Here is a 57066-nt window from a genome sequence, read left to right as displayed (position 1 = left end):
GCGTCCAAGGGGATCGAACTCCCTCGCAAGGGCCGTACGGAGCTGGAGCGGGAGCGGCGGGCCGCGCTGAGGGGAGCCGACGAATCCCGGCTGACGCCTGAAGCCCGCCTTGAGAACTACTTCACCACGATCACGGCGGAGTTGGAGAAGGCGGAGAAGAACGCGGCGAAGCTCAACGGGCACCAGAAGCGCAAGGTCCGCACCCGCCTCAAGGCGCTCGCGGCACGTGCCCAGGAACTTGCCGACCAGATCTGAACTACGCCTTCCGAAGCCCCGTCGGTCTCTCTGCGGACCGGCGGGGCTTCGCTGCGTTCGGACCGCTTCGGCGGTCGGGTGACGAAGTGCCGGAATGAAGAAGAGGTTGGTACCGGGCAGAGACCCAACCACCAACAAGTAGAGGACATCCCGGAGACCGCGCCACCGCATCACTCCGTCACCGCCTGGGCAATGCGCTCCCCAGACCCGTGGTGTACCACTCACCACGAGCCTGAAGGGGGCCCGGCCCATGGGCCAGATCCGCACCATCAGCCGAAGCGGGAGCCGCTTCTACTTCGACCCCGAAAAGCCTGACCTCAAGGTCCCCGGTGTTACGTCCGTCCTCAGTATGCTGCCCAAGCCGTTTCTCGCGTTCTGGAACGCCCGGATGGTGGCGGAGCTGGCCGTTGACTCCTTGCCGTTCGTCCGGCAGATGGCGGAGCGCGACCGCCAGGGCGCCGTTGACTACCTGAAGGGCGCCGCCAGACGGTACACGAAGCGCCGCGCCGACCTGGGCAGCGACGCGCACGACCTGTTTGAGCGCATGATCCGGGGTGAGGCCCTGGGGCGCGTCCACCCGGACCTTGAGCCCTACCGCGACCACTTCGCGGAGTTCCTTGAGGCGGTCAACCCCGAACTCGTTCGCGCCGAAGACGTGGCATGGAGTGATCAATACGCCTATGCCGGGAGCTTCGACGCGATCCTCAACGTGTGGCTGGACGAGGAGGGGGAGCTGACCCCGGACCGCTCCGGCACGCGTCACACCGTGATCGTGGACTGGAAGACGAGCCGGAGCATCTACCCGGACGTGGCGCTTCAGATGGCCGCGTACGCCCATGCTGATCGCATCATCGACCCGCAGGGCGTGAGCGCGGCCATGCCGGAGTTCGACGGTGCGTGCGTCCTCCACATCACGGACGAGACGTGGACCTTTCAGCCGGTCCGCATCGATGAGGAGATCTTCCGCGTGTTCCTCACCCTGCTTCGGGTCCTTGATTGGGACCGTGAACTGTCCAAGAAGGTCATCGGCCGGGTCATCGCCCAGGCCACGGACCAACTCGTGACGGGCACCCAGCGGCGCGCCAAGTAGCACCCGCCCCCGGTGACTTCGGTTGCCGGGGGCTTTTCGTTATCCCCAGGCTGTGGGCAATCGGCCCCCTAGACCCCGAGTGAAGGGGGACGGGCGGCGCTCCGCTCTTCCCCCTGATCAGCAGACACCCAGGGGGATAGCGCATGGCGCTCCAGATTTTCGCCACCGACCCGGACGCGAAGCCGAAGCCGAAGCCGGAACACGAGTTCAGCAACGACTACGTGTTTCAGTTCCGGTCCGGCATGGTGGTCAACAAGAAGCCCGTCAGCCTCGCCAACTGGCGTGTGCTGACTGGTGATCCGGTCGTAGCCGACGCGGTGGCCCAGCTCCTGGGCGGCTCCGTCGAGGAGTACGACCCCACGAAGGAAATGAACCTCCAGATCCTCACGGACACCCCGTCCGTGGAGATCGTCCTTTCCGGCAGCAAGGCCATTGAGGACAAGCTCATCCTGTGGGGCCGGACCGGTCCGGTCCACGAGTGCGACGGGGTGAGCTTCCTGTCCCCGCCGGAGCGCAAGGGGGAGCCGTGCGGCTGCCCGAAGCTCATGAGCGAGCGCAAGGAGATGGCCCGCCAGGGCATCGGCCCGGCCCCGTCCATCAACGTCACCTTCCGTCTGGCCCATGACTACGAGCTGGGCAAGGGCAAGCTCATCGCGTCGGCGTGGACGCTCGCGGAGGTTATCCACGAGGTCAAGGACGCGCTTGACGCGGTCGAGGGTGAAGCCCTGTGCCGGCTGACCCTGGAGCACGTCAGCTTCATCAACGGCGCCGGGGAGAAGGTGGACTTCCGCAAGCCCGTGATTCAGGTCCTGGGCTCGTACAACGACGCGATTGCGGAGGCTCGTTGAGCGGGTATCTGCCCGGCTCGTTCCTGACCACGAAGGCGGGGACCGGGGAATTCGCCACGCTCCTTCGGTTCCTGCCGGACCCGGCGGTCAAGGCCCCCCTCTGGGAGTGGAAGCCGGGCGAGATCCCGCACGTCATCAGTGAGCGCCGCCGACGCTTCGGCGTGGACGAAGAGGAGTTCGTCTATGGGTAGACGCGGGACGGTCTCCGACTACGCGGGCAACGAGCTGTACCGGGGAGACCTGATCACGTACGGCGCCCGACAGGGCAACCGCGTCCGCCTGGCCGACGCGATCATTGAGAAGGTCACCGTGCGCCGGGTGGAAGGCATCCTTCGCCCCATGCTGCTCGTCCAGCCCACCGGGACGGAATCCGGCTTCGTGCCGCGTAAGCGTCTCCGGAAGGAATGGATCTCGAACGAACACGCACGGCTGTGCCTGTCCAACGTGACAGGCGAGCGCGACGCGTAGCCACACGGAAGGGCCGGACGGAACCCACTGGGTTGCCGCTCCGGCCCTTCGGCGTTTCCAAGCGACTCACGTGAGTCGCTTGAAGGGGGAGGAATGGAAGTAGGCATCACAAAGACGAGCGCTCCGGCGCTGGGGGACCTCTGCGCCCTGGAGGTGGGGGACACGCTGTGGCTTGCGCCCGGGGTGTCGGATCGCCGGGACTGGGGCCGGTACATGGACGCGGTGGCCCATGCGGTGTGCCGTGGCGCGGACGCGCGGTGGGTACGTGGCTAACCCGGCGAAAGTCCGGGGAACGGCCTGGGAGTCCGCCGTCCGGGATCACCTCAACGAAGCGCTGGGGCTCGTGGACGAGACGGGCAGGCTCAAGGACATCTTCTCTGCCCTCAACGTCCGGCGGGCAGCCCAGGAAGGCGCCAAGGACGTGGGCGACGTGCACTGTCCGCCCTTCGTCCTGGAGTGCAAGGACGTGAAGTCCCCGGCGGTCCCCACGTGGCTCCGGCAGGCGCACGTTGAGGCGCACCACGCGGGCTACCCGTACGGCGTGGTGGTCCACAAGGTCCGGCGGGCCAACGTCCGCCTGGCGCGCGTGCACTTGGGAGTACGGACGTGGACGCGGGTGCGTGTCGCGCTGGGGGTGTCCACGCGGGAGATGCGGGAGCGGTACGCCTTCGCGCCGACGGTGCGCGGTCTCGACTCCACCCGGTGGTACCTGACCACCGATTTGGCGCGCTTCGCCCAGCTCGTGGCGGACCTCCGCGCCCGGCTCTAGCGCGGGCAATCCGCGCCCCAGAGACCGGGTGAAGGAGGCACGCACATGCTGTTCACTCACCTGCTCGCCCGGTTCTCCCAGGTCACCGAAGAGGCGGACGGGGGTTATCTCGCCCAGTGCCCCGCGCACGGCGATTCCCGCCCGTCCCTTCGGATCTGGCGCGGGGATGACCACAAGGTCCGCGTCACTTGCCGGGCTGGCTGTCGGACCGAAGACGTGATCGGGGCCGTGGGGCTCCGCTTCCCGGACCTGTTCAACTCCGGCGGGGAGGGGTTGACCGTCTCATCCGTGCGCCCCCAGCTCGTGGGCGTCGCGGAGACTGCGGCACTGGCCCGGTACGTGGACGAGTCCACCACCCTGTTGCGGAGGCTGGACGACGAGACCGCCGGACGCGCCGCCCAGTACGCGGCAAGCCGCTTCGGACTCGACATGGACGGGGCCGCCGACCACCTACTTGGCGTGGACGACGGGGACACCATCGACGGCTTCCCCTACCGCTCCCGCTCGTTTCTGGCGTACCCGCGCCTGACGGTGCCGCTGAGGGACTTCTCCGGCACCCTCCGGGGGCTTCAGGGCCGGGACCTCACCGGGCAGTGTCCCGGGCGGTGGCTGAGCCTGATGAACCCCGAAGGGATGCGTTGGTCCGCCTACGGCGTCTTTCGCGGCGGGGGCGGGTACGGCGTCACCATCCTCGCGGAGGGGCCCGGAGACGCGCTCACCGCCACGGGCGTGGGCTACGACTCCGTGGCCGTGCGGGGCGCCAGTCTGGCCGGGAACCCGGAGCTGACAAGGGAGTTGGCCGAAGGGCTCAAGGGCTCCCAGGTCATCGTTGCCGGAGATCACGACGACGCGGGTGCCGGATTCACCCAGCGCCTGGCGGAGGGCCTTGCCGCCCACGGCGTGTCCGTGTTCGTGCTGGACATCCCCACCGCCGGTCACGACCTGACCCGGTGGCGCGAGGACGATCCGGCGGCTTTCCCCTCCGCTCTCCACCGTGCGGTGAAGGCGGCCCGGCCCGTCCAGCCCGCCAGCTCCGCGCTCGTGGACGGGGCCACCGGCGCACTCGTTCCGGACGCTGACGAAGCCGCCCGCGCGGTCCGGCTCATGAAGGAGTTCGCGGAGCGTTACGGCTCGTCCGACGTGCTCAACGCTCACTCGTTGGTGGCTTTCACCCGGGGCATGATCAAGCACGCCCCCGGGCTGGGTTTCTACATGTGGACGGGGAAGGTCTGGGAGCGCGGTGACACCCGCGTCCGTCAGGCCATCCACTACATGGGCGCCGCCCTGACCGTGGCTGCCGCTGAACTTAGCGCCGCCCATGTGGAGAAGGGCGGGGAGGCCAAGGACGATCCCGGGGCTCGGCTCCTGAAGGCCGCTCAGGGCTTCACGCTGACGCGGAACATCGACTCCTTGATACGGGAGCTGCGGGCGGTCCCGTCCGTCCACGTGGACGCGTCCGCGTTCGACGCCCACCCGGAACTTCTGACCTTCGCCAACGGAACGGTGGACCTCCGGACGGGGGAGCTGCGCGAGCACGACAAGCGCGACATGCTCACGTACGCGCTGGACATCGACTACCGACCCGAAGCCGAATGCCCCCGATGGCTGAGCTTTCTGCTCGAAGTCTTCCCGGGGCACCCGGAGTTGGCCGACTACTTCCGGCGGCTCGTGGGCTACGGCATCACAGGATCGGTCGCGGAACAGTGCTTCGTGGTCATGTGGGGGAAAGGCGCGAACGGGAAATCGGTGGCGACGGACACGCTCACCAGTGTTTTCAGGGCGGTCACGAAAACGACCGCGTTCGCCACCTTCGAGGAGCGGCCCAGCGGGGGAATTCCCAACGATATCGCCGGGCTGAGGGGGAGCCGGCTCGTGATGGCGAGCGAAGGCGAGAGCGGTAAGCCGATGTCGGAAGCGATCCTCAAGCGCACGTCCGGTAAGGACATGGTGTCCGCGAGGTTCATGAGGCAAGAGTTTTTCGAATTCAAGCCCAGCTTCCTTATCGTCCTTTCCACGAACCACCGCCCCCGCTTCCGTGGTCAGGATGAAGGTCTGTGGCGCCGGGTGAAAATGCTGCCGTTCACGCGGTGGTTCGCCCCGGAGGAGCGTGACCCCTACCTTGACCAGAAGCTCATGGCTGAGGCGGAGGGCATTGCCGCGTGGGCGGTCCGGGGTGCGATGGAGTGGTACGAGGGAGGGCTTCAGGACCCACCCGTCATCGCGGAGGCCACGCGGGACTACCGGGAGACCTCCGATGCGCTGAGCGGCTTCTTCCCCGGTGTGCTTGAACGCTACGAGGCAGCCCAGATGCCGGGTGGGGACGCGTTCAACGCGTATCTCGACTGGTGTGAGGCGGAAAACCTCCCGCTCAAGGAGCGGTGGACCCGGCGCGCGTTCTTCGGAGCCATGGAGGAGCGCGGGGTTGTCCGCAAGAAGACCAACAAGGGCATCGCGCTCGTAGGCGTCCGTCCGGCCGTGGACGACGCGGCGCCGTCCGGTCCCGGCATCTTCGATAAGTACGCCCACGCCGCGTAAGGGGGTGGGCTCGTCATGCCCATTTTGGAGTTGTGCGCCGGGTACGGGGGGCTGGGGCTCGCCGTGGAGGCGCTGACCGGAGAGCGCGTGCGCTACGTCGCGGAGATTGACCCGCACGCCTCCCAGATCCTGGCGGCCCGGTACCCGGACGCCCCGAACCTGGGGGACGTCCAGGCCATCGACTGGGCCGCGCTCAGGGGTGAAATCACCATCATCACGGCGGGCTTCCCGTGCCAGGGGATCAGCAACGCCGGACGACGAAGGGGGCTGAGCGATTCAAGGTCAGCAATCTGGTTCAACGTCCTTGACGCCGTTCGCGTCCTTCGACCGGGAGTCGTCTTCCTGGAAAATGTTGCCGCGATCCGGACGCGCGGGCTCGCGGAAGTCCTCGCGGGGCTGGTGGGCAGAGGGGGGTGGGGGGTGGGAGTGGGGGGGGGGGGGGGGGGGGGGCAGTAGCCAGCCTCACGCGGCAACCCTCGCCGACGAAGCTTGTTTTCTTCTTCCCCACTCCGACCGCCTCAGACGGTTTGGGCGGACCGGGCCAATCGAAGACCCGTCAGGGTTCTTCGAATCTCCGGACAGTCGTCGTTCTCCTTCCGCATGGTGGGGCGAATACCTCCCCGCCGTGCGGCGCTGGGAGGAGCTGACCGGGCGCGCCTCCCCTCCGCCCACTGAACGCGGGCCGCGCGGTGGCATCCGGCTCGTTCCCCGGTGGTGCGAATGGCTCATGGGCCTGCCCGCCGGCTGGGTCACCGAAGTACCCGGACTGACCCGTAAGCACCAACTCAAGGCGCTGGGCAACGGAGTTGTCCCCGCCCAGGCATTCGAAGCGTTCCGGCGGCTCATGGACTGACCGGACAACCGCACAGCACGGGCAGGGGCCCGCCCAGAACGACCGGGTGGGCTCCTGCCCTTCGTGCGCGCCGGGCGGACTCTGCCCCCGTTCACGGGGAGAGACCTTGCAGACCTACCGCCACGCGGTGGCCGGGGACACCGTCACCGTCCACGTGCCCCAGACCCGCGAAGACTTCACCCGCTTCAGCTCCTGGCTTGCCCGCGCCAACCGCCGGGGCCCCGTCGCACTCGACACGGAGACGAGCGGGCTGGACATCTACAGCCCCGGCTACCGCCTCCGGACCGTCCAGTTCGGGGACGAGCGGGACGCCTGGGTCATCCACTGGGAACGCGGGCCCGCCTTCCAGTCCGCCGCCCGCGCGGCACTGCGCCGCGTAGACCGCTTCCAGATTCACAACGCCCCCTTCGACTGGGCTGTTCTGGACGAGCACGCCGGGGCGCCGCTCGAAGTGCTCGCACCGCGCACCACGGACACCCGGCTCAAGGCCGGGCTCCTGGACCCCAGGCAGCCCCAGGAAGGCGGCATCGGCACGGGCCTCAAGCCCCTGTCCGCCCACTACGTGGACCCCTCCGCCCCGGACACGCAAGGGGACCTCACCCAGATCTTCCGGAGCCTGGGCCTGACGACGGCCACCGGCTGGGCCGGCATCCCCCTGGACCACCCCACCTACAACCTGTACGCGGGGCTGGACGTGATCCTCACGGCCCGCCTGGACCCCATCCTCACGCGGGAGCTGGACCGCCTGGGCGTGCGCCCTGAACTCGTCCAGTACGAACACGAGATAGCGCGGATCTGCACCCACATGCAGCGCGCGGGCATGGTCGTGGACGAGAGCTACGTACAGGAGCTGCGGGCCAACCTGACGTACGAGGAGCAGCATTACGCCGACGTGGCCCGCCGGTACGGCGTCGAGAACGTCAACAGCACCCGGACCCTGGCCGAAGCGCTCGTTGGCATGGGCGAGCGCCTGACGGAGCGCACCGGGAGTGGCGCCCTGAAGGTGGACAAGGCGGTCCTCTCCGCCCTGGCGGACCTGAGCCTTCAGGGTGAGCGCCTGAACGGTCGGACGCCCAACCCCCTGGCCGAAGCCGTGATCCGCTCGAAGCGGGCCGGGAAGTGGCGCGCGTCCTACGCGGACACCTTCCTTGAGGTCATGGACGCCGGGGGACGGTGTCACCCCTTCGTGCATTCCATGGCGGCCCGGACGGGGCGCATGTCCGTGACCCGGCCCGCGCTCCAGACCCTGCCCAGCTCAGACCAGATGATCCGGCGGGCCCTGCTCGCGGACCCCGGTCACGTCATGATCTCGTGCGACTTCAGCGCCGTTGAGATGCGCGTCCTTGCCGCCCTGGCGGACGTGCGACGGATGCGGGAGGGCTTCCTTGCCGGGGAAGACATCCACTGGTTCACGGCCCGGCTCGTCCGGGGAGCGGGGGCCACGGAGTCGGACCGCAAGGTCATGAAAGGCGCCGGGTTCTCGAAGGTCTACGGCGGAGGCGTCCGCACGGCCGCCCGCCAGACCGGGGCCAGTGAAGAGGCCATGGCCCGCGCCTTCGCGGAGTACGACCGGCTGTATCCGGAGATCAAGCGCGCGTCCCGCCGGTGGCAGCGGGAAGCGTACGAGTCCGGCATGGTCTTCGTCTCCGCGACAGGGCGCCGCCTGCCGCTGGACCGGGACCGTACTTACGCGGTGGTCAACTACGCCTGCCAGTCGGTGGCCCGGGACTGCCTGGGGCAAGCGCTCCTCAACATCGAGGAGGCGGGGCTCCTGGACATGCTCAAGCTCCCGATCCATGACGAAGCCCTCCTTTCGGCTCCGCGTGAAGACGCGGCAGATGCGGCCCGCGCGGTTGAGAAGGCAATGACCTTCGATCTGTACGGCGTCCCGATCACGGCCGAAGCCGAAATCGGCGGACGGAGCTGGGGCAGCCTCTACGGCGCGGATTACTGACCGGCGCCTGGCCCCGTCCCCCGCCCGGGGAGGGGGCCAGGCGCTGCCGATTCAAGCGACTCACGCGAGTCGCTTGACCCCGTTGCATTTCGATGCCGTTACCTGTCGCGCGCCGGTGTCATCCCCGCGACGGAACCCGGGTCACGTCCAGTTCCCTGACCGCATCTGCGCTCGGCACTCGCGGATCTAAGCCCGTGAAATCCGCCGACGTTCCGCACCGACCGCCGGCGCCACCAACTAACCGTTCCGACGTACGGCACTGATCAAGCCCCGCGTCAACCCCCCCCGGCAGGGGGCTTGATTCGCCGTGCCATTTTTCAGAAATGCCCTGGGCTTCGTGCACCCAGAAACAGGCATAACCGCAGCTCAATAGCTGTGCACGACGGTTCGGCCCTCTCCGGGCAATCGGCTCACCAGACCACGGGTGAGCCAAGCCAAGGAGAGCCCGCCCGTGTCCAGCACGCTTGCACTTTCGACCGTCCGCGCCGCCCAGGCCAACGACCTTGAGGCCACGACGGCGGTCATCGAAACCACTGAATCGCGGATAGCGGTTCTCGCCCGGAAGGCGGCCCGTCGCATGGCGGAGTCCGGCCCGCGCCACGACGACTACCGCGACGAGTTCGAACAGATGGGGCGCATAGCGGTCTGGGAAGCCCTCACGCGGTTTGACGAGAGCGTGACCACGGACTTCCTGGGCTTCGCGTACGCCACCGTGGAGACCATGCTCCTGGGCGCGACCCGCGCGGAGCGGAACCAGGGTGTGGACCCGGACGCTGCAAAAACGTTCCTTTCGATGCTGGACCGGGCCGGGGGTGACCCGTTCCTTGCTGAGAAGCTGTGCCAGACCGTTCCCCCGGCGGGGCGTCGGCTGAGCGCGGACCGTGCCCACGCGGCCCGTCTTGCCTACCAGGGGGCGGACTCCCTGGACACCCCGGCCCCGGGCGCCGAAGACACGGACGAGCCGTGCGAGCCGGGCACGTCCACGTACGGCGTCCCGGACGAGCTGGTGACCGCTGATGACGTTTCCCGTGAAGCGGAGCGGGTCAAGCGCTGTCTCGTCCATGGCTTGCTGGACACGATGGGCGACGGTCAGGCGTACGTGCTGCGCGGAACCTTCGGCATCGACCCCGTCCCGTTCTATGGCAAGACGGCGGACGACGAGCTTGCCGCCGACATGGGCACGACCGCGAAGGCCGTGCGCGAAGCCCGCTCCAAGGGGCTCAAGGCGTTCGGTAAGCGGTGGATCAAGGCCGTGGCGCAGACCCCGGAAGAGGCGGAGGAGCTGGCTGCCGCCATGGCTGCCCGCCTGACCCGGAGGGGGGCTTCGGAGTCTCCCGCAGGGGGAAATGTCTGGTAGAAACAAACCAAGCGCGCTGTAGTTGAATCTCGGTGCATGGACTCCGGTTCAGACCATGGAGTATGTCCAGTAAGTGCGTTTTGATACCCCTTGAAGATCTTGAAATACCCCATATGCATATGCTTCACCGGGGTGTTACTGTCGAAAACCTGTGCTATTCGGACTGGCGCAGTAGGCAGTAGGGGGTTGTTGTGTCCGTGATTTCAGGGGGTGGGCCGACCGTGGAGATCCGCGTTGAGGTCCCTCGGTGGGTGGAAACAAACCGCTGGGTTTGGAAAAAGGCCGGTGATGAGTTCCCGCCGATGCCCGACTACATCGGCAACGCACACGAGCTGGAGCGCTCGTTGTACGTGCTCGCCGTCGCCGTGGCGAACGTCGCCCCGAAGGAAGTGAGGCACTTCCGATTGGTCGCGTACCGGTACGCCACGGGTGGACCCGCCGGCATCCACGAATGGTCCATCTCCCCGCACTCCGGTCGGCTCGTTCCCGTCGGTGCCCCCTGGGTCGTCTGGCAGGACGAGCCCGCGTGCACCCCCATGGCCGCATGACCTCATGACGAAGCCCCGTTACCCGAGAGGGTGACGGGGCTTCTTGGCGTGCTGCGCTGAGCGGGCCGAAGGTGGCTGGGTGCGAGTACGCCGGGGTCAGCCGTGAGACTTCGCGAAGGTCACCAGCCCGGTGAAGGCTCCAGCCGTCAGGGTGAGGTGCGGGCCGTGGGGGTCCTTGGAGTCCCGGACCTTGAACTCACCGGTGGTGGCAGCATGGTCGGGTGCCCACTCGACACACTGGCCCTGCCCGCCGCTGTATGAACTCTTGACCCAGTACAGGGGCTCAGGAGCGGGTGCGTTGCTCATGTCGTGTGGTCCTCCATGATCTTGCGAATAAAGAGACGCGACTCTTCATCGGAGAGCGCCGCCATGCGTAGCCGGTCGAACATGCCGACCGCAGAGGCCACCACGCTCGGTGTCTCGTCCACCTGTCCGCCATGGGTTGGCGTCTCGGTGTAGACGGCGTGGGGCTTCCCGTCCAACGAGAGCAGCGTAAAGGGCAGGTGGGATGGAGCGGCACCCGCCTTGTAGGGGAGCACTTGGATCGTGACGTGTGGCGACTTCATGAGCACCGTGAGGTGTTCGAGCTGGCTCACCATGACAGCAACTCCGCCAACGACAGCGCGCAGGACGGCTTCGTGCACGATGACCCAGAGCAACGGAGGATCTTCCCGATCCAACACCGCCTGTCGTCGCATCCGGAGTTCAACGTTCTCTTTGATCCACTCATCGGATGCGCGGGGGAAAGCCGCGCGCATGACGGCCGCCGCGTACTCCGGCGTCTGCAACAGCCCCATCAGAAACGTGCACGAGTAGTCCGTCACGCCGCTAGCTGATTCCTCCAGTGCGATGTACGGGACGAACCAATCTGGGTGCCCCTGCTTGGACAGCTTGTTCCGAAGACGTAGGTAAACACCTGGTGTTCCCGCCACGCGATCCATGGCGGTGGCGAATGCTTTGGAGGCCAGTACCGACCCGCTTTCAACCTTGCTTACTTGACCTTGGTTGTAGTGCAGTTGGACCGCGAAATCGTCCTGAGAGAGTCCCATTGACTCCCTTAACGCCTTGACCTCCTCCCCGAAGTACACGGCGCTATTTTTCGGCGCGCGCTCCTGGGTCGCCCCTTCGCTCATGTGTTCAACTCCCCGGTATGCCATGTCGGTTGCCGCATTATGCCGTGCCCAATGGCATGGGGTCAGACCTTCCCCACGTACGTCCGTTTCCCCCAGAGTTGATGTCGTCCCCAAGTCCCACACGCCAGCCCCCTCCAGCGAAGGCTAAGGACGCCATGACTACACCGACGCCACCCACGAACTCGTTGCACGCTGTGCATTCCGCGCCGTCCCCCGGAACGCTCGTGATGGATGTCAGCCGTAGGTGGGTCGGCATCTTCCGGTGCGAGATCGCCGGGCGCTGGGAACTGGCGCCCGTGGCTGGCGGGGACGTGTGGACCGTGGCCCCGTCGGAGACTCGGCCGACCACGGCCATGGAGCGATTGCACGCCGTAACCGCCCGTGTGAACGCGCGGAGTCGGGGTGAAGTCTCGTGACTGCCTTCTACGGGGAGCTGCGCTCCGGGTGGGACCCGGACGACGGCACAGACCGCGTGTACCGGGTGATCGACGTGCAGCGCACAGACTCCTCACTCCTTGCCGCCCGGTGGGCGCACGGATGGGCGCGGCGACTGGCTGACCAACTCAACGAAACCTCCGAGGTTCAGACGGAGGTGGCGGGAACCGCTCGCCGTTTTGATCTTCGAGGCTGGGCCGCCAACCCCCACGCTGACCGGGTGGCACAGGCGCACATTAAGGCGGGGGACCCGCTGATCATCAGCGCCACGGACGAAGGCGTCGCCTTCGTGCTCACGGTATGGCCGTTTCGCCAGCCGGCCGACGAAAGTCCTATCGGGGAGCCCCAGGGGATGGTCCACCGGATCGGCGGATTGGCCCACGCGCTGTACGTAGTGGCCGACGACCCGTGGAGAGAGCGATGAGCACGGCAGGGACGGCGCCCCGCGCCGGAACCGTCAGCAACGACGTGATGACCGTCCACGAACTCACCGACGACGCCGACCCCCGCCCCAAATGCGGCGCCGGGGATGGCGAACGCGTCACGGAATGGCTCCGCGCGGTCAACTGCCCGGACTGCCTGGCGACTTAACGAAACTCCTTTCCGACCGCCGCATACCCCCCGTAGGCGGTACGGAAAGGCCCCCGCCGGACTGGGCCATGCCGGTGGGAGCGGGGCCGCTCACAGGGCGGTGGGCGGCCCCGCGACACATCAATTTTCCAGCGGGCACGCAACGCGAACGGCCCTGGGCAGTGGCTTCATGACGTTCAGATCCTGGAGAGCGAAAGAGATGAGTAGACCCCGCGTGCACAAACCCCATTCCAACGGAAATCGTGACCGGAGAACGAGGCGCCGTGAAGCTCAAGTCCATGTGCAAGACGCACGGCATCTGGACCTGCTAATGCGGATGTGGGGCCGAATCAAAAGCACGCCCCAGGCTCCGCGCCAGGGGGAGTTGTGAGCGGGCAGGAGATCACGACTTCGGTATTCGTGGTTCCGGGCGCGAAGGCGTATCACCGGTCGGTGAACTGTCCCATGCTAGGAAACCTGGCGACGTGCATTGAAGTCCGTTCGCTCAAAAGGGCGGTGCAGGCGGGAAGAACCGCGTGCCGTATGTGCACGCAGGCCAGCCCTAGCGTCCCGTGGTCCCCCGTTGGTAAGCGAAAGGCGTAGCCGCATGGATTACCTCCCACCCGTCGATAGCGGGTACTGGAACGACAGTGATCACGAAGACGCCAAGGATGTAGCCACAGATTTCGTGAATGCCCTTCGGCGGATTGGTATCGATTTCGACGACATCGGGATTCATCTCCCTTGTGACAAGTGTGAGCCTAAGCCTCGTTACTACATCAAGATCGGCCGTGTCGATCTTGACGATGCGGTGAGGATGACAAAGGCAGTCAACGAAGCACTTGACCAACTGGAGAGGTGCCTGGACCCCTCCGCGTCTTCAGGAAATGGTACGGGAGAACCGCATGAGTAATCCGATGAGTGATGACGAATTGTTCGACTCCATCAGGGAACTCGGCGCCGCGCGCAACCAGCTGCATGACCCGAGCATCAGCGACAGTGACCGTGAGGCGAACAAAGTGATTGCCGACGTGACTGCCGCCCGCCTCGCCGCCAATCATCGGGAAGAAAATAACTGAGAGATTCCGCCCGGCCGCCGAATAGTGCGGCGGCCGGGCCCTGGAACTCCCACCCCTTGTAGCTCAGTCAGGAAGAGCCCTGAAAACCCGCAATCTGGAGACAAGGTTGCAGGTTCAGGTGACCCCGGTTCGAGTCCGGGCAAAGGGACTCCGCCCGACTGTCTAAAGGACAGCGGCAGTCGGGCGGTCGGTAGCCGAATGCACCACCATCAAAGGAGTGCACGACGTGAACAAAATCATCAGCCGACCCACCCCGGAAAGGGTGGCGGAGCGCGCCCGCGAAATCCACGCGTCCCTGATGGGTGACCCGGAAATCGGGCGTCTAGAAAAGGCGGTCTCCCAGTATTCGTCCGACTGGGACGACTTCTACGGGTACCCGATCATCACGGACTACGACGCCGTAGCCGACGCGCCGGGGCTCTTCATCGAGGCAGTCCGCGCCATGGCGATCAAGTCGGCGGTGTGGGACCTCACCGACGGCAACGAGCGTGCGGCGGAACTCCCGCTGCCCGTAGCGGTGGACACCATGACGCACGCCATGATGGCGCAGTTCTCCCTGCTGACGCGGATGATGCAGCGTCACGGAATCCAGTTCGTACACATGACGGACATGGAACACGGCAACACCGCGTGGGACCACGGCGACTACACCCACCAGGTCTACCGGCAGGCGTTCGGCACCTTGAACGCACGGTTCTGGATCGGGGCCGACGAGACCGAACGCCGCCGCCGCGTCCTGGACACCGTGTACGCCGGTATCGGCGTCACCGAGCGCGGAAAAAAGGTAGCCATCCCCTTGGGCGCCGCCGCTTAGTCGTCGGGGCAGGGTCCGCCGCCTCCAGCTCCGTTCGAACCGGGGGCGGCGCGATCCGGTCTGGTTCAAGCCCCACCTTGTGGGGGTGAACGCAGGCCGGTGTCCCGTCGGACGTGTAGCGGTATCCGTCAGCAGGGTTGAACGGACATTCCCGGGTCGGGCGGTCGTAGATCACGAACCCCTCGCGCGGGAACCGCTTCGCCGGACAGATGCCGCACGCCAGATGGTCCGAATCGGGGGAGATGAAGGGGCGCTCCATACAGCGCCACAGTAGCGAGTCCCGCACTGCGGCACACGCCCCTTGGAGACCTTCACCCGCACCCAACGCAAGGCCACCGCACAGGAATTCGAGGAGGAAAGGGGGTGGCAAAGATGCCCAAGGAGAACGTGAACGGCTACGACGTATTCGAGAATGAGACCGTGGTAGCCAGCGAGCCCGAACCCGAAGAAACCACGAGCGACGATGACGAGCAGTGAACCGGCACCGTTCTCTGACGAACCGCCGACCAACCGACAGCGCATCGGCATGCTGATCAAGCGTGATCTACCCGACCGGGCCGGCGCGTCCGAATGGTGCGGCAAGCACCCGAAAGACCGCACCCGCCTGATCGCAAGAGCACGCTGGGTCTGCCTCGACTGCCTACGCGAGACCGCGCAGCAGTAGCGCAAGGCCCCGCCCGTCGTCCGCATGACGGTCGGGCGGGGCCCGCCCCCTGAATCAGGGCGGGCACACGGTGAAGCGAACCGAAGAAGACAGGGAGAAGCACATGAGCGCCGTCCCCGATTTCGAGTTCCGTACGTCCAGCGCATGTCAGTACAACAACAACGACCCCCGGTGCGTGGAGGTCGCGACCAACGTCCCCGGCACCGTGGTCGTTCGTAGCTCCGTGACCGGCCGGGCGGTCGAGTTCACCGCGGAGGAGTGGGCCGACTTCCTCAGCGGTGCCAAGCTGGGAGAGTTCGACGTAGCGGCGTAGGGAGTCGTCATGCAGGAGTGCCCCCGGTGCAGTGGCAGCGTGGAGAGCGACCCGGAGCACCCCGGGGTGCTGCGCTGCATGACGTGCTGGAAGGTCGCGGCACTCCCCGCTGAACGTCCCTGCCCCGGCCACCGGCCGACGCTCAACGCAGCGTTGCGGAAGCTGAACGAGTCCCGGAACCTGCGGCGCTAGAGCCGGAACGGCCCCGCCCGAGATTCATGGGCGGGGCCGTGCACGTTGTCCGGGCGGGCCCGGCGTTCCGTCGCCCCGACGAGCGTCACGCACTCATCCGAAGCTGACGCTCCCCGCGCTGCGGGGATGTATCGAACTACGCGTATTACACGCGGGTCGAAGTCGCGACCACCCCGCCGTCGCGGGGATGTCCCGGAATCGCGGGGGTTCACCATGACTACCCGTACATGGCCCCGCGCTGGCGGGGATGGTCCCTTCACCGACGCCGCTAAAGGCCGCATGGTCTTGTCCACCCCGCGTTGCGGGGATGTTCCCGGGGCCACATCCGGATTTTCGGAAGTGACCGTCCGGGCCCGCTTCCGGGCAGCCGAGCCCTAGTCGTCGTCCGCGCCGGCCCGTTCCTTAACGAAGGTCCCGCGCTGGGGGACAGTGAAGACCCAGCCTTCTTCCCGGAGATGCGCGACCGCATGGCGCGCCGTAGTCCGGGCCACGCCGAAGCGCTGAGTCAAGGCAGACTCAGAAGGGATCTTCCGGTTTACCGGAAGGGCGCCACTCTCGATCTCCTTGACGATCAAAGCGGCGATCTGCCGGTACACCGGCGTGGGCGACTCGTGGTCGATCTCGGGCATGACCGCAAGCCTAGGCAAGAACAGATGTCTAGGTTCTCACATGCGTGTCTCCATGCGTCTTAATACGCATGTAGACGTAGGTATACAAGTTCGTCTAACGTCGCTCACGAAACCCCGGCGACGGAGGCGGCTGGTACCCGCCTTTATCCATCCCGGGGCATGGCCAACAGCTAAAACACAAGGAGCTGTAGACATGCGGAACCTTATCGCGCACGCACTGAAGCGGGCCGCCTCTCTGCTCAGCAGGACGCCGGGACGGCACACGGAGAGGCACCTCCGCACCCAGGAGCCCCCGCTCGCCCCCGCCTCCGACGCCCCCGCGAACCCCTGGTCCCGCCCCTGGACGGGGCCCAGTAGCGCGCAGGTCCGTGCGATCTTCCGCCCGGAAGGGGAAGAGGAGACCACGCTCACCCTGTCGCCCATCCAGCGTGAGCGCAGGTACGCCGCCGCTTTCGCCCTCATCGGCATCGACTACGACTACCCCGGAGCACCACACCCCACGTACGCCCCCGTGATTAGCGGAGCGGCGGCATGACGCGCGAAGGACTCACCCTGCCTTCTGGCTTCGGCCACGTCGCCCTGTGCGTGAAGTGCCGCACGGTGACCACTGCCCCTGTCCCCGTCCGGCGAATCGAGAGCGCCAGCGGTTCCGGAGCGACCCTGTGGGCGTGCCCGACCCACGCGGCAGACCTCACCCCCGGCCCGATGCCCGGAGAGCTGGAGCGGGGCATGTAGCCCCTTCTGGCGCCCCTTCTAGCCAACCCAGCCCCGCTCAGCCGCTACATACAGCTGAGCGGGGCTTCGCGCGTTCCGTGTCAGCCCCGGACCGTAGGCTGTACGCCATGGTGAGCCGACGGTCAGAAACTCCGCTGGCGCTCAAGCGCCGCGCGTTCAAGATCAACCGCGCCCTGGCGGAGATCTACCCCTACGCACATTGCGAACTCGACTTCCGCAACGCCTGGGAACTTCTCGTCGCGACGGTGCTCTCCGCGCAGACCACGGACCTTCGCGTAAACCAGACGACCCCTGCACTCTTCGCGAGGTATCCGAAGCCCGTGGACCTGGCCGGGGCGGACCCGGCGGAGGTTGAGGAGCTGATCCGGCCCACGGGATTCTTCAGGGCGAAGACGCGAAGCATCACGAAATTGGCCGCTGTCATCGTCCACGACCACGGCGGGCGCGTGCCGGGGACGCTTGAGGAGATGGTCAAGCTACCAGGGGTTGGGCGGAAGACCGCCTTTGTGGTCCTTGGTAACGCGTGTGCCTGCGAGAAGAGCGTAACCGCAGGTCAGAGCCATGGTGCTAAAGTGTGCACCCCGTTCGGCGTCCCCGGCATCACCGTCGACACCCACTTCGGACGGCTGGCGCGCCGCTTCGGCTGGACCACCCAGGAGGACCCGGAGAAGGTCGAGGCGGATGTCGCCGCGCTCTTCCCCAAGAGTGAGTGGACGATGCTGTCGCACCGCGTCGTCTTCCACGGCCGCCGCGTCTGCCACTCCCGCAAGCCCGCCTGCGGCGCCTGCGGCATCGCCCCGCTCTGCCCGTCGTACGGCGAGGGCGAGACCGACCCGGAGAAGGCGAAGAAGCTGCTCAAGTACGAGTTGGGCGGGCAGCCGGGGCAGCGGCTCAACCCGCCCGCCGGTTTTCCCGGTCGGCCCGCGCCCCCGCTGGGGGCCCCGGCCTCATGACACCGGCCACCGCCGCACCGGCGGTACGGGCCGCACCCGCGGCCCCGGCGGCGGGCCGCGTGGCCCACCGCCGGGCGCCGCACACCGAACCAGGGCCTTGAGGGGGCGCGTATGACGAGTGCACGGGAGCAGTACGGCGAACGGACCGGCGACCGGGCCGGGGAGGGGCGGCCCGCCGCCCCGGAGAGCGGCCGGACCCTGCCCGGCGACGGCCCGGCGGCCCCGCCCGGCCCCGGCACACCGCCCGCCGCGCCCGAGGCCCCCGGTGCCGGGCGGCTCCCGCAGGCGCGGGTGTCCACCGAGGGGTTGCCGGAGTGGCTGGACCCGGTCGTCCGGGCGGCGCAGACCGTCGAGCCGCACCAGCTCAGCCGCTTCCTGCCGCCCGAGAACGGCGGTCGCCAGTCCGCGGTCCTGGTCCTCTTCGGGCAGGGCGCCCGCGGGCCCGAGCTGCTGCTGATGGAGCGCGCCGGGACGCTGCGCTCGCACGCCGGGCAGCCCTCGTTCCCCGGGGGCGCGCTCGACCCGGAGGACGGCGACCCGGAGGGCAGCGGTCCGGTGCGGGCCGCGCTGCGGGAGGCGCAGGAGGAGACCGGGCTCGACCCGGCGGGCGTGCAGGTCTTCGGTGTGCTGCCGCGGCTCTACATCCCGGTCAGCGGCTTCGTGGTGACGCCGGTGCTCGGCTGGTGGCGCGAGCCCAGCCCGGTCGGCGCGGTCGATCAGGCGGAGACGGCCCGGGTGTTCACGGTTCCCGTGGCGGATCTCACGGACCCGGCCCACCGGGTGACGGCCCGCCATCCGCTGGGGCACACCGGTCCGGCGTTCCGCGTCGAGTCGGCCCTGGTCTGGGGTTTCACCGCCGGGGTCATCGACCGCCTGCTGCACTTCGCCGGGTGGGAGATTCCGTGGGACCGCACGAAGCAGGTCCCGCTGGACCGGAGCGCGTGAGACGGTGTCCGGCGTGAACGTCCTGGACATCCTGTTGCTGGTCGCCGCCGTGTGGTTCGCGATCGTCGGCTATCGGCAAGGCTTTGTCGTCGGCATCCTGTCCGTGCTCGGCTTCCTCGGCGGTGGCCTGATCGCGGTCTACGTACTCCCCGTCATCTGGAACGAGGTCACCGACGACGCCACCCCCGGCACCTTCGCGGCCATCGCCGCCGTCGCCATCGTCATCATCTGCGCCTCGGTCGGCCAGGCGCTCACCACCCATCTGGGCAACAAGCTGCGCCGCCACATCACCTGGTCACCGGCGCGGGCGCTGGACGCCACCGGCGGCGCGCTCGTCAACGTCGTGGCGATGCTGCTGGTGGCCTGGCTGATCGGTTCCGCGCTGGCCGGTACGTCGCTGCCGACGCTCGGCAAGGAGGTCCGCAACTCCAAGGTGCTGCTGGGCGTCTCGCGGGTGATGCCGCAGCAGGCCACGACGTGGTTCACGGACTTCTCCGCGGTGCTCGCGCAGAACGGCTTCCCGCAGGTCTTCACGCCGTTCTCCAACGAGCCGATCACCTCCGTCCCGGCGCCCGACCCGAAGCTGGCGCACAGCCCCGTCGCGGGGCGCGCCCGGCAGAGCATCGTCAAGGTCGTCGGCACGGCGCCCAGCTGCGGCAAGGTCCTGGAGGGCAGCGGCTTCGTCTTCGCGCCGCACCGCGTGATGACCAACGCCCACGTCGTCGGCGGCGTCTCCGAACCGACCGTGCAGATCGGCGGCGAGGGCACCACGTACGACGCCAAGGTCGTGCTCTACGACTGGGAGCGGGACATCGCGGTCCTCGACGTCCCGGCGCTGCGGGCGCCCGCGCTGAAGTTCACCGGCACCGACGCGCAGAGCGGCCACAGCGCCATCGTCGCGGGCTTCCCGGAGAACGGCGGCTACGACGTCCGCTCGGCCCGTATCCGCGGCCGTATCCAGGCCAACGGCCCGGACATCTACCACCGGGGCACGGTCGCCCGCGATGTGTACTCGCTGTACGCGACGGTGCGGCAGGGCAACTCCGGCGGTCCGCTGCTCACCCCGCGGGGCGAGGTCTACGGCGTGGTCTTCGCCAAGTCGTTGGACGATGCGCAGACCGGCTACGCGCTCACCGCCGACGAGGTCCGTCAGGACGTCACCAAGGGGCGGCAGGCCACCCGGCCCGTCGACACCCAGGGGTGCGCGATCTGAACCACCCGGAAGGCGGCGGGTACCGGCACGGACTCCGTGTGGTGCCCGCCGTCGGCGGGTCAGCCGCGGGGATGGCGCAGCCGGGCGGACATCCACCGCGCTCTGCGGCGCAGGATGCGGGGGATGCCCATCGGGTGCGCGGAGTCCGGGTGCGGGGGACCCGCGGGCCCGCCGCCCCGGAGGTCGGGAGTGCCCCTGTCCCGCGTACCCACGGCAGCGGCACTGCTGCGGCGGTTGCGTGCCACGTCACGGTAGTCGTGCGTCCAGCCCATACCCTCGACTCTGCCCGTGGCCCGAGGTCCGTAACCGCCGGGCGGCCCGCCAATCGGCCTATGCGGCGGGCAATTGGCCACCCGTCACCGCCGTGTTCGTCCCCGGTTCGCCGGGCCGCTTCCGGGGTGCCGGGCGGGCTCCGTCAGCGGTCCGGCTCGGGGTCCCGGAGCCAGTTGACCAGCTCCGTGGAGAACGCCACCGGGTCCTCCTCGTGGGGGAAGTGGCCGAGCCCGTCGAAGAGCCGCCAGCGGTACGGCGCCTCGACGTACGCGCCGGAGCCCGCGGCGGTGCGGGTGCGCATCACCGGGTCGAGCGAGCCGTGCAGATGGAGCGTCGGAACGCGTACCGGCAGCTTCATCCGGCGGTTGAACTGCAGACCGTCGGGGCGGGCCAGCGAGCGGACCATCCAGCGGTACGGCTCGATGGAGCAGTGGGCCGTGGAGGGGATGCCCATGGCCCGCCGGTAGACGGTGACGGCGTCCTCGTCCGGGGGCTGCGGGCCCGACCAGTCGTGGAGCATCTCGCCGACCCGGGCGGCGTCGTCGGCGACCAGCGCCCGCTCGGGCAGCCAGGGCCGCTGGAAGCTCCAGATGTGGGCGCTGCGCCGGGTCTGCCGGGCGTCGGCGAGCATCGCGCGGCGCCACAGCCGTGGGTGCGGCATCGAGGCGACGGCGAGGCGGCGCACCAGCTTCGGCCGCATCGCCGCCGCCGTCCAGGCGAGGTAGCCGCCCAGGTCGTGGCCGACGAGCGCGGCGTCGGGCTCGCCCAGGGAGCGGATGACGCCGGTGACGTCGAGGGCGAGGTTGGCCGGGTCGTAGCCGCGCGGGGTGCGGTCGCTGCCGCCGACGCCGCGCAGGTCCATCGCGACGGCGCGGTAGCCCGCCTCGGCGAGCGCCGGCAGCTGGTGCCGCCAGGCCCACCAGAACTGCGGGAAGCCGTGCAGCAGCAGCACCAGCGGGCCGTCGCCCATCTCCGCGATGTGGAAACGGGCGCCGTTCGCCGCGACGTCCCGGTGCGTCCAGGGACCGTCGGGGCGTACGACCGGTGCGGTGCTGTCGGGGACCGTCATGCCGAGGTGCGTGTCACGGACTCCAGGACCGGGTGGTCCGCGGGCTCCGGGCGGGGGTGCGGCTTGGCGTTCTGGAGGACGGCCGCGGTCTGCTTGGCGGAGGCGATCGACTTCTCCGGCTTCTTGATCTTCTTGATCTTGGCCAGGGCGATCAGGGCCAGCAGCAGCGCGATGACGATGAACGCGCCGCCGACGATCAGGAAGGACCAGGCCAGACCGAGGCCGAGGTTGTGGATGCCGTACGCCGCCGCGAAGCTCAGCACCGGCAGCGCGAAGAGGATCAGCACACCGGCGACGATGAACCCGGCGCCGCCGATGCCCGCCCGCTTCGCGTCCAGTCGCAGTTCGGCCTTGGCCAGTGCGATCTCGTCGTGCACGAGTGCGGACAACTCGGCGGTGGCCGTCGCCACCAACTGGCCGAGGCTGCGGTCTGCGCCGTCGTCGGCTGAACTCATCGCCGTCTCCCTTATGTCTGCTGCGTAGGCAAAGCCTCTCAGATCATGCCGGACCATCGTCCCCGGGCTCGGCGCCGGAGGCCACTTCGGCAAGCCGCCGGTGTTCCGCGGCCTTCGCCTCCAGCATCGCCGCCATCCGCAGGTGGTACGCCGGGTCGCCCTCCTCGTAGACGTCGGGGATGCCGTCCCGGTCCTCGTCGCGCTCCTCCTCGGCGAGGAGGGCACGGTACTTGTTGTTGCGGAGTTTGAGCAGGATGGTGGCGCAACCGGCCGCGATCAGCGAGCCGAGCAGGACGGACGCCTTGATCTCCTCGGCGAGCGCCGGGTTGTCGCCGAAGGCCAGTTCGCCGATGAGCAGCGAGACCGTGAAGCCGATACCGGCGAGAGTGGCGACGGCGAAGAGGTCGGGCCACTTGAGGTCGGGGTTGAGCCGGGCGCGGGTGAAGCGGGCGGTCAGCCAGGTACCGCCGAAGATGCCGAGGGTCTTGCCGACGACGAGACCGAGGACCACGCCGAGGGTCTCGGGGCGGGTGAAGACCTCGCGGACGGCGTCGCCGGAGACGGCCACCCCGGCGGAGAAGAGCGCGAAGAGCGGCACGGCCAGACCTGCGGAGAGCGGGCGGACCAGGTGCTCGATGTGCTCACCGGGGGAGTGGGTCTCGCCCTCGCGGGGGGCGCAGCGCAGCATCAGGCCCATCGCGACGCCCGCGATCGTGGCGTGCACACCGCTGTTCTCCATCAGCGCCCAGATGACGACGCCCAGCGGCACGTAGACGTACCAGCCGCGGACGCCCTTGCGGAGCAGGAGGTAGAAGACGCCCAGACCGACGACGGCGAGGCCGAGCGCCAGGAAGTTGATCTGCGAGGTGAAGAAGACCGCGATGATCAGGATGGCGAAGAGGTCGTCGACGACGGCGAGGGTGAGCAGGAAGGCGCGCAGCGCGGACGGCAGGGAGGTGCCGATGACGGCGAGGACGGCCAGCGCGAAGGCGATGTCGGTGGCGGTGGGGACCGCCCAGCCGTCGAGCGAGCCGTGGCCTATGCCGTTGACGACGAGGTCGACGAGGGCGGGCATCGCCATACCGCAGAGCGCGGCGATCACCGGGAGCGCGGCGGCCTTGGGGTCGCGCAGCTCACCGGCGACGAGTTCGCGTTTCAGCTCGATACCGGCGACGAAGAAGAAGATCGCGAGCAGGCCGTTGGCCGCCCAGTGCTCCAGCGAGAGGTTGAGGCCGAGCGAGGCGGGGCCGAGGTGGAAGCCGCGGACCGCCTCGTAGCTGTCGCCGAAGGCGTTTGCCCAGATCAGCGCGGCGATGGCGGCGATGAGAAGGAGGACGCCGCCGACCGTCTCGGTGCGGAGCGCGTTGGTGAGGAAATTCCGTTCCGGCAGCGGCAGCCGACCGAGGAAGAGGGAACGGCGATTCTGGGGTGCGCTCACGGGGGCTGACCTCCGGCGTTTTCGGCAACGGCTGTGGCAGTTGCCGACCAGACTTCCCGGCGCACCCTGAGATCTTGGCGTTTTCTTGACGCCGCTCCCACTGTACCGGGCGGGTGCAAGGTGCCGCGGGGCGTTCTTCACTTTACGGACATGACGGAGGGCTCGCGCCGCCCGCCGGGGCCGGGAACGCGGCAGGGGCACCGGCCGTCTCGCCGGTGCCCCCACGGGCCGGATGCGGCGGTCGCCGCGCCGGGATCAGTCGTCGCTGGCCGCGCCGGGCAGCTTCGCCTGGATCAGGTCCATGACGGAGGAGTCGGTGAGCGTGCTCACGTCACCGAGGTCGCGGTTCTCGGCGACGTCCCGCAGCAGACGGCGCATGATCTTGCCGGAGCGGGTCTTGGGCAGCTCCGCGACCGGCATGATCCGCTTCGGCTTGGCGATCGGCCCGAGGTGCTGCGCGACATGCGCCCGCAACTCCTCGACCAGCGACTCGTCCTCCGCGTCCGCTGAACCGCGCAGGATCACGAAGGCGCAGATCGCCTGGGTGGTCTGCGGGTCGGTGGCGCCGACCACCGCGGCTTCGGCGACCTTCGGGTGCGAGACCAGCGCCGACTCCACCTCGGTGGTGGAGATGTTGTGGCCCGAGACGAGCATGACGTCGTCGACCCGGCCCAGCAGCCAGATGTCGCCGTCCTCGTCCTTCTTGGCACCGTCGCCCGCGAAGTACTTGCCCTCGAAGCGCGACCAGTACGTGTCGAGGTAGCGCTGGTCGTCGCCCCAGATGGTGCGGAGCATCGACGGCCACGGCTCGGTCAGTACGAGGTAGCCGCCGGCGCCGTCGGGCACCTCGCGTCCGTCGTCGTCCACGACGGTCGCGGCGATGCCGGGCAGTGGCCGCTGCGCCGAGCCGGGCTTGGTGGTGGTGACGCCCGGCAGCGGGCTGAGCATCATCGCGCCGGTCTCGGTCTGCCACCAGGTGTCGACGATCGGAGCCTTGTCGGCGCCGATGTGCTTGCGATACCACATCCACGCCTCGGGGTTGATCGGCTCACCGACCGACCCCAGGACGCGCAGCGACGACAGGTCGAACTTGGCGGGGATGTCGTCGCCCCACTTCATGCAGGCGCGGATCGCGGTGGGCGCGGTGTAGAGGATCGTGACGCCGTACTTCTGGACGATCTCCCACCAGCGGCCCTGGTGCGGGGTGTCCGGCGTGCCCTCGTACAGCACCTCCGTCGCACCGTTGGCCAGCGGACCGTAGGTGATGTACGAGTGGCCCGTCACCCAGCCGACGTCGGCGGTGCACCAGTAGACGTCGGTCTCCGGCTTGAGGTCGAAGACGGCGTGGTGGGTGTAGGCCACCTGGGTGAGGTAGCCGCCGGTGGTGTGCAGGATGCCCTTGGGCTTACCGGTGGTGCCGGAGGTGTAGAGGATGAACAGCGGGTGCTCGGCGTCGAACGCCTCGGGCGTGTGCCGGTCGCTCTGGCGGCCGACGGTCTCGTCCCACCACAGGTCGCGCCCCTCGGTCCAGGCGGTGTCCTGGCCGGTGCGGCGGACGACGAGGACGTTGCGGACGTTCTCGGTGCCGGGCCTGGTCAGCGCCTCGTCGACGGCGGGCTTGAGGGCGGAGGGCTTGCCGCGGCGGTAGCCGCCGTCGGCGGTGATCACGACGCGGGCGTCGGCGTCCTGGATACGGGTGGCCAGCGCGTCCGCGGAGAAGCCGCCGAAGACGACGGAGTGCGGGGCGCCCAGGCGGGCGCAGGCCAGCATCGCGATGACCGTCTCCGGGATCATCGGCATGTACAGCGCGACCCGGTCACCTGCCGCGACGCCCAGCTCGGTCAGGGCGTTGGCCGCCTTGGAGACCTCGCGCTGCAGCTCGGCGTAGGTGATGGCGCGGCTGTCGCCGGGCTCGCCCTCGAAGTGCAGCGCGACGCGGTCGCCCAGACCGTTCTCCACGTGCCGGTCCACGCAGTTGTACGCGACGTTGAGCTTGCCGTCGGTGAACCACTTGGCGAAGGGCGCGTTCGACCAGTCGAGCGTCTGGGTGGGCGGCGTCTGCCAGCTCAGGCGCTTGGCCTGCTCCGCCCAGAAGGCCAGCCGGTCCGACGCCGCCTGCTCGTACGCCGCTGCCGTGACGTTGGCGTGCGCGGCCAGCTCGGCGGGGGGTGCGAACCGCCGTTCCTCCTTGAGAAGATTGGCCAGACTGCTCTCGTTGCTCACGACATCTCCCATTCCCAGGGCGTGCGGTGTGTCCCGGGTCATAGCTCATCAGCCCGCGGTACGCCCTGACAAGGGTTGCCGGGAAAAATTGGTGTAGACCTGTAAAGCTTGCAGGTCAGGCCGGTATCGGAGCGGCTTCGGCGCGTACGGCGCAGAACCGCCCGCCGACCTCGTCCAGGACGTACGCCTGGGCCTCGCCGACATGGAAATACATGCCGTGGAGGGTGAGCGAGCCGTCCGCCACCCGGCGGGCCACACATGGGTACGCCCGCAGATGGTCCAGCTGCTGACGGATGTTGACCAGCGCGAGCCGTTCGTGCGCGTCGGCCACCGGGCGACCGCTCAGCGCGGTGTCGTCGGCGGGGCGGCCGGGCGCCCCGGTCATCCGGGCCAGGCTCGGGGCGCCGTGCCGCAGCCAGCGCTCCAGCGCGGTCGGGTCGAGGGGCTTCCCGGGGACCTCGGCGGGCCCGCCCCGCTCGGCGGAGGTGAGCAGCGCCTTCATCGCGCCGCACCCGGAGTGCCCGCAGACGGTGAGGGAGTCGACCCGCAGGACCTCGACCGCGTACTCGACGGCCGCGGCCACGGAGTCGCAGGCGGCGTCCGCGCCGGGCGGCGGCATGAGGTTGCCGACGTTGCGGACGGTGAAGAGGTCGCCCGGGCCGCTGGACGTGATCATGCTCGTGACCAGCCGGGAGTCCGAGCAGGTCAGGAAGAGTTGGGTGGGGCGCTGACCCTCGCGCGCCAGCCGGGACAGCTCCTCGCGCACCAGCGGCGCGGTGTGCCGCTGGAAGGCGCTCACCCCGCCCCACAACCGGCTCCCGGCGACCCCGGACCCGGCTTCCTCGGGCCCCGGGCGGGTGCAGTGGTGGTTGCGCCAGGGCGTCCAGGGGCGGCAGGTGTGGGCGCCCGCCGGATCCAGGAGCGGCATCCCGGACCGGCCGACCGGGGTGACCCGGCTGCCGCGCGCCCGATGCCCCGCCGACCAGGACCGCAGCGCCTCGTACGCCGCATGGTCCATGAACGAACCGCCCAACTCGACGACGGCGTCGGAGCGCTCCGGCACCCGCGCGAGCGCCCGCGTCAGCCGGGGCACCGCCAGGAACGTCAACTGGCCGCTGACCCGGACCCGTTGGCACCCCTCCTCCTCGGTGACCGTGACGCGGGTGCGCGCCAGGCGGCGCAGCGCCAGGAAGGCGGCGAGGTCCGCGCGCAGGGCGGTGCGCCGTCCGGTGCCGGGTGGCGGATCGTGCGGATGGTGGGTGGCGTGCGGGCGGGGGGATTGCTGCTCGGTCTGCGACATGTGCGGCTCCTCGGGGCGGTGCGGCGTGCGGGCCGCGGTGGCGCTGTGGAGGCGCGAGCCGGTCGGTGGAGCGTCGCGTACGGCGGGGCTCGGTCACTCTCCGTGTTCAGTAAATGGAGCGTAATGTCGCGTAAAGAGCAAGAGAAGTATTTTCGCGCAAGTGAACTACATATTCGCTCTGACGGGTGAACGAAAGAGGCGCCGCCTTGCTTTTCTCTCACCTGTTTCGGTGAGTTCTGGCCCTGAAGGGTTTCTTCCGGTAAAGCGGTATGCGTTGGACGGCAGCCGGAAAAGGCGGGATCGGGTGCGGCCGGCGGTGGCGTGGTCGCCACCGCCGGTGGTGGATCAGACGGGCTGCGGCGTCGCCGCTCCCTCGGAGAGCAGGAATGCCGGGTCGACCTGCGCGGCGAGATCCGCACCGGTCTTCGCGTTTCCCCAGCTCTCCGCGTTCCGCAGATGGAAGTGGACCATCTGACGGGTGTAGCGCTGCCAGTCGCGCTGCGCGTACGTGGCGTCGGCGGCACTGTGCAAAGTCTCCAGGGCGCGGCGGTTGACGTCCTCCAGTTCGGCGAAGGGCGCCGGGCGGCCCTTCTCCATGGCGCGCACCCAGTCCGAGTGGCCGACTGTCACCAGCAGGTCGTCGCCCACCTCCGCGCGCAGGAACGCCAGGTCGTCGGGGCCCTGCACCTTGTTGCCCACCACCTTCAGGCTGACGTCGAAGTCCCGCGCGTACTCCTTGTACTGGCGGTAGACGGCGATGCCCTTACGGGTCGGCTCGGCGACCAGGAAGGTCATGTCGAAGCGGGTGAACATCCCGGAGGCGAAGGAGTCCGAACCGGCGGTCATGTCGACGACGACATACTCCTCGCGGCCGTCCACGAGGTGGTTCAGGCACAGCTCGACCGCGCCGACCTTGGAGTGGTAGCAGGCGACGCCCAGGTCGGACTCGGTGAACGGGCCGGTGGCCATCAGCCGTACCGAGGAGTCGTCGAGCGGCACCGTGCGGGCGCAGGCGTCGTAGACGGGGTTGTCGCCGCCGACGCGTAGCAGCTGCGAGCCGTCACCGGGAGGCGTCGTCTTGATCATCGTCTCGGCGGAGGCGATACGCGGATTGCTGCCGCGCAGATACTCCTTGATCAGCGGCAGCTGGGCGCCCATCGCGGGCAGCGCGGCGGCGGCCGCGTCGTCCAGGCCCAGCGCGGCTCCCAGGTGCTGGTTGATGTCGGCGTCCACCGCGATCACGGGGACGCGGGCGGCCGCGAGATGGCGGATGAACAGGGAGGACAGGGTGGTCTTGCCGCTGCCGCCCTTTCCTACGAAAGCGATCTTCATGTTCACCAACAGTAATCTGCTTATCGCGCTCAGTGAGAAGCCCACGTGAAGAAGACCACTCCATCGGGGGGCGTGGCCCCTTGGTGCGTAGGGTCGTGCCCATGGCTGCAGACACCCGGGGTACGGCCCCGAAAACCCCGCAGGCGGGCGCCGATCCGCTGGCGGCCCTCGCATCGCTCCCGGGCGTCGTCGACGCGGTGGACTCCGTACGCAAGGGCGTGGACCGGCTCTACGGGCACCGGATCATGCGCCGCCGCAGCGTGGAGGTCACCTCCGAGGCGGCGCTGCGCGGAGCGCGTGGCTCCGCCGCGCTCGCCGGGGCCGACTGGGCGCTGGAGGAGGTCCGGCGGCGCACCGACTTCAGCGCGGACGGCGAACCGGCGACGGTCGGCGCCGCGCTGCGGCTGATCGCCGAGGCGGGCCAACTGCTCAGCGTGTGGCGGCAGTCGCCGCTGCGGGTGCTGGCGCGGCTGCACCTGGTGGCGGCCGGTGGCGGCGGCGCGGACGACACCGTCGGGCGGCCCCGGCTGGCCGGGGAGGGCGTCGACGAGCCGCTGATCGAACTGCCGCTGCCCGGCGCGGACGAGGTCGCGGGGCGGCTGGACGGCCTGGCGCGGCTGCTGCTCGCGGGCAGCGAGGCGCCCGCGCTGGTGACCGCCGCCGTGGTCCACGGCGAACTGCTGGCGCTGCGCCCCTTCGGCTCGCACAACGGCCTGGTCGCGCGCGCCGCGGAGCGCATCGTGCTGATCGGCAGCGGTCTCGACCCCAAGTCCATCTGCCCGGCCGAGGTCGGCCACGCGGAACAGGGCCGGGCGGCCTACGCGGCGGCGTTGGAGGGGTACGTCTCCGGTACGCCCGACGGGGTGGCCGCCTGGATCGCGCACTGCGGGCGCGCGGTGGAGCTGGGTGTCCGGGAGTCCACGGCGGTCTGCGAGGCGTTGCAGCGCGGCGCCGCCTGAATCACGCGGGCGGTCCTGCCGGTGCCGGGATTCCCGGCGCCGGTGGTCGGGCCCGGACAGGAGTTGCGGCGGTACGTGGTGCTGATACGTACCGCCGCTGGCACGTCCGCCGCGTGACCATGCGTGCACATTCTTTGCCCATCAGGCCGGAGAACTCTGTCCGTCGCCTGGTGCGGCTGGCCCGTAATCGACGGGTCGGCGTCGCGTGGGTGCGCGGCATTCATGCATCGGTCCGTGGGCCTTGCTGCGTTTCAGGTGATCCTCTCGGACGTCCTTGGTCTCGCGGGCCGTGATTCCTTTGTACCCCAGCCCCCGGACAAGGGGAACCCTTCACCTCAGATCTTTACTTTTGCCTTCAATAACGGGCAACAAGGGTAAAGCGGATGGCGGTCCGTCGGATATACGATGCCCCGCCGCCGGGGGATTCCACCGGCTCGGCGCCGCCTTTCCGGGAGATCTCCGGGGTTCGGCCGCGAAGGCGTCAGGGGATATTCCGGGCCGGGACCGGGGCGCCTCGGGGTTTCCGCCCTCGGTGCCCCGCCGCTCAGGCCGGGTGGCTCCGGCGCCGCCGCGCCGCGTATCGCACCAGGCTCGCGCCGACCATCGCCGCGCCCACCGCCGCGACCAGGGTGAGCACCGGGCGGGAGGGCAGCGCGGGCAGCGGCCGGGTGAGCGGCACCGGGCGGCTGAAGGACAGCACCGGCCACTCTCGGGCGGCCGCCTCCCGGCGCAGCGCCCGGTCCGGGTTGACGGCGAAGGGCCGCCCGACGGCCTCCAGCATGGGCACGTCCGTCGCCGAATCGCTGTACGCGAACGACCGCGTGAGGTCGTACCCCTCGGTCGCGGCCAACTCCCGCACCGCCTCCGCCTTGGTGGGCCCGTAGGCGTAGTAGTCGATCTCGCCGGTGAACCGGCCGTCCTCGCCGACGGCCATCCGCGTCGCCACCACCCGGTCGGCGCCCAGCAGTTCGCCGATCGGCTCGACGACCTCCGCGCCCGAGGTGGACACGATCACGACGTCACGACCGGCCGCATGGTGCTCCTGGATCAGGGAGACCGCCTCGTCGTAGATGATCGGGTCGATCAGATCGTGGAGCGTCTCGGCGACGATCTCGCGGACCTGCGCGACGTCCCAGCCGCGGCACAGCGACGAGAGATAGGCGCGCAGCCGCTCCATCTGATCGTGGTCCGCGCCGCCCGCGAGGAACAGGAACTGCGCATATGCGGTACGCAGCGCGGCCCGGCGATTGATCAGGCCACCACGGTAGAAGGACTTGCTGAACGTCAGCGTGCTGGACTTTGCAATGACCGTCTTGTCGAGGTCGAAGAAGGCGGCGGTACGGGGCATCGAGTGGCGCACGGAGGGGTTTTCCACAGGCCGAGCATAGGCTCCCTCCATTCGGGGGTAAGGACTGCGCGTGGGTTTGCTTGAGAAGGCTCTCGGGTACACCATGGAAGTCACGGATCGTTCGCGACCGTGCTAACCCGGTCCGGCTCCTCCCCCCCCCGAGTCGGCCGAGGAAGACGACCCCCGCTCTCCCCCCCGGCGGGGGTCGTCGCATGTCCGGATGCATTTCTCGACATCCGGCCGGGGCGCGGCTCTCCTTTCCCCCTCTTCTTCGCGCCGCCGTGCCCGCGCGGCCGACGCACCTCGCCGGTCACTCTTCGTATCCGTCGGGCTGCTCTGTGGATGCTCACCAATCCGCCGCGCGGCAGGCGCCTGCTCGCCGGAATAGGTGACGGGAATATTCACAACGCGGAGTTGTCCACAGGTTTTGACCAAGATCCCCGCGGATTTCCCGATCGCCCCACGCTAAAAGTCCGCGACAGCGCGGAAGAGCGGTACGCGAGGCGACAAGGGGGATGGCACATGTCTGGATCCAGGGTGACCGGCGAGGTCGGCGTAACGGACGAGGAGCGTCCGGGACCGCTTCTCGTCACCGAGGACGAGCAGTTGCTGGACGACCTCGTGCGGCTCTGCGCCGCGGCGGGTGCGGTGCCGCAGTCCCGGCCGGATCTGCCCTCGCGCGGGGCATGGCCGCAGGCGCCGCTGGTGGTCGTCGGGGAGGACTGCGCGGCGCGGCTGCGCGGGGCGGGACGCCGCGACGGCGTCGTCCTCGTCGCACGGGACGCCGACCGGGCCGAGGTGTGGCGGCTCGCCGTGGACCTGGGCGCGGAGCGGGTGATCACGCTGCCCGAGGGGGAGCGGTGGCTCGCCGACCGGATCGCCGACGCGGTCGAGGGCACCGGACCCGCCGCGCTCACCGTCGGCGTCCTCGGCGGTCGCGGCGGCGCCGGGGCGTCCACCCTGGCCTGCGCCCTCGCGGTGACGGCGGCGCGCAAGGGGCTGCGGACGATGCTGGTGGACGCCGATCCGCTGGGCGGCGGTCTCGACGTCCTCCTCGGGTGCGAGCGGGAGGAGGGGCTGCGCTGGCCGGCGTTCCGGGAGTCCCGTGGCCGGGTCGCCTCTGGGGCGTTGGCCGGTTCGCTGCCCCGGGCGCACTCCTTACGGGTGCTCAGCTGGGACCGCGGCGCCGAGGTGGCGATCGCGCCCGCGGCGATGCGGGCGGTGCTGGCGGCGGCCCGCCGACGTGGCGGGGTCGTGGTGGTGGACCTGCCGCGCCGGGTCGACGACGCGGTGGCGGAGGCGCTCGACCAGCTGGATCTGGGGCTGTTGGTGGTGCCCGCGGAGCTGCGCGCGGTGGCCGCCGCCCGCCGGGTGGTGGCCGGTACGGCAGGGATGCCGCGGGATCTGCGGGTCGTCGTCCGGGGCGTACCCGGCGCGGCGACCGGGCTGGGCGACGAGGAGATCGCCGCCCTTGTGGACCTGCCGCTGCTGGGCGAACTGCCGTGGGATCCCGAGCCCGTTGACGGCACGGCCAGGGGTGTCCCGCCCGGGGCCCGCGCCCGCGGACCGCTCGCCCGGTTCTGCGCCGCGTTCTGGGAGCGCGCGTTGCCCGAGGCGGGCGGGGCACCGGGACCGCTGCGGGACGCGGGGAGGGACGGCGATGAGTGACGTCCTGCTGGACGCGGTGCGGCGGCGGCTCGCGGAGGCGGGGGCGGAGCCCACGGCGGCACGGGTGGCGCTCGCCCTGCGGGAGGAGGGCCGGGTACTGGGGGACGCGGAGGTGCTGGGCGTGGTGGCGGCGCTGCGGTCCGAGATGGTGGGCAGCGGCCCGCTGGAGCCGCTGCTGGCCGCGCCCGAGGTGACGGATGTCCTGGTCACCGGCCCTGACGAGGTGTGGGTGGACTGCGGCGGCGGGCTGGAGCGGACATCGGTGCGCTTCCGGGACGCGTCCGAGGTGCGGCGGCTCGCCCAGCGGCTGGCGGCGGTGGCCGGACGGCGCCTCGACGACGCCCGGCCCTGGGTGGACGCCCGGCTGCCGGACGGCACCCGGCTGCACGCGGTGCTGCCCCCGGTGGCGGTGGGCGGGCCCTGTCTGTCGCTCCGGGTCCTGCGGCCGCGGGTCTTCGGCCTGGCGGAGCTGGTGGCGGCCGGGACGGTGCCGCCGGGCGGCGACGCACTGCTGCGGGCGCTGCTCGCGGCCCGGGTGTCCTTCCTGATCAGCGGCGGTACGGGCTCGGGCAAGACGACGCTGCTGTGCGCGCTGCTCGGGCTGGTCGGACCGGCCGAGCGGATCGTGCTGGCCGAGGACTCCGCGGAGCTGCGGCCGGTCCACCCCCATGTGGTGCGGCTGGAGACCCGCCCGGCGAACCAGGAGGGCGTCGGCCGGGTGACGCTGCGGGACCTCGTCCGCCAGGCGCTGCGGATGCGGCCGGACCGGCTGGTCGTCGGCGAGGTGCGCGGTGCGGAGGTGACCGACCTGCTGGCGGCCCTCAACACCGGCCACGAGGGCGGCTCGTGCACGATCCACGCCAATGCCGCCTGCGACGTCCCCGCCCGGTTGGAGGCGCTCGGCTCCACCGCCGGACTGGACCGCGCCGCCCTCCACAGTCAGTTGGCCGCCGCGCTGTCGGTGGTGCTGCATCTCGTACGGGACCGGGAAGGGCGGCGGCGGATCGCCGAGATCCACGTCCTGGAACGGGACCGCGACGGCTTCGTGGTGACCGGACCGGCCGCCCTGTGGAGCCCGGACGGCTTCGTCGCGGCGGACGGTTGGGGCCGGTTGGCGCGGCTCTGCGAACGGGGCGGGCAGCGCATCCGGCCGGTCGGGGGCCCGGTGGGAGCACGGACGGAGGGGGCGCGATGACGGGGGACGAGGTGCTGGCTTCCGTGGTGGTGGCAGCGGTGGTGTGGTGGGCCTGCACGGCCGGGTGGCCGACGGTGGCCCGGTGGCGGGAGGGGCGGCGCAGGGTCCGGTGGCTGGCCGCGGAGGCCGGAACGGGCGCTTCGTCGACGGCCACCCGTAGGCGGCTCGGGGGCGCGTGGCCGCTCCCGGTGCGCCCGCGGGAGACGGACGCCCCATGGTGGAGCGGTGGGCCCTGGGCGAGGTCGGGGCTGTCGTGGCCGGGCGTGGGGCGGGAGTTGTGGTGTCTGCCGGGCGGGCTGTTGCTCGCGGTGGTGGGCGGATCGGTGCTGCCGGTGCTCGCCTCCCTGGGGGCGGTGTTCGTGGTGCGCCGGGTCCTGGCGGCGCGGCAGGCGGCGCGGGCGCGGGACCGGCGCGCGGCAGCGGTGATCACGCTCTGCGCGACCGTCGCGACCGAACTGCGTGCCGGACGCCAGCCGAACCGCGCGCTCCTCGCCGCCGGGGTGCCGGAGCTGGGCGACGCGGGCTCCGCGATCCTGGCCGCCGCCCGGTACGGAGGCGATGTGCCCCGGGCGCTCCGCGCCGCCGCGGTCCTGCCGGGCGCCGACGGGTTGAACGGTGTCGCGGCGTGCTGGCGGGTCGCGGTCGAGGGCGGCGCCGGTCTGGCCGCCGGGCTGGAACGCATCGCCGCGGCGCTCCGCTCGGGGCGCGATCAACGGGACGAGCTGAACGCCCAGTTGGCGGGCCCACGCGCCACGGCGCTGATGCTCGCGCTGCTCCCCGCCTGCGGACTGCTGATGGGGACGGCCCTCGGCGCCGACCCCCTGCGGGTCCTGCTGCACACCCCGTTCGGCTGGGTCTGCCTGGCCATCGGCGGGCTCCTGGAGTGGGCCGGTGTCGCCTGGACGGCCCGCATCGTCGCCGGAGCGCTGCCGCCCACCGGGGAACGGCAGGGAGGCGGTCGGCGGCGCGTGGCGTCGGCGGACCGGCCCACCGGGCGGCGGGCCGGGGCCCGATGCGGCCTGACACCGGAGGGCGCGGCGCCGTCGGCCCGGCGTACGGAAGGGGTGCCGGTGTGAGCGCGGAAGTTGTCCACAGGGTGTGGATGGTTGTTGCGGTGGCGCTCGCGGCCCTCGCCGGGGAGCTGCTGTGGGCCTGCGCCCGGCACACCCGCCGGAGGCGGATCGTACGCAGACGGGCGGGTGACCTGGGGCACCGGCTCCCCGGAGGGCGGGGTGCCGCGGGGCGCGGTCGCCGGTGGAAGCCCGGGGCCGGGCGGCTCAGGGAGTGGCCGATGCCGTTGGGCGTGGCGTGCTTCGTGCTCCTGCTCGTCGACGGGGCGCCCGGGATGGTGATGGGCGTGGCCGCCGGGTACGCGGCCCACCGCTGGCAGTTGCGGCAACGCGCTGCGGACGCCGACCGGGCGGCCCGGTACGCGGTACGGGCCGAACTGGCCCCGGCGGGAGACCTGCTGGCCGCCTGCCTCGCCGCGGGCGCCGGGCCACGGGAGGCGGCGGAGGCGGTCGGCCGTGCGCTGGACGGCGCGGTCGGCAAGCGGCTGCGCAGCGTCGCGGCCGAGCTGCGGCTGGGCGGCGAACCGGCCCTCGTATGGCAGCGGTTGGCGGAGCTGCCCGGCGCCGAGGGGTTGGCGCGGTGCATGGCGCGCGCCGGGATATCCGGGGCGCCCGCCGTGGACACGGTCGCCCGGCTCGCCGCCGAACTGCGGGCGGAGGCGGCCCGGTCCACGGCCGCACGGGCCCGACGGGCGGGAGTCCTGGTGACGTTGCCGCTGGCTGCGTGCTTCCTCCCGGCGTTCCTGACGCTCGGGGTGGCACCGGTGCTGATGGGGCTCGCCGGGGGCCTGCTGGGACAGCGATGAGGTCCCCGGGAGGGGCCGCGGCGGGCCCGGCACGGCCGGGCGCGCGGCGACGAGCCGATGCGGGGGCGCGCGGACCGCCCTCACTGCCCCTCATCAATTGCGCTCTTCGGCAAGCGGTCTTTTCCGCAACTGGTTCTTTCGACCGGTTCTTCGACCGGTTCTTTCGACAAGGCATGGATGCAAGGAGGAAACGGAGATGTTCCGACGGTGGCGAGCGGCGGTACGCGGGTGCCGCGACCGGGGGATGACCACGGCCGAGTACGCGGTGGGCACCCTGGCCGCGTGCGCACTGGCCGCGGTGCTCTACAAGGTGGTGACGAGCGGAGCGGTGCAGTCGGCGCTCCGGTCGCTGATCGAGAGGGCGCTCGATGTCCAGTTCTGAGGGCCGCCGGGGTACGTGGCGACGCCCGGCGGCGGGAATGCGACGCACCGCGAGAGGAACGCGGCGCGCGGCGAACGACCCACGAGCGGCGGCGACCGGACGCCGTGCCCCTGGCCGCCACCGGGCGGCCCGGGGCGAACGGGGATGGCGAGGGCGAGGACGGGCGAACGCCACCAGGCAGGCGGGGAGCGGCATCCGCCCGCCGCGAAGGGCGGTCCCCGACCGGCCGGACGGCCGCGCCCGCGCTCCGGAGACAGGTACGCCAAGAGACACCGCCCGACGGGCTCGGGAGCCGGGACCGGACGCCCGCACCGGCCCCGGTACGGCCGCCCGCGGTCGTACGGCTCCCGGGGACGCGGGCAGGGCGCCCGGGAGAACCGGTGCCGGGCCGAAGGGCGGCGCGCGGTGGGAGGCCGGTGGGCGGGACGCCGACGGCAGGTCAGGCGCCGAGGAGACCGTGCAGTTCCGGTACGCCGCGGGCGCGGAACGTGCGTGGCGTACCGGGGAAGCGGGCTCCGGGGGCGTCCCGCCCTTCCCGTACAGGCCGTACAAGGCGTTCCGGGTCCGGCGCCCGCCGGGGAAGGACGCGGGGTTCGTCACGGCGGAGGCGGCGCTGGTGATGCCGGTGCTGGTGGCCGTCGTGGCGGCGCTCATCTGGGGGCTGCTGGCGGTCTGTGCCCGTATCGAGTGCGTGGACGCCGCACGGGCCGGAGCGCGGGCCGCCGCGCGGTCGGAGCCGCACGGCGCGGTGCTCCGGGCGGCCCGCGGCGCCGCGCCGTCGGACGCGCGGGTGGCGGTCTCGCGCGAAGGCGATCTGGTGCGGGTGCGGGTCGCGGCGGAGTTACCGGGCCTCGGGCACCTGACGGTCCACGTCGGCGGAGAGGCGGTGGCCCTTGCGGAGGACACGGTGCGATGACCGGGGCTCGGCAACGGTCTGGACGGTCTTCGCCGCGGCGGCGCTCTGCGCGGTGTTCGCCGCCCTGCTCGCCCTGGGCCAGGCCGTCGTGGCCCGGCACCGGGCGGGCGGCGCCGCGGACCTGGCGGCGCTCGCCGCGGCCGACCGGGCCGGGCAGGGACCGGCGGTGGCCTGTGCCGGGGCCCGGAAGGTGGCGGCGGCGCAACGCGCCCGCCTGGTGCGCTGCGCGTTGCACGCCGCCGTCGCCGATGTGTCCGCCGAGGCGGGGGACGCCCCCTTCACATCCCGCGTCCGCTCCCGGGCCGGGCCTCCGGAGGCCGCCCCGCCGACGGAGGAACGGCCGAACGCCGACCCGCCCGGCGCCGACCCGCCCGGCGCCGACCCGCCCGGCGCCGACCCGCCCGGCGCCGACCCGCCCGGGGGCGGCCCGCCGGAGGCCGACGCGGCGCCGGTCCCGGCGGCGCGGGCCCGGTGGCACAAGGCCCCCGCCGCGCCGTGGCTCCGCGTCGGCTATCCGCCGCCGTCGGTCCGCTCGGCCTGCTCCGCCGCCTCCGGTGCCCCGCGCAGCAGCTCCGTCAGGAGGCGGATCGCCCCGCGCTTGTGCAGCGGTTCGTTGCCGTTGCCGCACTTGGGGGACTGGATACAGGACGGGCACCCGGCCTCGCATTCGCAGGCGGCGATGGCGTCGCGGGTGGCCGTGAGCCAGTCGGCGGCCGTGTGGAAGGCGCGTTCGGCGAAGCCGGCGCCGCCCGGATGGCCGTCGTAGACGAAGACCGTGGGAAGGAGGGTGTCGGGATGCAGCGGTACGGAGACGCCGCCGATGTCCCAGCGGTCGCAGGTCGCGAAGAGCGGCAGCAGACCGATCGAGGCGTGTTCGGCGGCGTGCAGCGCGCCCCCGAGCTGCTCGGGATTGATGCGGGCGGCGTCGAGCTGGTCCTCGGTCACCGTCCACCACACCGCACGGGTCCGCAGCGTCCGCGGCGGCAGATCCAGCTTGCTCTCGCCCAGGACCTCACCGGTGATGAGCTTGCGCCGCAGGAAGGAGACCACCTGATTGGTGACCTCGACCGAGCCGAAGCACAACCTGCCCGCACCCCAGGGCACTTCGGTCTCCGTTTCGAGGACGGAGATGGCCGTGGTGTCCCGGGCGGTCGTGGAGTACGGCGGATTGGCCTCCGATACGAGCGCGACGTCGTCCGCCAGATCGAGGTGCTCGACCACATATGTACGGCCCTGATGGAGGTGGACGGCGCCGTCGTGGACCGTCGTATGGGCCGCGGCCGCGTCCACCGTGCCCAGCAGCCGACCCGTGCCGGTCTCGACGATCTGCACCGGGGAGCCGCCCTGACCGCGGATGTCGGTCAGATCGCAGGCCCGCTCGCGGCGCGTCCAGTGCCAGGCCCGGGCGCGCCGCCGCAGCAGGTTCGCCGCCTCCAACTGCGGCAGCAGCCCGGCCGCGGTGGGCCCGAAGAGCGTGAAATCCGCCTCGGTGAGCGGGATCTCCGCCGCCGCGGCGCACAGATGCGGGGTGAGGACGTACGGGTTGTCGGGGTCCAGCACCGTCGACTCGACCGGCTGGTCGAACAGCGCCTCGGGGTGGTGGACGAGATAGGTGTCCAGCGGATCGTCGCGGGCCACCAGCACCGCCAGCGCCCCCTGCCCCGACCGCCCGGCGCGGCCCGCCTGCTGCCACAGGGAGGCGCGGGTGCCGGGATAGCCCGCGATCAGTACGGCGTCCAGACCGGAGACGTCCACGCCCAGCTCCAGCGCGGTGGTGGCGGCGAGCCCGAGCAGTTCGCCGCCGTGCAGCGCCCGCTCCAGGGCGCGCCGCTCCTCGGGCAGATATCCGCCGCGGTACGCCGCGATCCGGCCGGGCAGCGTCCGGTCCACCTCGGCGAGCCGCTCCTGCGCGATCAGCGCGATCAGCTCGGCGCCCCGCCGGGACCGTACGAAGGCGACGGTGCGGACGCCCTGGACCGCCAGATCGGTGAGGAGGTCGGCGGTCTCGGCGGTGGCGGTACGGCGGACGGGGGCGCCCTGTTCGCCGTGGAGTTCGGTCAGCGGCGGCTCCCACAGCGCGAAGACCGTCTCCCCGCGCGGCGAGGAATCGTCCGTGATCTCCACCACGGGCAGTCCGGTGAGCCGACCGGCGGCCTCGGCCGGTTCGGCGGCGGTCGCGGAGGCGAGGAGGAAGACCGGCTCGGAGCCGTAGCGGGCGCACAGCCGCCGCAGCCGACGGATCACCTGGGCGACGTGCGAGCCGAACACACCGCGGTAGGTGTGGCACTCGTCGATGACGACATAGCGCAGCGCGCGCAGGAAGGAGGCCCAGCGCGGGTGCCCGGGGAGGATGCCGCGGTGCAGCATGTCCGGGTTGGTGAGCACGTAGTTCGCGTACTGGCGCACCCATTCGCGCTCCTCCACGGGGGTGTCGCCGTCGTAGACCGCCGGGCGGATCGCGTCGCCGAGCGGGGCGGCCAGCTCCCGTACGGCGCGCCGCTGATCGGCCGCGAGCGCCTTCGTGGGGGCGAGATAGAGCGCCGTGGCGCCGCGCCCGCCCACCGGTGCCGCCCCGTGTTCGCGCGGCAGCCGCCCCGTCGCGGGGGGCCGGGCGCCGTCCAGGAGGGTGGACAGCACCGGCGCCAGATAGGCGAGCGACTTGCCCGAGGCGGTGCCGGTCGCGAGGACGACGGAGGTGCCGTTCAGCGCGTGCTCGGCGGTGATGGCCTGATGGGTCCAGGGACGGTCGATCCCGGCGTCCCGGAGGGCCGCGCTCACTTCCGGCCTGATCCGTTCCGGCCAGTCGGCATGGCTGCCCGGACGCGGGGGCAGGTGCTCCGTATGAGTGATGCGTGCAGCGCGGGTCGCACCCCTGGCGAGACGGTCGAGAATGATGCCGGGGGAGGGGTTTGCGCCCGCATCCGTCGGGAGTCGATTGGAGGCCATCGGCACCGAGTCTGTCACCGGTGTGACGGACAATGCTGAAAGGGCGTCGTGCACGCCTGCTGGTAAGTGATTGAATGCCATCGCGGCTGCCGATCCGTCCCCTACCTTCGGTGGGGAGGCCCCAGGGGGGCGACCGCTCGATAGCAAGGTGCTGGAGGATCCGTGGACCTGTCCCTGTCGACCCGGACCGTTGGCGACCGTACGGTCGTCGAGGTCGGTGGCGAGATTGATGTATACACCGCGCCCAAGCTGCGCGAGCAGCTGGTCGAGCTTGTGAACGACGGCAGCTACCACCTCGTGGTGGACATGGAGCGTGTCGACTTCCTGGACTCCACCGGGCTCGGCGTCCTGGTGGGTGGGCTCAAGCGTGTGCGTGCCCACGAGGGCTCGCTGCGCCTGGTCTGCAACCAGGAGCGCATTCTCAAGATCTTCCGTATCACCGGACTGACCAAGGTGTTCCCGATTCACACCTCGGTCGACGAGGCCGTCGCAGCGACCGACTGACGGCTCCGCGGTGCCCGTGCGCAGGCGCGGGTGAGGAAGAAGTGTGGGGGGTACCGGGCGAAGTCGTCCGGCCCCCTGCGTTGCACGTCCGCAAATCGAGGGGGATGGCATGGCCACCGTCGAACTCCGCTTCAGCGCCCTGCCCGAGCACGTCCGGACCGCGCGTCTGGTCGCGGCTGCGGTGGCGAGGCGCGCCGGGGTGGACGAGGCTGTGCTGGACGAGGTGCGGCTCGCCGTCGGAGAGGCGTGCAGCCGGGCCGTCGGTCTGCATCTGGCGCACGGCATCGAGGCGCCCGTCCATGTCGCCCTGATCGAGGACGAGAAGAAGTTCGCGATCGAGGTCGGCGACGATGTGCCGAGCGGTCCCGGGGAGCACACGTCCGACGACGGCTCCGAGGCGGACGGCGAGGACGAGATGGGCCTCGCGGTCATCAGCGGGCTGGTCGACGACGTTGAGGTCACCTCGGGTGCCGACGGCGGTCGCATCCGGATGAGCTGGCCGACCGCCGCCGCCACGGCCACTTCGTAGCGTTTCCGCCGGGCCGTTCGCCCGGCGCTTCAGAAGCTTCCCGACGTCCGCCCAGGGCTTTGAGCGTGGCTCGGCCCGGGGCCTCTGGCGTTCCCCCCCCCGTACTCCACGTTCCGTGCGCCGTCAGGCCCGGTGTGGCCTCTGCCGTGCGTTCTGTCGTGTGCCGTGCGTTTCTGTCGCGTCGTCGCGCCGTTCTGCCGTCTGTGCGCCTCCTACGGGGCCAGGCTCGGGGCGTCCGTGTCACCCGAGCGGACCTCCGCCACCCGCCGCGTCGATTCAGCCGCAATCTGACGTGACGTCAGGCTGATTCCCGGGGGCCGGGCGGCGTCCGTATCCCCGTCCGGAGAAACGTTCCTCAGGGCCGTCGCGTTGGGAACGTAATCGTCTTCCGGGGCGCAAGTGGCGGCTTTGAGCAGCGGTGATCAGTAGGAAACTGAGATCATCGTTCAGTGGTCAGCTAATTAGCCGCTTTCCATCGTCCGGGCGAATTCGGCGGGCGCGGTCCTTTTGATCTTCCCGGCTGCGGCCGAATTGCGTTTCCGGCGCACTGTTTTGATGCCGTGCGGCTCCCTACAATCCGTCCACATCTTGCTCAGTTCGCCTGAGCGTGCTCGCGCGCGCCCATGTGCCAAACGTCAAGGAGGACGAATGGCGGGGCCATACACCCCTCAGTCGCTGAACTCCCCCTCCCTTCTCGCCGGACCGTCGCTGACGGCGGGCAACCGCGACATCGTGCTGGTGATCGCCGTCGTCGCGCTGGCGGCGCTGGTCGTCGCCGCGGTGCTGGTACGTCAGGTGCTCGCCGCCGGCGAGGGAACCGACAGTATGAAGAAGATCGCCGCCGCGGTGCAGGAAGGCGCGAAAGCGTACCTGGCCCGGCAGTTGCGGACCCTCGGCGTATTCGCCGTGGTGGTCTTCTTCCTGCTCATGCTGTTGCCCGCGGACAATTGGACGCAGCGGGCGGGCCGCAGTGTGTTTTTCTTGATCGGCGCCGGATTCTCCGCGGCCACCGGCTATATCGGCATGTGGCTCGCCGTACGCAGCAATGTGCGGGTGGCGGCCGCGGCCCGGGAAGCCACTCCGGCCGCGGGCGAGAACGAGGGGATCGGGAAAAAGGATCTTACGGCGGTCTCGCACAAGGCGATGAAGATCGCTTTCCGTACGGGCGGCGTCGTCGGCATGTTCACCGTCGGCCTCGGGCTGCTCGGCGCGTCCTGCGTGGTGCTGGTCTACGCGGTCGACGCGCCCAAGGTGCTGGAGGGCTTCGGGCTGGGTGCCGCGCTGATCGCGATGTTCATGCGGGTCGGCGGCGGCATCTTCACCAAAGCCGCGGACGTCGGCGCGGACCTCGTCGGCAAGGTCGAGCAGGGCATCCCGGAGGACGACCCGCGCAACGCCGCGACCATCGCCGACAACGTGGGCGACAACGTCGGCGACTGCGCCGGGATGGCCGCCGACCTCTTCGAGTCGTACGCGGTGACGCTGGTCGCCGCGCTCATCCTGGGCATGGCGGCGTTCGGCGACGCCGGGCTCGCCTTCCCGCTGCTGGTGCCCGCGATCGGGGTCGTCACCGCGATGGTCGGCATCTTCGTCGTGGCGCCGCGCCGCGCGGACCGCAGCGGGATGACCGCCATCAACCGCGGCTTCTTCGTCTCCGCGACGATCTCGCTGGTCCTGGTGGCGGCCGCGGCGTTCACCTATCTGCCGTCGACGTACCAGGGGCTGGCGGGCGTCACCGACCCGGAGATCCTGGGGCGGCCCGGTGACCCGCGGATCCTCGCGCTGGTCGCCGTCGCCATCGGCATCGTGCTCGCGGCGCTGATCCAGCAGCTCACCGGCTACTTCACCGAGACCGGCCGCCGTCCCGTCCAGGACATCGGCAAGACCTCGCTGACCGGGCCCGCCACCGTCGTGCTCTCCGGCATCTCGATCGGCCTGGAGTCGGCGGTCTACTCGGCGGTCCTCATCGGCCTCGCGGTCTACGGGGCGTTCCTGCTCGGCGGCGCCTCGATCATGCTGGCGCTGTTCGCCGTGGCGCTGGCCGGTACCGGGCTGCTCACCACCGTCGGCGTCATCGTCGCGATGGACACCTTCGGGCCGGTGTCGGACAACGCGCAGGGCATCGCCGAGATGTCCGGCGACGTCACCGGCGACGGCGCGCAGGTCCTCACCGATCTCGACGCCGTCGGCAACACCACCAAGGCGATCACCAAGGGCATCGCCATCGCGACGGCGGTGCTGGCCGCCGCCGCACTGTTCGGTTCGTACCGCGACGCCCTGGCGACGGCGAAGCAGGCCGTCGGCAAGGCGGCGAGCGGGATGGGGCTGAGTCTGGACATCTCGCAGCCGAACAACCTGGTCGGGCTGGTCCTCGGCGCCTCCGTGGTCTTCCTCTTCTCCGGGCTGGCCATCAACGCGGTGTCCCGGTCGGCCGGTGCGGTCGTCTTCGAGGTGCGGCGGCAGTTCCGCGAGCACCCGGGGATCATGGACCACACCGAACAGCCCGAGTACGGGCGCGTCGTCGACATCTGCACCAAGGACGCGCTGCGCGAACTGGCCACCCCGGGGCTGCTCGCCGTGCTCACCCCGATCGCGGTCGGCTTCGCCCTCGGCGTCGGCGCGCTCGGCTCGTTCCTCGCCGGCGCGATCGGCACCGGCACGCTGATGGCGGTCTTCCTGTCGAACTCCGGCGGCGCCTGGGACAACGCCAAGAAGCTCGTCGAGGACGGCCACTTCGGCGGTAAGGGCAGCGAGGCGCACGAGGCGACGGTCATCGGTGACACCGTGGGCGACCCCTTCAAGGACACCGCGGGACCGGCGATCAACCCGCTGCTGAAGGTGATGAACCTGGTGGCGCTGCTGATCGCCCCGGCGGTCGTGAAGTTCAGCTTCGGCGCCGACAAGAACACCCCGGTGCGTATCGGCGCCGCGGTGCTCGCCCTGCTGATCATCGTCGGCGCGGTGTACCTCTCCAAGCGGCGCGGAATCGCCGTGGGTGACGAAGACAACTCCCAGAAATCCGCGAAGGCCGCCGAGACTGCGAAGACGGTCGCCGCGTCCTGACGGGAACGCGTCTTTGACGACGTGACAGATGGTGGCGGGCGCTCGGGGTGGGCGCCCGCCACCTGTCCTCGACCGAGTGCGGAAGACCTCACCTTCCTTGGTGCAAATGGCTTCATTGCGGTACGTAGCGGATGGCCCGCTCGTGGGCCAGGCCCTTTGGCCGTGTATGTTCCGGGGCCGAGAGCCATGGAAGGGACCGATCCGGTGAACAAGAAGCTTGTGGCCGCGCTGTCCGGCGGTGCGGCACTGATGCTCGCGCTGACCGGGTGCAGCGACGACAGCAGCAAGAAGCTCGACGACTGGGCCAAGACGTTCTGCGACCCCGCGCAGGCACAGTTCAAGAAGATCCAGGACGCCAACGCCGCGATGCAGACGGCCGATGAGGGCACCACGGACTCCAAGAAGGTCCAGCAGACCGACTCGGCGGCCTTCCAGAAGATCTCCGACGCCTACAAGTCCCTCGCCTCCTCCCTGAACAAGGCGGGCCCCCCGCCGAGCGACAACGGCGAGACGGCCCACAAGGACGCGGTCAAGGAACTCAACGCCCTCTCCAAGGGGTACGCGGACCTCAAGAAGCAGGTCGACGGTCTGGACACCGGCGACAAGCTGAAGTTCGCCGACGGGCTGCGCGACCTCTCCAACGGCATCAACAAGCTCAACAAGCAGAGCGAGGCCGCCTTCAAGAAGCTGGAGTCCGGCGACGTCGGCAAGGCGATGGCCGGTCAGAAGGGCTGCCAGAGCCAGAACGCGCCCGCCTCCCCCTCGGGCGGCGAGTCCAAGAAGTCGTAACCGGCGGCCCGTACCCGGAACCGGTCCACGGCCCGGCGCCGCGCCCGTGAGGCGCGCGGCGCCGGGCCGTCGCCGATTGTCGGTGGTGGGGTCGACAATGGACCGCGTGAGTACGCACCTCCCCACCACAGATGTCCGCGACCCCGCGAGCCGCGCCCGCACCGACCGGATGCGCGCCGCGCTGCTCGCCGCCGACTTCACCGCCGACGGCCTGCTGGAGCTGCTGGGCGCGCCCGCCTACGCGGCGCTGGCCCGCAGCGAGACGGTGCCCGCGCTGCGCGCCACCCGGGGCGAGAGCCCGCTGGAGACGCTGGTGCGGCTCTTCCTCCTCCAGCGCCCGGTGGCCCGCGCCCGTGCCGAGGCGGCGCTGCCGGTGGCGGACTGCCTCGCCGACGGCTGGCTCACCGAGGACGGCGCCGAGGTGCGCGCCCGGGTGGACGTCCGCCCGTACGGCGGCCCCGAGGGGCAGGACTGGTGGGTCGTCTCCGATCTGGGCTGTGCGGTCGGCGGCGCGGGCGGCATCCGCGGCGCCGGGCAGGTGGACCGCTCCGAGCTGGTGCTCGGCGTCGGCGGCGCCTCCACGACGCTCGCCGGGATCACCGTCCCGACGCCCGTCGGCCGGGCGCTCGACCTCGGCACCGGCTCCGGCATCCAGGCGCTGCACGCCTCCCGGCACGCCACCCACGTCACGGCGACGGACCTCAACCCCCGGGCGCTGCGGATCGCCGCGCTGACGCTGGCGCTCTCCGGGGCGGCCCCCGCCGAGCTGCGCGAGGGCTCGCTCTTCGCGCCGGTGGGCGAGGAGACGTACGACCTCATCGTCTCCAACCCGCCGTTCGTGATCTCGCCCGGCGCCCGGCTGACGTACCGCGACGGCGGGATGGGCGGCGACGACCTGTGCCGCACCCTGGTGCAGCAGTCCGCGGCGCATCTCAACGACGGCGGGTACTGCCAGTTGCTGGCCAACTGGCAGCACGTCGAGGGCGAGGAGTGGACCGACCGGCTCCGCTCGTGGGTGCCGCGCGGCTGCGACGCCTGGGTGGTCCAGCGCGAGGTGCAGGACATCACCCAGTACGCCGAGCTGTGGCTGCGGGACGGCGGCGATCACCGCACCGCCCCCGAGGAGTACGCCGCGCGGTACGACGCCTGGCTGGACGAGTTCGAGGCGCGCGGCACCAAGGCGGTCGGCTTCGGCTGGATCACACTGCGCAAGTCCGGTGCGGAGACCCCGTCGATCACCGTCGAGGAGTGGCCGCACCCGGTGGAGCAGCCGCTGGGCGAGACCGTCGTCGGGCACTTCGCGCGCCAGGACTATCTGCGCCGGACGGACGACGCGGCGCTGCTGGCCGGGCACTTCAAGCTGGCCGGTGAGGTGGTGCAGGAGCAGGTCGGGCTGCCGGGCGCGGAGGACCCGGAGCATGTGGTGCTGCGGCAGCACCGGGGGATGCGCCGGGCCACCAAGGTGGACACGGTCGGCGCCGGGTTCGCCGGGGTCTGCGACGGCTCGCTCCCGGCGGGCCGGATCCTGGATGCCATCGCCCAACTGATGGGTGAGGACCCGGTGTTGCTGCGCGATCGGACGCCGGAGGCGATCCGGATGCTGGTGGAGCAGGGCTTCCTGGAGCCGGTCGGGACGGAGGGCTGAGGGGGATACGGGGCTGACGGGCGCGGGCGCGCGGTGGTGCGGGCGTGCCTGGCGGTGCGGTGTGCCCGGTGTCCGGGGCGGCGCCGCCGTCGGGCCGGGCGCCGTGCCGCCGTCCCCGTGGTCCCGTGGGCCGGCGCCGTCCGCTCAGGGGCCGGATCCGGCCATATCGGATGAGACGCCGAATTCGGGAGGCGTCGGCGGAACCGGGCTGCCGCTCCCGACCCTCACTGGGGATGAGGACGGGCGGGGTGCCGGGCAGGTGACGGGCCCCCGCCGTGGGTCCGGTTGTCAGATCCATCAGCCCAGCCAGTGAGGACTGTCATGAACCGAGCACTCCGTTTGACCGCCGTCAGTGTGATCACCGCCTCCCTGCTCCTCGGGGGAGGGGCCGCCGCATTCGCCGCGCCCACCCAACCGCACACGCCCGCCCCCGTCGCGGCGACGGCACCGGCCCCCGCGTCGCTCACCGCCAAGGCGAGCGTCTCCGCGGTCGGCGCGTGGGAGGAGTTCCGCATCACGGGCACCTCGCACGGCATCCCGGCGGGCACCAGGGTCACCGTCCAGCAGAAGCAGGGCACCCGCTGGGTCTCGCTCCCCGCGCAGACCCCGGTGAACTCCACCGGCGCCTACTCGGTGCGGGTGAAGCTCGGCATCAAGGGCCTCAACCACCTGCGGATGGCCGTGAACACCACCGTCTCGCCCGAGTTCACGGTCACGGTGCGCTGACGCAGCCGCCGTACGCGTACGGCGCCACCGCGGAGGCCCGCCCCCGGGCCCGGTCTCCGCGGCGGCGGCCGTACCGGGTCCGGCGGGGGCGCGTCCGGAGGCGGCGTGCGCCCCGGCCGGGCGGCCCGCCCGGGTCAGCCCACGAGGTTGCGGACGAGCATCCACGCCATCGCGACGCCCAGGACCGCGGCGCCCGCGCGGCCCGACAGGCGCAGACGGTAGTGGCGGCCGCGCAGCCCGGTGAGCAGCCAGCGCCCGACGGCGTAGGCGGCGGCCGGTACGCCCAGGACGAGCAGGGCGGCGTTGTCGTGGAACGCCGCCACGACGTCGGCGTGCAGCAGGTCGTACGCGAGGCGGGTGCCGCCGCACAGCGGGCAGAGCAGACCGGTCGCCCACCGCAGCGGGCAGCCGGGGAGCAGGTGGCCCGGCTCGTGCGGGTTGGTGTTCCAGAGGTAGACCGCCCCCGCCGCGCCGACGCCGAGACCCAGTGCGGCCCGGCGGAGCGTGGCGGCGCGGATGCCGGGCCCGTCCGGCGGCCCGGTCGGCGCACCCGGTACGGACGCTCCCGTCGCCGACCCGCCGGTCACAGGCTCAGCGACCTGGCGTGGTTGACCTGGTTGAGCACGTACATGACCTGCTCCCGGGACTGCACGGGGACCATCGTGGCGTGGTGGCGTCCGCCGCCGGCCACCGTGACCTGCACGAAGCCGGTGGTCACCCGCTCCTTCATGAGCAGGAAGAGCAGTCCGAGCAGGCAGAAAAAGAAGAAGACGATGCCGAGGACGATCGCGTGGGTGGGGATCTTCTCCTCGGTGCGCGACATGTCCGTGGCGGTCCAGACGGCGCCCTTCAGCGGCAGCGGACCGGACGGCGTCATGATCGTGTCGCCGCTGATCGCGATGTCCCCGATCGAGAAGCCGACCCCGGCGGCGCCCGGCTGCGGCCCCGGCGCGAAACCGCCGCCCGGCGGCGGGAAACCCGGCGCGCCCTGTGGCTGCGGGGGAGCGGCGGGCGGAGGCGTGGCGCCGCCCGGGTAGCCGTACCCGGCCCCCGGCGCGGCCTGCGGGTACCCGTAACCGGGCGCCCCGGGGTGGCCACCCTGCGGATATCCGTACGGGGAACCGGCCGGTGCGGCGGGCGCGGCACCGGGCTGCGGCGGAAGCCCCGGCTGCGGCGGAAGCCCCGCATCCGGCTGAGCCGCGGCCCCCGGCACACCCGGCGCCCCGGCCGCTCCCGGCACACCCGGCGCCCCGGCCGCCGCATCCCCCTGCGGCTTCGCCAGCGGATCCGGCTTCGCCAACGGATCCGGCTGTGCCGCGGAGTCCGGCGCGCCCGGCGGGACCGGCGGTACGGGCGGGGTCGGTGCGGCGTACGGGTTGGATCCGTCCTGGGGAGGGCCGGGATGCTGGTTCGCCATGAGTGTTCTGTCCCCCGAGTGTGCGTGCTGGCGGCGGCGGGCGGTCCGTGAGAGGAGCCGTACCCGGCCATCCTGCCAGTAGGCCACCTCACGGAGACCGGGGAGCGGACAACGTGACCGAACAGCGGCGGTGCCCCCGGGCGACGAGGTCCGGGCGGCAGGAAGGCATGTAGTCGGGTTACCGTTCGAGTGGCGTTGCGGGGATTTTCCGTTTGACACGGGGGCGGGAGGTACCGTCACACTCCGCAGCGTCAAGCGACACCGCAGTGTCCGCCTCCAGCGCTATCGCCTGGAGGTATCCAGGCGTCGACCGGAGAGAAGAGCCAAGTTGTCCCCGACCAGCGAGACCGCAGAGGGCGGCGGCCGCCGCCTCGTCATCGTCGAGTCGCCCGCCAAGGCGAAGACGATCAAGGGCTATCTCGGCCCCGGATACGTGGTCGAGGCCAGTGTCGGGCACATCCGTGACCTCCCCAACGGCGCCGCGGAGGTGCCGACGAAGTACAAGGGTGAGCCGTGGGCCCGCCTCGGGGTGAACGTCGACGCCGACTTCCAGCCCATCTACGTCGTCAACAGCGACAAGAAGGACCAGGTCAAGAAGCTCAAGCAGCTGCTGGCCGAGTCCGACGAACTCTTCCTCGCCACCGATGAGGACCGCGAGGGCGAGGCCATCGCCTGGCATCTCCAGGAGATCCTCAAGCCCAAGGTCCCCGTCCACCGCATGGTCTTCCACGAGATCACCAAGGACGCCATCCGCGACGCCGTGGCGCACCCCCGCGAGCTGAACAAGAAGCTCGTCGACGCCCAGGAGACCCGCCGCATCCTCGACCGCCTCTACGGCTACGAGGTCTCGCCGGTCCTGTGGAAGAAGGTCATGCCGCGGCTGTCGGCCGGCCGGGTGCAGTCCGTCGCGACCCGTCTCGTCGTCGAGCGGGAGCGCGAGCGCATCGCCTTCCGCTCCGCCGAGTACTGGGACCTGACCGGCACCTTCACCACCGGACGGGCCGGGGACAGCTCCGACCCGTCGACGCTGACCGCCCGCCTGGCCACCGTCGACGGGCGCCGGGTCGCCCAGGGCCGTGACTTCGGCGCCGACGGCCGTCTCAAGAACGACGCGGTGCTCCACCTCGACGAGGCGAACGCCCGCGCGCTGGCCGCCGCCCTCGCCGAGACCGCCTTCGCGGTGCGCTCCGTCGAGTCCAAGCCGTACCGCCGCTCCCCGTACGCGCCGTTCAGGACGACCACCCTCCAGCAGGAGGCGAGCCGCAAGCTCGGGTTCGGCGCCAAGTCCACGATGCAGGTGGCCCAGAAGCTGTACGAGAACGGCTTCATCACCTATATGCGTACGGACTCCACGACGCTCTCCGACACCGCGATCTCCGCCGCCCGTGCGCAGGTCACGCAGCTCTACGGCGCCGACTACCTGCCTCAGAAGCCGCGCAGCTACGCCGGGAAGGTCAAGAACGCGCAGGAGGCGCACGAGGCGATCCGCCCCTCCGGCGACCGCTTCCGCACCCCCGCCGAGACGGGTCTGACCGGCGACCAGTTCCGGCTGTACGAGCTGATCTGGAAGCGGACCGTCGCCTCCCAGATGAAGGACGCGACCGGTAACTCCGTCACCGTCAAGATCGGTGGCCGCGCCGCCGACGGCCGGGACGCCGAGTTCACCGCGTCCGGCAAGACCATCACCTTCCACGGCTTCCTCAAGGCGTACGTCGAGGGCGCCGACGACCCCAACGCCGAGCTGGACGACCGCGAGCGGCGGCTGCCGCAGGTCGCCGAGGGCGACGCGCTGGGCGCCCGGGAGATCACCGCCGACGGCCACGCCACCAAGCCCCCGGCCCGCTACACCGAGGCGACGCTGGTCAAGGAGTTGGAGGAGCGGGAGATCGGCCGCCCGTCGACGTACGCGTCGATCATCGGCACGATCCTGGACCGCGGCTACGTCTTCAAGAAGGGCACCGCGCTCGTCCCGTCCTTCCTCTCCTTCGCCGTGGTCAACCTGCTGGAGAAGCACTTCGGGCGGCTCGTCGACTACGACTTCACCGCCCGGATGGAGGGCGACCTCGACCGCATCGCCCGCGGTGAGGCGCAGTCCGTGCCGTGGCTGCGGCGCTTCTACTTCGGCGAGGGCGGCGAGGACAGTGCCTCCGGTGCGGCCTCGGACGCCGGAAACGGCGACGGCGACCACCTCGGTGGCCTGAAGGAGCTGGTCACCGACCTCGGCGCGATCGACGCCCGGGAGATCTCGTCCTTCCCGGTCAGCGACGACATCAAGCTGCGCGTCGGCCGCTACGGTCCGTACGTCGAGCGCGGGGAGAAGGACGCCGAGGGGCACCAGCGCGCCGATGTGCCGGACGACCTCGCGCCCGACGAGCTGACCGTCGAGCTGGCCGAGGAACTGCTGGCCAAGCCCAGCGGCGACTTCGAGCTGGGCACCGACCCGGACAGCGGCCACCAGATCGTCGCCAAGGACGGCCGGTACGGCCCGTACGTCACCGAGATCCTGCCCGAGGGCACCCCGAAGACCGGCAAGAACGCGGTGAAGCCGCGGACCGCGTCGCTCTTCAAGTCGATGTCGCTGGACACCGTGACCCTCGCCGACGCGCTGAAGCTGATGTCGCTGCCGCGGGTCGTCGGCGCGGACGCCGAGGGCGTGGAGATCACCGCGCAGAACGGCCGCTACGGCCCGTATCTGAAGAAGGGCACCGACTCGCGTTCCCTGGAGAGCGAGGAGCAGCTCTTCACGATCACGCTGGAGGAGGCGCTGGCGATCTACGCCCAGCCCAAGCAGCGTGGCCGGGCCGCCGCCAAGCCGCCGCTGAAGGAGCTGGGCACCGACCCGGTCAGCGGTAAGCCGGTGGTGGTCAAGGACGGCCGGTTCGGCGCGTACGTCACCGACGGGGAGACCAACGCGACGCTCCGCCGCGACGACGACGTCGAGACGATCACCGCGGAGCGCGGCTATGAGCTGCTGGCCGAGAAGCGCGCCAAGGGCCCGGCGAAGAAGAAGACCGCCAAGAAGGCTCCGGCGAAGAAGGCGGCCAAGAAGGCGCCCGCGAAGAAGACGGCGGCGAAGAAGACCGCGGCCAAGAAGACCACGGCGGCGAAGAAGACCACCGCCAAGAAGACGGCGGCAGCCAAGACGACCGCGGCGAAGAAGTCCGCGGAGGCGTCCGGCGAGGAGTGAGCGGACGGGCGGCGGGCACGGTCCGCCGCCCGTTCCGTACCCCGGCGCGCGGCCGTATCCCGCGCGCCCCGCGGCGGCCACCGCGCCGTACGCGGACAAGGGCGGGCAAGGCGGGCGGTGGCCTGCCGGGCCCGCCCCTTTGTTCGGGCGGGGCCCGCGCGAACGCGGCCTGCCGATAGGCTGGGCGGATGACGCGTGCCGAGCAGCCAACGGCCCAGACCCCCACTTCAGGCGCCCTTGCCGCGGATTCCCGCGAGCGCGCCGTACGAGCCCTGTTGCGCTTCCCCCCACTGAAGCGACTGTGGAGCGCCCAGTTCGTCGGGGCCATCGGTGATGCCCTGTCGATGCTGGTCCTCGTCCTCCTCGCCCTCCAGGCGGCGCTGTACGTGCCCCTGGGCGGCCAAGCCGTCTTCGGCGGCGGCTACCGGGGCGCGGCCCTCGCGGTCACCGTGGTCTTCGCGGCGAGGATGCTGGCGACCCTGCTCTTCGGAGCGGTCCTGCTGGGCCCGCTGTCGGCGCTGACGGCGCCGTCCGGGCCGCTCGACCGCCGCTGGACGATGATCGTCGCCGATGTCGTCCGGGTCGCCCTGCTGGTCGTCGCGCCGCTCTGGCTGGACTGGACGCGGGCGAACGCGCTCGCCTGGCTGCTGGTCACGGTGTTCCTGACCGGTGTCGCCGAGCGCTTTTGGACCGTCGCGCGGGAGAGCGCGGCGCCGGGGCTGCTGCCCGCGCCGCCGCCCGAGGGCGACAGCGTCCGGCCGCTGCCCGACAACCTGACCGCGCTGCGGCGGCTGTCGCTGCGCACCACCTTCGTCTCGCTGCCGCTCGCCGCCGCCGCGCTCGTCGTCGTCACGCTCGTCGGGAAGCTGCTGGGCGCCGGGGTGGCGTGGTTCGACAGCCACCAGGCGGCGCTGGGCTCCTACGTGGCCGCGGGTCTCTTCGCCGCGTCCGTGTCCGTCCTCTACTTCATCGAGCTGCCCGGCGGCGCCACGCCGCGACCGCGCTCCCCGCTGGAGGGGCTGCGCCGCCCGAAGGCCGCCGGTACGGACAGGGGCCGCACCGGCGCCGCCCCGCTGCTGGTGCTCGCCTGCGCCTCGGTCGCCGCCGCCGTCGCCGCCGCGGTCTCCCTCGCCGTACTGCACTCCGCCGACCTCGGCGGCGGTCCGGTCCTCTTCGCGCTCCTGGTGCTGGTGCTCACCGGCGGCCCGGTCCTCGGCATCCGCGGCGCCCGCCGGGTGCTGCCCGCGCTCTCCCGCCGCCGTCTGCTGGCCCTCGCGGTCGCCGCGACCGGCCTGGCGCTGCTGGTCATGGGCCTGGTGACGGACGCGACGACGGCGGTGCTGCTGGCGCTGGTCGCCGGGGTGGGCGCCGGGATCGCCGCCAACACCGGCCATGTCCTGCTGGAGCACGAGGCCGAGGAGGCCGACCACGCCCGGGTCACCGGGCAGCTGCACGCCGTCGTCCGCCTGTCGGTCGCGGTGGCCGCGATCGTCGCGCCGCTGCTGGCCGCGGTCATCGGCCCGCACCGGGTCGGGAGCGGCGCGTTCGTCTTCGACCACGGCGGCGCCGCGTTCGCGCTGATGCTGGTCGGCGCGTTGCTGCTGCCGGTCGCCGCCTGGGTGCTCGGCAAGGTCGACGACCGGAACGGGGTGCCGCTCCGGCGCGATCTGCGGGAGGCGCTGCGCGGCGGCGACCCGGAGCAGGCGCCCGCGGCCACCGGCTTCTTCATCGCCCTGGAGGGCGGCGACGGCGCGGGCAAGTCCACGCAGGTCGAGGCGCTCGCGGAGTGGATCCGCGGCAAGGGCCACGAGGTCGTGGTGACCCGCGAGCCGGGCGCGACGGCCATCGGCAAGCGGCTGCGCTCGATCATCCTGGACGTCTCCACCTCCGGCCTCTCGGACCGCGCCGAGGCGCTGATGTTCGCCGCCGACCGCGCCGAGCACGTCAACAGCGTCATCCGCCCCGCCCTGGAGCGCGGCGCCGTCGTCATCACCGACCGCTACATCGACTCGTCCGTCGCCTACCAGGGCGCCGGCCGCAACCTCGCGCCCACCGAGATCGCCCGGATCTCCCGCTGGGCCACCGACGGCCTGGTGCCGCATCTGACGGTGCTGCTGGACGTCACCCCGCAGACCGCGCGGGAACGGTTCACCGAGGCGCCGGACCGGATGGAGTCGGAGCCCGCGGAGTTCCACGAGCGGGTCCGCGCCGGGTTCCTGACCCTGGCCGCCGCCGACCCGGCCCGCTACCTCGTCGTCGACGCGGGCCAGGAGCCCGAGGCCGTCACCACCGTCGTACGCCACCGCCTTGACCAGGTGCTGCCGCTGTCGGCGGCCGAGGTCAAGGCGCAGGAGGAGGCGCGCAGGGCGGCCGAGGAGGAGGCCCGGCGCAAGGCCGAGGAAGAGGCCGCGCGCAAGGCCGAGGAGGAGCGCCTGGAGCGCGAGCGCCAGGAACAGCTGGCGAAGCTGCGCGCCGAGGAGGAGGAGCGCAAGCGCCGCGAGGCCGAGGAGGCCAAGGCCCGCGAGGAGGCCCGGCTCGCCGAGGAGGCCCGGCAGCGCGCCGAGGAGGCCCGGCTCGCGGCGGAGGCCGAGCGCAAGCGCCGCGAGGCCGAGGAGCGGGCCCGCGCCGAGGAGCAGGAGCGGCTGCGCAAGCGCGCCGCGGAGGAGGCGCGGCTGCGCGCCGAGGCGGAGGAGCGCCGCAAGGAGAAGCAGCGCAAGGCCGAGGAGGCGCTGCTCCGCGCCGAGCAGGCCCGGATCGCGGCGGCCGAGGCGGCTGCCGCGGCGGAGGCGAAGGCGGCCGAGGAGGCCCGGACGGCGGCTGCCGCGGCCGAGGCGCCGACGACCGAGACGCCGGTCGCCGATCTGCGCAAGCAGACCGCGCGGGAGGGCGGTACGTCTACGGGTTCGTCGGCCGAGCGGCCCGGCGGTGCCTCCGGTTCCGGCCCGGAGCGGGGCGCGCGTCCCGACTCCGGCGACGGCTCCGCCACGGACTCCGCCGAGGGCTCCGACAACGAGCGGACCGCCGCCCTGCCGCTGCCCGGCGCGGGTTCCGTGCCCGGTGCGGCGGACGAGACGGCGGTGCTGCCGCGCGCCTCGTACGACCCGGACGCCGAGGAGACCAGCGTGCTCCCGGCGGTCCGCCCCGAGGAGCGCGACGCGGCCCCCGAGGACCGGGTGCCGTCCTGGCTCTTCCGCGACGAGGAGCGGGGCGGGGCGCACCCCACCCCGCGCGAGCACCCGGCGGCCGCCGAGTCCGGCGCCGAGCGCACCCGCGAGCTGCCGCAGCTCGACCCGGAGACCGGCCGCCCGGCCGAGCCCCCGCAGCGCACCCGCCGCCGCCCGGAGTGGGCGGAGGAGACCCCGCTGGACGATCTGCCGACCCTCTCCGACGAGCTGTTCGGCCGTCGCTCCGAGGACGGCGACGAGCGTCGGGGCCGCCGCGGCTGACCCCGCCGACGCCGGAACGCCCGTGGCCCGCAGCCTCTCCGCCGCGGGCCACGGGCGTTCCTGCGTACCGGGGCGGTCGGCGGCCGGACCGGATTGTCGGTGGGGTGCACCACAATGGAACGAGCGCGAGCCGCGGCGGCGCGTGCGGTGCCCCCGCACCCCGCCGCGGTGGCGCACGACCAGCAGAAACCCAGGCCGCGACCGGCGGCCCCGGGCGCGGAGCGGGAGAGGGACGGCGGTCAGCGATGGCGGTATGGGACGACGTGGTCGGCCAGGAGCGGGTGACGCAGGAACTCGCCGCGGCCGCACGGGACGCGGACGCCCTCGTCTCCGCCGGTCAGGCCCCCGACGCCGCCGGTGAGCCGGAGCCCGGGGAGCCCGGCGGCGCCTCCCGGATGACGCACGCCTGGCTCTTCACCGGCCCGCCCGGCTCGGGCCGCTCCACCGCCGCCCGCGCCTTCGCCGCCGCCCTCCAATGCATCTCCCCGGACCGCGCGCTCGGCGGCGCCCCCGGCTGCGGTTTCTGCGACGGCTGCCACACCACCCTCGTCGGCACCCACGCCGACGTCGAGATCGTCCGTACGGACCTGCTCTCCATCGGCGTGAAGGAGACCCGCGACCTGGTCCGCCGGGCGTCGCTCTCCCCGGCGGGCGGCCGCTGGCAGGTGATCGTCCTGGAGGACGCCGACCGCCTCACCGAAGGCGCCGGAAACGTCCTGCTCAAGGCCGTAGAGGAGCCCGCGCCCCGCACCGTCTGGCTGCTCTGCGCCCCCTCCATCGAGGACGTCCTGCCGACCATCCGCTCCCGCTGCCGCCACCTCTCGCTCCGGATGCCGCCGGTCGACGCGGTCGCCGATGTGCTGGTGCGCCGGGACAGCATCGACCCGGCGGCCGCCGCGACCGCCGCCCGCGCCACCCAGGGGCACATCGGCCGCGCCCGCCGCCTCGCCACCGACGAGCGGGCCCGCGCCCGCCGGGCCGCGGTCCTGAAGCTGCCGCTCCGCATCGACGACATCGGCGGCTGCCTCAAGGCCGCGCAGGAGCTGATCGACGCGGCGGGGGAGGACGCCAAGCAGGTCGCGGAGGAGGTCGACACCAAGGAGACCGAGGAGCTGCGGGCCGCCCTGGGCGCCGCCGCGGGCACCGGCGGCCGTCTCCCCCGTGGCACCGCGGGCGTGATGAAGGAGCTCCAGGACCGCCAGAAGCGCCGCGCCACCCGCACCCAGCGCGACAGCCTCGACCTCGCCCTGGTCGACCTCACCGGCTTCTACCGCGACGTCCTCACCCTCCAGCTCGGCGCCCCGGTCCCACTCGCCAACGACGAGGTCCGCGACAGCCTCGACCGCGTCGCCCGCGCCTCGACACCGGTCCGCACCCTGCGCCGGATAGAGGCGATCATCGCGTGCCGCGAAGCACTGGACCGCAACGTCGCCCCGCTGCTGGCCGTCGAGGCGATGACGGCGGCGCTACGGGCGGGGTGACGTGCGCAGCCCCGCGAAGGCGGTACGGACGACAGCTGCCGAGGCGATGACGGCGGCGCTACGGGCGGGGTGACGGCGGGGGCGGCGGTTTCCGGCCGGGCTCCCGGGACGCCCCGGCACGGATGGCCCGCGGCCGGCGCGGGCTCCGGCGCGCGTGCGGCCGGTCGGCGCGGGCCGGTCATGGGGTGCGGTCATGCTTCTGGCCTGCGGCGTCGTTTCGTTCCTGGGCCCTGAACTGCTCGGGTGTCGGGTGGCCTGAGCACGGATCCGGTGCGCGTGCGTCCGGTCGGCGCGGGCCGGTCATGGGCCGCTGTCATGCTTCTGATCTGCGGCGTCGTTCTGCTCCCGGGCCCGGGACTGCTCGGGCGTCGGGCGGCCCGAGCCCGGCCCCAACTCCGTACGCCCGCCCGACGCAGCCCGGCCCCGGCCCGCCGCCACGCTTCTGACCTGCGGCATCGTCCCGCTCCCGGGCCCCGAGCCGGTCGGGCCCCAGACGGCCCGACCCCGGCCCCAACTCCGTACGCCCGCCCGACGCAGCCCGGCCCCG

The 57066-nt window shown here is 71.4% G+C and carries 50 protein-coding genes, 1 tRNA gene and 2 pseudogenes (1 of these 53 only partly in view); 39 read left to right on the top strand and 14 right to left on the bottom strand.

The window, feature by feature from the left end; translation table 11 throughout:
- From IF23_RS32165 to IF23_RS0119630, 11 genes are all read left to right on the top strand, one after another.
- On the top strand, positions 1-255 hold the final stretch of the coding sequence (locus tag IF23_RS32165) for a hypothetical protein (protein ID WP_157848041.1). Its footprint begins 1011 nt before the window's first position; only the last 255 of its 1266 coding nucleotides appear in the window; the start codon falls outside the window, past its left edge; the stop codon is at positions 253-255.
- A 250-nt stretch (positions 256-505) separates the two neighbouring features.
- Positions 506-1345 (top strand): hypothetical protein, encoded by an 840-nt coding sequence (locus tag IF23_RS0119685; RefSeq protein ID WP_030285450.1) that lies wholly within the window; start codon positions 506-508, stop codon positions 1343-1345.
- A gap of 143 nt (positions 1346-1488) precedes the next feature.
- Positions 1489-2193: a hypothetical protein gene (locus IF23_RS0119680; protein ID WP_030285448.1), complete on the top strand. Its 705-nt coding sequence runs from the start codon at positions 1489-1491 to the stop codon at positions 2191-2193.
- On the top strand, positions 2190-2384 hold the full coding sequence (locus tag IF23_RS31435) for a hypothetical protein (protein WP_037678768.1): 195 nt from the start codon (positions 2190-2192) through the stop codon (positions 2382-2384). Before IF23_RS0119680 ends, IF23_RS31435 begins: the two co-directional genes overlap by 4 nt.
- Positions 2377-2661: a hypothetical protein gene (locus IF23_RS0119670; RefSeq protein ID WP_030285447.1), complete on the top strand. Its 285-nt coding sequence runs from the start codon at positions 2377-2379 to the stop codon at positions 2659-2661. Before IF23_RS31435 ends, IF23_RS0119670 begins: the two co-directional genes overlap by 8 nt.
- Before the next feature lie 265 nt (positions 2662-2926).
- Positions 2927-3430, top strand: a complete 504-nt coding sequence (locus IF23_RS0119660) for a hypothetical protein (RefSeq protein ID WP_030285443.1) — start codon at positions 2927-2929, stop codon at positions 3428-3430.
- 45 nt (positions 3431-3475) lie between these two features.
- The gene (locus IF23_RS0119655) at positions 3476-5965 is read left to right on the top strand and encodes a phage/plasmid primase, P4 family (protein ID WP_030285441.1); all 2490 of its coding nucleotides are present in this window, start codon (positions 3476-3478) and stop codon (positions 5963-5965) included.
- A 15-nt stretch (positions 5966-5980) separates the two neighbouring features.
- Positions 5981-6421, top strand: a complete 441-nt coding sequence (locus IF23_RS0119650) for a DNA cytosine methyltransferase (RefSeq protein WP_051739721.1) — start codon at positions 5981-5983, stop codon at positions 6419-6421.
- Positions 6422-6924: 503 nt separating this feature from the next.
- Positions 6925-8772, top strand: a complete 1848-nt coding sequence (locus IF23_RS0119640; protein WP_030285435.1) for a DNA polymerase — start codon at positions 6925-6927, stop codon at positions 8770-8772.
- A 451-nt stretch (positions 8773-9223) separates the two neighbouring features.
- A complete protein-coding gene (locus IF23_RS32160) occupies positions 9224-10129 on the top strand; it encodes a sigma-70 family RNA polymerase sigma factor (protein WP_051739720.1) in 906 nt (301 codons plus the stop codon).
- Between the two features lie 302 nt (positions 10130-10431).
- The gene (locus IF23_RS0119630) at positions 10432-10677 is read left to right on the top strand and encodes a hypothetical protein (RefSeq protein ID WP_030285432.1); all 246 of its coding nucleotides are present in this window, start codon (positions 10432-10434) and stop codon (positions 10675-10677) included.
- A 96-nt stretch (positions 10678-10773) separates the two neighbouring features.
- Here IF23_RS0119630 and IF23_RS0119625 read toward each other — a convergent pair whose 3' ends face one another.
- Both IF23_RS0119625 and IF23_RS0119620 read right to left on the bottom strand, forming a co-directional pair.
- On the bottom strand, positions 10774-10983 hold the full coding sequence (locus tag IF23_RS0119625; protein ID WP_030285430.1) for a DUF397 domain-containing protein: 210 nt from the start codon (positions 10981-10983) through the stop codon (positions 10774-10776).
- On the bottom strand, positions 10980-11810 hold the full coding sequence (locus tag IF23_RS0119620) for a helix-turn-helix domain-containing protein (protein WP_030285428.1): 831 nt from the start codon (positions 11808-11810) through the stop codon (positions 10980-10982). Before IF23_RS0119620 ends, IF23_RS0119625 begins: the two co-directional genes overlap by 4 nt.
- Positions 11811-12222: 412 nt before the next feature.
- Here IF23_RS0119620 and IF23_RS0119610 point away from each other — a divergent pair, with 412 nt between their 5' ends.
- The 7 genes from IF23_RS0119610 (at position 12223) to IF23_RS0119585 (ending at position 15685) form a co-directional block, all read left to right on the top strand.
- Positions 12223-12669 (top strand): hypothetical protein, encoded by a 447-nt coding sequence (locus IF23_RS0119610; protein WP_030285424.1) that lies wholly within the window; start codon positions 12223-12225, stop codon positions 12667-12669.
- Positions 12666-12836, top strand: a complete 171-nt coding sequence (locus tag IF23_RS34090) for a hypothetical protein (RefSeq protein WP_157848040.1) — start codon at positions 12666-12668, stop codon at positions 12834-12836. Before IF23_RS0119610 ends, IF23_RS34090 begins: the two co-directional genes overlap by 4 nt.
- Positions 12837-13720: 884 nt before the next feature.
- Positions 13721-13894 carry a hypothetical protein gene (locus tag IF23_RS34085; protein WP_157848039.1) on the top strand — a complete coding sequence of 58 codons (174 nt, stop codon included), beginning with the start codon at positions 13721-13723 and terminating at the stop codon, positions 13892-13894.
- 52 nt (positions 13895-13946) lie between these two features.
- A tRNA-OTHER gene (locus IF23_RS34080) sits at positions 13947-14042 on the top strand.
- A 78-nt stretch (positions 14043-14120) separates the two neighbouring features.
- Positions 14121-14708 (top strand): hypothetical protein, encoded by a 588-nt coding sequence (locus IF23_RS0119595; RefSeq protein WP_245655034.1) that lies wholly within the window; start codon positions 14121-14123, stop codon positions 14706-14708.
- A 463-nt stretch (positions 14709-15171) separates the two neighbouring features.
- Positions 15172-15372, top strand: a complete 201-nt coding sequence (locus IF23_RS34075) for a hypothetical protein (RefSeq protein WP_157848038.1) — start codon at positions 15172-15174, stop codon at positions 15370-15372.
- 103 nt (positions 15373-15475) lie between these two features.
- On the top strand, positions 15476-15685 hold the full coding sequence (locus IF23_RS0119585; protein ID WP_030285420.1) for a DUF397 domain-containing protein: 210 nt from the start codon (positions 15476-15478) through the stop codon (positions 15683-15685).
- A 566-nt stretch (positions 15686-16251) separates the two neighbouring features.
- Here the strand turns inward: IF23_RS0119585 and IF23_RS0119575 are convergent.
- On the bottom strand, positions 16252-16506 hold the full coding sequence (locus IF23_RS0119575; protein WP_030285417.1) for a GntR family transcriptional regulator: 255 nt from the start codon (positions 16504-16506) through the stop codon (positions 16252-16254).
- A 193-nt stretch (positions 16507-16699) separates the two neighbouring features.
- On the opposite strand from IF23_RS0119575, the gene IF23_RS0119570 reads away from it, so the two are divergent.
- The 4 genes from IF23_RS0119570 (at position 16700) to IF23_RS0119550 (ending at position 20352) form a co-directional block, all read left to right on the top strand.
- A complete protein-coding gene (locus IF23_RS0119570; RefSeq protein ID WP_051739718.1) occupies positions 16700-17041 on the top strand; it encodes a hypothetical protein in 342 nt (113 codons plus the stop codon).
- A gap of 277 nt (positions 17042-17318) precedes the next feature.
- Positions 17319-18194, top strand: coding sequence for an endonuclease III domain-containing protein (locus IF23_RS0119560; RefSeq protein ID WP_051739717.1), 876 nt, complete (start codon positions 17319-17321; stop codon positions 18192-18194).
- A 291-nt stretch (positions 18195-18485) separates the two neighbouring features.
- The gene (locus IF23_RS0119555; RefSeq protein WP_030285409.1) at positions 18486-19139 is read left to right on the top strand and encodes an NUDIX hydrolase; all 654 of its coding nucleotides are present in this window, start codon (positions 18486-18488) and stop codon (positions 19137-19139) included.
- Positions 19140-19152: 13 nt separating this feature from the next.
- Positions 19153-20352: a MarP family serine protease gene (locus IF23_RS0119550; protein ID WP_030285407.1), complete on the top strand. Its 1200-nt coding sequence runs from the start codon at positions 19153-19155 to the stop codon at positions 20350-20352.
- Between the two features lie 59 nt (positions 20353-20411).
- Here the strand turns inward: IF23_RS0119550 and IF23_RS35055 are convergent, their stop codons facing one another.
- The 7 genes and pseudogenes from IF23_RS35055 to IF23_RS0119520 form a co-directional block, all read right to left on the bottom strand.
- Positions 20412-20624, bottom strand: a complete 213-nt coding sequence (locus IF23_RS35055) for a hypothetical protein (RefSeq protein WP_078654097.1) — start codon at positions 20622-20624, stop codon at positions 20412-20414.
- A 143-nt stretch (positions 20625-20767) separates the two neighbouring features.
- The gene (locus IF23_RS0119545; RefSeq protein ID WP_030285405.1) at positions 20768-21694 is read right to left on the bottom strand and encodes an alpha/beta fold hydrolase; all 927 of its coding nucleotides are present in this window, start codon (positions 21692-21694) and stop codon (positions 20768-20770) included.
- Positions 21691-22149, bottom strand: coding sequence for a phage holin family protein (locus tag IF23_RS0119540; RefSeq protein ID WP_030285404.1), 459 nt, complete (start codon positions 22147-22149; stop codon positions 21691-21693). The genes IF23_RS0119545 and IF23_RS0119540 overlap by 4 nt, the downstream gene beginning before the upstream one ends.
- Positions 22150-22192: 43 nt before the next feature.
- Positions 22193-23587 (bottom strand): Na+/H+ antiporter NhaA, encoded by a 1395-nt coding sequence (gene nhaA / locus IF23_RS0119535; RefSeq protein WP_030285402.1) that lies wholly within the window; start codon positions 23585-23587, stop codon positions 22193-22195.
- Between the two features lie 255 nt (positions 23588-23842).
- Complete coding sequence (gene acs, locus IF23_RS0119530) at positions 23843-25810, bottom strand: acetate--CoA ligase (RefSeq protein WP_030285399.1); 1968 nt, start codon at positions 25808-25810, stop codon at positions 23843-23845.
- Between the two features lie 115 nt (positions 25811-25925).
- Positions 25926-27011, bottom strand: a pseudogene (locus tag IF23_RS0119525) (carbonic anhydrase); the annotation flags it as partial.
- Between the two features lie 444 nt (positions 27012-27455).
- Complete coding sequence (locus IF23_RS0119520) at positions 27456-28442, bottom strand: ATP-binding protein (RefSeq protein ID WP_030285395.1); 987 nt, start codon at positions 28440-28442, stop codon at positions 27456-27458.
- Positions 28443-28543: 101 nt separating this feature from the next.
- On the opposite strand from IF23_RS0119520, the gene IF23_RS0119515 reads away from it, so the two are divergent.
- A complete protein-coding gene (locus IF23_RS0119515; RefSeq protein ID WP_051739716.1) occupies positions 28544-29401 on the top strand; it encodes a Fic family protein in 858 nt (285 codons plus the stop codon).
- Positions 29402-29945: 544 nt separating this feature from the next.
- Here the strand turns inward: IF23_RS0119515 and IF23_RS0119510 are convergent.
- Complete coding sequence (locus IF23_RS0119510) at positions 29946-30800, bottom strand: HAD family hydrolase (protein ID WP_030285392.1); 855 nt, start codon at positions 30798-30800, stop codon at positions 29946-29948.
- 471 nt (positions 30801-31271) lie between these two features.
- Between IF23_RS0119510 and ssd the strand changes: the two genes are divergently transcribed.
- From ssd to IF23_RS35640, 7 genes and pseudogenes are all read left to right on the top strand, one after another.
- Positions 31272-32417, top strand: a complete 1146-nt coding sequence (ssd, locus tag IF23_RS0119505; protein ID WP_051739715.1) for a septum site-determining protein Ssd — start codon at positions 31272-31274, stop codon at positions 32415-32417.
- Entirely contained in the window at positions 32410-33612 is a 1203-nt protein-coding gene (locus IF23_RS0119500) for a TadA family conjugal transfer-associated ATPase (protein WP_051739714.1), read from the top strand. The genes ssd and IF23_RS0119500 overlap by 8 nt, the downstream gene beginning before the upstream one ends.
- Positions 33609-34688 (top strand): type II secretion system F family protein, encoded by a 1080-nt coding sequence (locus IF23_RS0119495; protein ID WP_245655033.1) that lies wholly within the window; start codon positions 33609-33611, stop codon positions 34686-34688. Before IF23_RS0119500 ends, IF23_RS0119495 begins: the two co-directional genes overlap by 4 nt.
- 215 nt (positions 34689-34903) lie before the next feature.
- Positions 34904-35488, top strand: coding sequence for a type II secretion system F family protein (locus IF23_RS35050; RefSeq protein ID WP_342667928.1), 585 nt, complete (start codon positions 34904-34906; stop codon positions 35486-35488).
- Positions 35489-35684: 196 nt separating this feature from the next.
- Positions 35685-35870 carry a DUF4244 domain-containing protein gene (locus tag IF23_RS0119485; protein ID WP_030285382.1) on the top strand — a complete coding sequence of 62 codons (186 nt, stop codon included), beginning with the start codon at positions 35685-35687 and terminating at the stop codon, positions 35868-35870.
- A 619-nt stretch (positions 35871-36489) separates the two neighbouring features.
- The gene (locus IF23_RS0119480) at positions 36490-36786 is read left to right on the top strand and encodes a TadE family type IV pilus minor pilin (RefSeq protein WP_051739734.1); all 297 of its coding nucleotides are present in this window, start codon (positions 36490-36492) and stop codon (positions 36784-36786) included.
- A gap of 52 nt (positions 36787-36838) precedes the next feature.
- Positions 36839-37036, top strand: a pseudogene (locus IF23_RS35640) (Rv3654c family TadE-like protein); the annotation flags it as partial.
- A gap of 260 nt (positions 37037-37296) precedes the next feature.
- Here IF23_RS35640 and IF23_RS0119475 read toward each other — a convergent pair.
- The gene (locus IF23_RS0119475) at positions 37297-39813 is read right to left on the bottom strand and encodes a DEAD/DEAH box helicase (RefSeq protein ID WP_078654094.1); all 2517 of its coding nucleotides are present in this window, start codon (positions 39811-39813) and stop codon (positions 37297-37299) included.
- Between the two features lie 81 nt (positions 39814-39894).
- On the opposite strand from IF23_RS0119475, the gene bldG reads away from it, so the two are divergent.
- From bldG to IF23_RS0119445, 6 genes are all read left to right on the top strand, one after another.
- Positions 39895-40236 (top strand): anti-sigma factor antagonist BldG, encoded by a 342-nt coding sequence (bldG, locus tag IF23_RS0119470; RefSeq protein WP_004571875.1) that lies wholly within the window; start codon positions 39895-39897, stop codon positions 40234-40236.
- 109 nt (positions 40237-40345) lie between these two features.
- On the top strand, positions 40346-40765 hold the full coding sequence (locus IF23_RS0119465; protein ID WP_030285376.1) for an ATP-binding protein: 420 nt from the start codon (positions 40346-40348) through the stop codon (positions 40763-40765).
- Between the two features lie 648 nt (positions 40766-41413).
- Positions 41414-43828 (top strand): sodium-translocating pyrophosphatase, encoded by a 2415-nt coding sequence (locus IF23_RS0119460; RefSeq protein ID WP_030285374.1) that lies wholly within the window; start codon positions 41414-41416, stop codon positions 43826-43828.
- 204 nt (positions 43829-44032) lie between these two features.
- Positions 44033-44617 (top strand): hypothetical protein, encoded by a 585-nt coding sequence (locus IF23_RS0119455; RefSeq protein ID WP_037678795.1) that lies wholly within the window; start codon positions 44033-44035, stop codon positions 44615-44617.
- A 106-nt stretch (positions 44618-44723) separates the two neighbouring features.
- On the top strand, positions 44724-46262 hold the full coding sequence (locus tag IF23_RS0119450; protein WP_030285371.1) for a DUF7059 domain-containing protein: 1539 nt from the start codon (positions 44724-44726) through the stop codon (positions 46260-46262).
- A 321-nt stretch (positions 46263-46583) separates the two neighbouring features.
- On the top strand, positions 46584-46988 hold the full coding sequence (locus IF23_RS0119445) for a hypothetical protein (RefSeq protein WP_030285369.1): 405 nt from the start codon (positions 46584-46586) through the stop codon (positions 46986-46988).
- Between the two features lie 134 nt (positions 46989-47122).
- Here the strand turns inward: IF23_RS0119445 and IF23_RS0119440 are convergent, their stop codons facing one another.
- Both IF23_RS0119440 and IF23_RS0119435 read right to left on the bottom strand, forming a co-directional pair.
- Entirely contained in the window at positions 47123-47575 is a 453-nt protein-coding gene (locus IF23_RS0119440) for a DUF2752 domain-containing protein (RefSeq protein ID WP_030285368.1), read from the bottom strand.
- Complete coding sequence (locus IF23_RS0119435) at positions 47572-48201, bottom strand: hypothetical protein (RefSeq protein ID WP_030285366.1); 630 nt, start codon at positions 48199-48201, stop codon at positions 47572-47574. The genes IF23_RS0119440 and IF23_RS0119435 overlap by 4 nt, the downstream gene beginning before the upstream one ends.
- Before the next feature lie 532 nt (positions 48202-48733).
- Here IF23_RS0119435 and topA point away from each other — a divergent pair.
- The 3 genes from topA to IF23_RS0119420 all read left to right on the top strand — a co-directional run bounded on the left by topA (position 48734) and on the right by IF23_RS0119420 (position 56519).
- The gene (gene topA / locus IF23_RS0119430) at positions 48734-51592 is read left to right on the top strand and encodes a type I DNA topoisomerase (protein ID WP_030285364.1); all 2859 of its coding nucleotides are present in this window, start codon (positions 48734-48736) and stop codon (positions 51590-51592) included.
- A 188-nt stretch (positions 51593-51780) separates the two neighbouring features.
- Positions 51781-55038 carry a dTMP kinase gene (tmk, locus tag IF23_RS0119425; RefSeq protein ID WP_030285362.1) on the top strand — a complete coding sequence of 1086 codons (3258 nt, stop codon included), beginning with the start codon at positions 51781-51783 and terminating at the stop codon, positions 55036-55038.
- Between the two features lie 245 nt (positions 55039-55283).
- Positions 55284-56519: a DNA polymerase III subunit delta' gene (locus tag IF23_RS0119420; RefSeq protein WP_030285360.1), complete on the top strand. Its 1236-nt coding sequence runs from the start codon at positions 55284-55286 to the stop codon at positions 56517-56519.
- Positions 56520-57066: the final 547 nt, after the last annotated feature.

The organism is Streptomyces catenulae, from assembly GCF_000718015.1.
Lineage (GTDB): Bacteria > Actinomycetota > Actinomycetes > Streptomycetales > Streptomycetaceae > Streptomyces > Streptomyces catenulae.
Note: the sequence above shows the minus strand (reverse complement) of the source record. Positions and strands in the feature narration are given on the sequence as shown.

Excerpts from the sequence above, each read along its gene's own strand:
- IF23_RS0119685 (WP_030285450.1), top strand. The coding sequence starts at position 506 with ATGGGCCAGATCCGCACCATCAGCCGAAGCGGGAGCCGCTTCTACTTC.
- IF23_RS0119680 (WP_030285448.1), top strand. The coding sequence starts at position 1,489 with ATGGCGCTCCAGATTTTCGCCACCGACCCGGACGCGAAGCCGAAGCCG.
- IF23_RS0119670 (WP_030285447.1), top strand. The coding sequence starts at position 2,377 with ATGGGTAGACGCGGGACGGTCTCCGACTACGCGGGCAACGAGCTGTAC.
- IF23_RS0119655 (WP_030285441.1), top strand. The coding sequence starts at position 3,476 with ATGCTGTTCACTCACCTGCTCGCCCGGTTCTCCCAGGTCACCGAAGAG.
- IF23_RS0119650 (WP_051739721.1), top strand. The coding sequence starts at position 5,981 with ATGCCCATTTTGGAGTTGTGCGCCGGGTACGGGGGGCTGGGGCTCGCC.
- IF23_RS0119630 (WP_030285432.1), top strand. The coding sequence starts at position 10,432 with ATGCCCGACTACATCGGCAACGCACACGAGCTGGAGCGCTCGTTGTAC.
- IF23_RS0119625 (WP_030285430.1), bottom strand. The coding sequence starts at position 10,983 with ATGAGCAACGCACCCGCTCCTGAGCCCCTGTACTGGGTCAAGAGTTCA.
- IF23_RS0119620 (WP_030285428.1), bottom strand. The coding sequence starts at position 11,810 with ATGAGCGAAGGGGCGACCCAGGAGCGCGCGCCGAAAAATAGCGCCGTG.
- IF23_RS34090 (WP_157848040.1), top strand. The coding sequence starts at position 12,666 with ATGAGCACGGCAGGGACGGCGCCCCGCGCCGGAACCGTCAGCAACGAC.
- IF23_RS34085 (WP_157848039.1), top strand. The coding sequence starts at position 13,721 with ATGAGTAATCCGATGAGTGATGACGAATTGTTCGACTCCATCAGGGAA.
- IF23_RS34075 (WP_157848038.1), top strand. The coding sequence starts at position 15,172 with ATGACGAGCAGTGAACCGGCACCGTTCTCTGACGAACCGCCGACCAAC.
- IF23_RS0119585 (WP_030285420.1), top strand. The coding sequence starts at position 15,476 with ATGAGCGCCGTCCCCGATTTCGAGTTCCGTACGTCCAGCGCATGTCAG.
- IF23_RS0119575 (WP_030285417.1), bottom strand. The coding sequence starts at position 16,506 with ATGCCCGAGATCGACCACGAGTCGCCCACGCCGGTGTACCGGCAGATC.
- IF23_RS0119570 (WP_051739718.1), top strand. The coding sequence starts at position 16,700 with ATGCGGAACCTTATCGCGCACGCACTGAAGCGGGCCGCCTCTCTGCTC.
- IF23_RS35055 (WP_078654097.1), bottom strand. The coding sequence starts at position 20,624 with ATGGGCTGGACGCACGACTACCGTGACGTGGCACGCAACCGCCGCAGC.
- IF23_RS0119545 (WP_030285405.1), bottom strand. The coding sequence starts at position 21,694 with ATGACGGTCCCCGACAGCACCGCACCGGTCGTACGCCCCGACGGTCCC.
- IF23_RS0119540 (WP_030285404.1), bottom strand. The coding sequence starts at position 22,149 with ATGAGTTCAGCCGACGACGGCGCAGACCGCAGCCTCGGCCAGTTGGTG.
- IF23_RS0119520 (WP_030285395.1), bottom strand. The coding sequence starts at position 28,442 with ATGAAGATCGCTTTCGTAGGAAAGGGCGGCAGCGGCAAGACCACCCTG.
- IF23_RS0119515 (WP_051739716.1), top strand. The coding sequence starts at position 28,544 with ATGGCTGCAGACACCCGGGGTACGGCCCCGAAAACCCCGCAGGCGGGC.
- IF23_RS0119510 (WP_030285392.1), bottom strand. The coding sequence starts at position 30,800 with ATGGAGGGAGCCTATGCTCGGCCTGTGGAAAACCCCTCCGTGCGCCAC.
- ssd (WP_051739715.1), top strand. The coding sequence starts at position 31,272 with ATGTCTGGATCCAGGGTGACCGGCGAGGTCGGCGTAACGGACGAGGAG.
- IF23_RS0119500 (WP_051739714.1), top strand. The coding sequence starts at position 32,410 with ATGAGTGACGTCCTGCTGGACGCGGTGCGGCGGCGGCTCGCGGAGGCG.
- IF23_RS0119495 (WP_245655033.1), top strand. The coding sequence starts at position 33,609 with ATGACGGGGGACGAGGTGCTGGCTTCCGTGGTGGTGGCAGCGGTGGTG.
- IF23_RS35050 (WP_342667928.1), top strand. The coding sequence starts at position 34,904 with ATGCCGTTGGGCGTGGCGTGCTTCGTGCTCCTGCTCGTCGACGGGGCG.
- IF23_RS0119485 (WP_030285382.1), top strand. The coding sequence starts at position 35,685 with ATGTTCCGACGGTGGCGAGCGGCGGTACGCGGGTGCCGCGACCGGGGG.
- IF23_RS0119480 (WP_051739734.1), top strand. The coding sequence starts at position 36,490 with ATGCCGGTGCTGGTGGCCGTCGTGGCGGCGCTCATCTGGGGGCTGCTG.
- IF23_RS0119475 (WP_078654094.1), bottom strand. The coding sequence starts at position 39,813 with ATGGCATTCAATCACTTACCAGCAGGCGTGCACGACGCCCTTTCAGCA.
- IF23_RS0119465 (WP_030285376.1), top strand. The coding sequence starts at position 40,346 with ATGGCCACCGTCGAACTCCGCTTCAGCGCCCTGCCCGAGCACGTCCGG.
- IF23_RS0119460 (WP_030285374.1), top strand. The coding sequence starts at position 41,414 with ATGGCGGGGCCATACACCCCTCAGTCGCTGAACTCCCCCTCCCTTCTC.
- IF23_RS0119445 (WP_030285369.1), top strand. The coding sequence starts at position 46,584 with ATGAACCGAGCACTCCGTTTGACCGCCGTCAGTGTGATCACCGCCTCC.
- tmk (WP_030285362.1), top strand. The coding sequence starts at position 51,781 with ATGACGCGTGCCGAGCAGCCAACGGCCCAGACCCCCACTTCAGGCGCC.
- IF23_RS0119420 (WP_030285360.1), top strand. The coding sequence starts at position 55,284 with ATGGCGGTATGGGACGACGTGGTCGGCCAGGAGCGGGTGACGCAGGAA.